Here is a 52390-nt window from a genome sequence, read left to right as displayed (position 1 = left end):
ACCTATACTAATGAAATGTCCTTCCAAAACAAGATCTTACAGCGCTGTGGACTACTTAACTCTAAAAATATTAACACGAATAACTGGTTTTGGCATGTAACCTAACCCCATGATTTGTTAGAGAGGCGCGGCCTTTAATTCCTAAATTTGTCATCTGTCACTGACCTTTACATCAATTTAAGTTCAAAAAACAATCCATTGATTTTAACAAGGTCCAAAGAATGCAAGCTCCCCGTCCTATGAGCACGTTTAATAATATTTTAAAAAAGCCAATTGCGGTTACCATTACTATTTTTTTTCTATTTACCATCACTGCTAATTCAGCTGAAATATGCAGTTTAGAAGATAACTCAGAATATTCAGGTCTGATAGGCAGTGTAAAAGCGCTAAATGAAAATATGAACAAAGTACCCACTGAATGTAAAAGCGCAAATGGCAGTAATACTGTTGAGGAAGCCAAGAAACTTCAAGACTCGGCAAGCAAGTTAAATGATTACTGGAAAAATTATAGCCAATCGCCTCTAAATCCCACTGATTACAGTCAAGTCGTTCAATCTGCTGTGAGTTCTGTGTCATCAATAAGTAATAATATTTTGGCAAGTCAGAGCAACGAAATTTGTGGCAAGTATCTTAAAACAAATGATGGTTTGGCCTTTATCAGTAAACTATCTGATGTGATGATGAATCTGGCTCCTCTTGCCATGGTAGCTAAAGTTTTATTTCCAACCATGGGAGTTTCCATTTCCTTTATTATTGGTGCTGGAGCCGTATTACAGATAGTTCAGATGGTTTCAGAAATGTTTTTAAAGGATGCCATCAATTTGGAAGACCCAGAACAAAGAAAGATTATTTTAAAAAGCGTTTGTGATTATAGAAAAATTCAAAAAAATATTGATTATATGGTACTAATTTCGGAAGGAAATCAAAAGATAGCAGACTCTAAACAACAAATTGAAACGAGCCTGATAGAGCTAAAAAATCATTTACCTGCCGAGCTCAAACCTAAGGTTGATAACTATTATACTAAGAGAGTTGAGCTTATTGAGATCGCTAAACAAATAGGCATGGCCAAGCAATATCTTGAAAAGATCAATGCCGCTCTCGATGTAAATTCTGATTTATATTACCAATGCGCTGCAGCTGCTGAAATTATGAAAAAAAGCAACTTAAATACTTTAAAAATATTCAGTGAACCTACACCTAACTTACCTCGAAATAGTTCCTCAAATCTTAATTTAGACTCATTAATTATTCAGTCAACTAGCCAGTCCATTTTATATTATAAAAATAAAATATTAACTGAAATCAGTTCCAAAACTCCCGATTTCAAGAATTGCGCCGCCTATGTAAAGAGTTGGAAGGAGAACCTTGCATCCTTAACTAGTCAGCTAGCATCTAATAATAATAAGAAAATTGAAAATTTATATTTGGAACTGCAGTCGGATAAAAGATTAAAGGACTGGGCAAAAATAATGTCAGAGAAAAATTCAGATTTAGAGTTCTTTAATAGGGTTCAGTCTTTTATGGCGAATACAACACCAAAAAGTGCTGTCATATCAAAAGCCGACCTTTACATTGAAATTAGCAAAGTACGTCAGTTCTTATTAGGTGAAGGTAAATTCAGTATTCAAAGACTTGGAAAAGTAACCCTTGTTGGGGCTTGGCTCAAACTTATGAGGGAATATTACAATAAATTTGAGCAAAGTTTTCAAGCCAACTTTTCCCAATTTAATGACAGACTCGAAGTGATGAAGAATGACCTCACCTACTCCAGAGTTAATGAAAAAACTCTATCGAAAAATGAAAACTCTTTAATGTCCGGAAATATTGAAAAAATTTCTAGTGAAAAATATAATAAAAACTCCAATACCGAGCCATGGTTAAAAGTTTGCTTTGGACTCCAAAGTCTTTATCTTGAATCTGATAAAGCGATGACATTTTACAAGGCCATAGATTTTTTCTGTAAGACCATTGAGGATCTTAAAGAGGAACCAGGTATAGACTCCTACATTAGAACAACTTGTTTTGGAAGTTTTAATAAAATTGTTGGCCCCCAAGAAAAATCAAATACGTCTTGGTTATCCATAACAAACACTTCTTTTAAAAATTCAAAATCTCTTGAAAAAAGAGCACAGCTGATACGACTTAAAATGGCAGAGCTATCCTGTCCTTCACCAGAAAAAAAGAGGTAGGATTTTTTTGATCTAATTTAGATCTTTATTGACAGTTTCGGCCTCTGGAAATGGGTTTTGGTGAAATTCTAATAGTGCAAGTTTCAAAGGGCTGTCTATCAAAACGAAGATAGTGAATCCAAACTTCATTTGTCTCTGAATTGAAATCCAATTTGCTCCACCAAAAGCCTTCTTTGGCGCCCCACCCCAGACTCACCTGGAAAAGAGGATCTGCAGAGATTGGAAGAACAGGCTTAAATTGCTCAAAGGAAGCACCACTTAGGACCATGGGAACATTGTCCAAAAGATAAATTGCTGTCGAATGCTCATGACCATTTAGTAAGGCCGTGATTTTAGGAGCGTGCTTTTTAATTAAGGACCGAACTCCTGTTTGAAACCGAAGCCGATCTTCCCATGCATGATACGAATTCAATGTGACAGAGGGGTGATGGTAAATGAGAAATATCATTTTTTGTTTTGCATTTGATAATACTTGATCAAGCCATCTTACTTGAATATCTGCATTTAATTTATTATCAGAATTGAGGACTACAAATAGAGCGCCATTAAACTCCTTTGCATAATATTCTCCGGGAAGTTTAAAATAACTTACTTCCGCATCATAACTAGAATGATGATTTCCAATAGCCACTAAGGGAAATTGAAAGCCTTCTTGTTTCCAATCGTTCCAAACATACTCATAGGATTGAAATGGTTTGTAAAGATTATCTCCTAAACTAATAATTTCTTTAAAATTGTTTACTGCTAAAGATTGTTTCAGCAACTGAGTGGTATTATTTTTGACTCCGGCATCCCCAAGCAGAATAAATGATTTCCAACTATTTGCCGTCTTTGAGTAGGTCGCTTCAAAACCCTGAGCTGTTATTGCAAAGATAAAAAGAACTTGAAGGCTCAAAAAATATTTAACAAGCATATTGCTAATCTCCTAAATTTAGTTAACCTTAATTAAGGACGTTATGAATAGAATATCAATCTATTTTTTAAAGGCCCAAAGAGAGTTTTTATGAAAAAAAAGGAAAGATGGGTTATTAAAGCTGGTAGTCAAATGGTTTGTGAAGGCGGGCCTTTGCTCATACGTACTTGGATGAACCAAGTTCTTAAATTGCGAGATCAAAATATCGATGTGATTTGGGTAACCTCAGGAGCCATTGCCCATGCCTCTGATAAGTTAAAATTTAAAAAAACAAAACGAAGTCTTATTGAAAAGCAAGCCCTTAGCGCTATTGGACAACCCTTGGTCATGGAAGAATACAATTTAGCATTAAATGCCAACCAAATGTTGGGGGCTCAAGTTCTTTTGACAGCCAATGATATGAAAGACCCTGTTCCAAGAAAAAATTTACAGAATACCCTTAATCAACTTCTCCAAATGAAAGTGATTCCGATCCTCAATGAAAATGATGCTGTTGCTACCGAAGAAATTCAATTCGGAGATAATGACTCTCTCGCCTCTCAAGTGGCCATCATGATGAAAGCCAAACTTTTGGTGATTCTCACCGATGTCGACGGGTTATTCGATGAGGATCCAAAAAAAAACCAAAAGGCCAAGCTCATTCCCTATTTGCCAAAAGTTACAAGTAAAGATCTGAATCTTGTAAAAGGAAAAACCACATCTCAACTTTCTCAACGAGGAACGGGAGGGATGCACTCAAAACTTCTCGCAGCACAAAAAGCCGGACTGTCCAAAATCATCACTCACTTGGTCCGCGGAGATCTTCCCCACAACCTCACAGAAATAGCGAATGGAAAAACTGTAGGCACACAAATTGGAGGAAATCTTGTTAAACAAAAATAAAGTGATACTTCCTCAAGAAATGGAAACAGCCCTAGAAGCCTTAAAAAATTCGGCCCTTAAACTCAGACAACTATCCACTGAAAAGAAGAATGAAGTTCTCTTAACTCTTGCGAAAAACTTATTAACTCAATCTAGTTTAATTTTAAGTGAGAATTCAAAGGATTTAGCTAAATTATCAGCTGAAAGTTCACAGGCCTTTCGAGATCGTCTTACTTTGACACCATCTCGAATTTCATCTTTAGTTGAAGGGCTAAAACAAGTAGCCCTTCAACCTGATCCTGTTCATGAACTGGTTGAAAAAAGAACTCTTCCAAATGGACTTCAATTAAAAAAAATTCGCGCTCCTTTGGGAATTCTTTTTATGATTTTTGAATCCCGTCCCAATGTGATCTTAGAATGTTTTTCCTTAGCTTTCAAAGCAGGTAATGGAATTATTTTACGAGGTGGATCCGAGTCACAGCATTCAAATAAAGTTATTTTCAAAATTATGGAAGAAACTTTAGTAAACTGCAACCTAAGCTACCCCGTTTTTTATGGCATTCAAGATTACGATAGAAAATGGGTAGAATGTCTTTTAAAACGCACTGATCTTATTGATGTGGTCATACCCAGAGGCGGCGAAAAACTGATCCAGTTTGTCCAGGAACAATCCCTTATGCCCATTATCAAAAATGATAGAGGCCTTTGCCACACCTATGTTGATGATGAAGCTAATTTACAAATGGCTCTCGACATCGTCACCAACGCCAAAACTCAACGACCTGGAGTCTGCAACTCTCTTGAAACGGTATTGGTTCATAAAGATTTGGCAGCATTATTCATAGAAAAACTTTATGAACACACCAAATCAATTGGGCTTCTATGGCGAGTCGATAAAGAAAGTCTAAATATTTTAAAAAATAAATCCAATGTTCAGTTAGCCTCAATTCAATTAGCTACTACAGAAGACTGGGACACTGAACACCTTGATTTAATTATCAATTGCCGGGTCGTTGCGGATCTGGAGGACGCCATCGAACATATTGAAAAACATGGCTCTCTCCATTCTGAGGCAATCATCACTTCAAATGAAAAAAAGGCTCACCGCTTTCAAGACGAAGTCGATGCCGCCGTTGTGTATTGGAACGCTTCAACTCGGTTTACAGATGGTTTCGAATTTGGTCTAGGGGGCGAACTTGGGATCAGCACTCAGAAACTCCACGTCCGTGGGCCTGTAGGCTTAAAAGACCTCACTACTCCACGCTGGATTGTTGACGGTACTGGACAGATTAGAAAATAAAGTAAAATAGATTTATTTCTTTAAAAGCTTATTTCTTTAAAAGCTTAGATTTTGCATATTCAAAGCCAATTTTTGCCATCGCGTAGGCTTGAGTATTTTGGGCTTTTTTTTCTAATTCTTTAGCTTTTTTTAACGACTTTGATGCGGCTATTTGCAAAAGCGGATGGCCAACTTCAAGTCCTTCAAAATCACCATCATGTACCCAATCAGTGGCAATTTTATCCATATTGTTAAAGGTCTTAGAAAACTGACTTCGAAGCAATGAACTTCCTGGGAACTCTACTTTAACTTTTTCTTTTACCTCTGACTCAGAAGAATCATCGATCGAATCACTAACTGAATTCGGCTCTCCTACTTGCTCCTCAGCTCTTAAGTCTTCAACAGCAATACCTTCAGAATCAATTTCAGTTTTGAGTTTAGGAGCTGACTTAGGCTCTTTACTAGGTCTTCTTTTGTGTGCTTGCATTTTTACTCCCTCTTTTAGATTATCCACAAAAGTATCACCACTTGATTCCATTTTTGTGGTCGCGTCCCTCTGATGTTTTTTGATTAGTTCCTTTTTCTTATTAATTTCAAATTCCTTTATAGTTGGCATGCTGCCTCCTTTGAATTAAGCCCTTCTTCAAATATTAAAACCCTAAAATTTCTAAAGAAACTAAGTCGTAATCTTCTTTAACGGCCGATTTCGTAGAAAAAATTGATTTCGTTGTCCCAAGGGTACTTTTAGCTTCTGAAGAAATTCGGACATAATTTTTCATCATGGATTCAGGATATTTTTCAATAAATTGTTCTAAAAATAACGAACTCATTTTTTCTCTACCATCAAATTTTGTGAATAAAATCTTATAATCGCATTTTAGCTTGAAATCTTTTTTAATTTCATCTAATTCGGTTCTGTTTTTTTCAAAACCTAAAATAGAAAATTTATCTGGATTCACTGGTAATATAATTTCATCTGAAGCCACGGTTACAGCTGTATTGAGAGCCGACAATGCTGGCGCTGTATCTATCAGAATCAAATCATAATTTAATTTAACTTGATCCAGTGGTCCTTTAACAGCCTGAGACCAATTTCTATTAGAATTAATTAAGACTCTTTCTAAAACAGAGTTATTTAAACTCGATGGAATCAAGTCTATATTTTCGTTGACTGTTAAAATACACTCTTCAATGGTTTTTTTCTTTTCAAAAATATCTAACCAAACAGAGACATTTTCATCCTCGTGCCCAAGAGCAAAAGTCAAATTCGCTTGTTGATCCAAATCAACAAATAAAACCTTAGCTCCATACATGGCCGCCCTTATTCCTATATTAAAAATACTCGTCGTTTTTGCGACTCCCCCCTTCAACATTTGAATGGATATTATTTTATGAGGGTAGCTGTAACCATTGTGAATTAGAAACTCCCGGACCAGCTCTGGAGGTAAATAGGCTGGCACTTGCTGAAGATGAAAATAATTAGTTATTTCCTTTTTAAGGGAAGACAAAGGTTGTTTAAGAAAAACGCTCAGATCGATTAAAGAAAGATTCATGGATGATCTTGAACTCAGGTTCTTTTTTTCAACAACTGATTTTTTCATAAAACCTTCCATTGGCTATGTTTATAGTTCAATTTCAAAAAAGGGTAAACAATTGCTGTTGAATAACTGAGTGCGACAGCATCTTCCTGAGGAACTGCCATTTCTTAAACTCTAAGAGCGTGTTTGAAAAGTCTTAAATCGAGGCCGCAGGAGGGAGACGACTGAGGCTTGGCACTGCCAAGTCGCAGGGAGTCCGACCGACGAGAACAAAGATTTAAGACTTTTCAAACACGCTCTAGGGATTTTAAAAAATCATTTACCAACTTACTTCGTTCCTCACCAAAAACAGGTCGAACCCCCATGGGAAACTCTTTAAACAATTGAGGGTTCACTTCCAATAAAAATCTCGAAGTACTTACCTTCTTTATCACTCCATTTTTTTTACGATTTTGACACTTAGTTAGAATGAGATGTTCTTGGGCCCGGGTGACTCCCACATAGAATAATCTTCTTTCTTCATCAATATCATGGCCTAAATTTTTATGAGGTAACAAATCTTCCTCAATTCCGCAAAGAATGACGACGGGAAACTCAAGTCCTTTAGACGCATGCAAAGTCATTAATTGAACTTTTTTCTTTTCCGCTTCGTCTTCCATCACATCTTCCCTTAACAGCAAACTCTCAATAAATTTCTTCAATGATTCCGCAGAGACTTCTCTCTTATTTAGGTAAGAATCCATAATTCGACAAAATATTTCTACTAAGACCCAACGTTTATCACCTACCTTTAAATCCTCTGACAGACTAAACAAGTATTCCTTATAGCCAATACTTTTAAGGAGGCTCAAAAATCTTTCGCCAGGAGTGTTCCCTTCGATAACTAAAGCTTCCCGAGTTAAGCTTTCAAATTCTAACTGAGACTTCATCTCTTTTTTGTCTGAAAATCCCAAAATTCTGTTTGGCAAATTTTCCAAAAAATTAAATAAAAAATCTAAACTTTCACCTGACTTTTGAGTGACGTTAAGTTGGCTCCACTCTTTGGCCGCCTGAATAAAAGAAATATTTTTTTTCTTTGCATGTTCAATCATTTTCTCGATCGTTGTTTCGCCAATTCCCCGTGATGGAATATTTATAATTCTTTTCATGGTGACGTCATTTCCAGAAAAAGAATGTCGCAAAAAAGCAATTATATCTTTTATTTCTTTTCTTTCGAAGATAGAAGACCCACCGCTGATAGCGTAATCAACATTATTTCTTCTGAGGCTGCTTTCAATCCAAGCCCCTTGAGAATTTGACCTATAGAGAATGGCAATATCGCAAGGGGCATAACCTTGCTTAATAAAGTTAATAACTTCATTACCAATAAACTCACTTTCATCTTCTTCATTTTCGAGAACAAAAAATTCAGGAATATGATCTTTTTTTCTTTTACTTTCAGCTTTGAGAACTTTTCCATGTCGGGATTTATTTTTTGAAATCACTTCATTAGCAAAATCTAATATAGATGAAATGGATCGGTAATTTCTTTCTAATTTGATGACTTCACAAGTTTTATGTTCCTTTGGGAAATGTAAAATATTTTTCACTTCCGCTCCACGCCAACCATAAATAGATTGATCATCATCACCAACAACGCTGATATTTTTTTGGTCGTTAATCAAGTGGTTTATCAGTCGCATTTGAACGTCATTTGTATCTTGAAACTCGTCAACCATAATTTGTGAAAACTGTTTTTGTACAATTTGTTTAATTTCAGGATTTTTTTCAAATAACTCTAGTGGTTTTAACAACAAACTTTCAAAATCAACAACACTTAAAATATTCAGCCTTTTTTCATATTTAGGCGCTAACAATTCTGCCATGACATGATATTCATCAAAAGCTTCTGTTTGTTTGTTTTTTTTAGTTCGGATATTTTGAATCAAATTGTAAAGATTTTCCAAATCAAACTTATCACGACCTACTACCTTGTTTTCCTTAAGAAGCTCTTTGATAATGGCAAAGGAATCAGAGGTATCAATAATTCCAAAATGTGAATCAAGCCCCAACTCCTTATGATATTTTTTAATCAGGTGAAGACCAAACGAGTGAAAGGTTCCAGCCCATATTTTTTTGGCAGGGGCACCTACCTTTTGCGAAACTCGGTGCTTAAGTTCTTTGGCGGCTTTGTTTGTGAACGTTAATACCAATATCTCATTTGCTGGCGAAATTTTTTCAGTAATCAATCGACCCGTTCTTGCCACCAGCACCGTGGTCTTCCCAGAACCCGCACCAGCTAAAATCAAAAGTGGCCCATAATTATGAGCCACTGCTTTTTGCTGTTCAGGGTTTAATCCTTGGTACCATGACATTTCATTTAGGATCTATTGTGGATCAAGACTTTCACTTCATCTGGAAAAATAACTTCAATTTTGTCAGGCTGAACACTTTTTATATAACCTAAACCAAATTTAGGGTGTTTTAACTTAGTGGAAATCAAAAATTTTGTTTTCATATTGTAATCCAACATATCAGCCTGAGCTACCGATTCAAGAAGAGCTTGATACTCATTTTGGTGGGAAGATTTTCTTTGCCCCTCAGATATAGCTCTTCTGGGAGATTTGGCGCTGCTAGGCTTACCTGAGGGATTCGTAGCCTTCTTCGCTGTCGTCTTAGGCAAGGTGTAAACTTTTTTAGAGTGACAAACCTCGCACTCAATTTTGGCCTTTGTATCAGAAGTATGAGCCAATACCTTGTGGTATCGATCCGCATCACATTTTTTGCAAAAAGTATAAAAAGATTTCGCAACTGGAGGTAGGACATTTTGGCTGGTCAAGGTATCACTCATTTTAATTCCCCTTAGGTCTATATATATTTAAAGCTGTTTTGAGATTATTCTGATAAACCTCGGAAGCACTTAAATAAAATGGCCCTTCTTTATTCTGAATTTTTGTTTGTAAGTCAATCATCGATTTTTCATTTTGTGGATCGATAATGAGCTCCGTTTTTTCGTACCGTTCTAGGAAGACTAAATCAGGTTCTTTGGAAAAAAACAATTCCCAATTATTTGTATCGACCAAAGCTCGGTAGGTAATCGTCTTAGCATGGGAATGAACGGGGGCATAGGCTCCAATAATTTCAAGATGACCATAATGGGAATGCAATTTTAGTGCTGGACTTCCCCATTGGGTCATGCCTGAACACATCTCTACGTTGGCATACCATAAGCCAAAGGCTTTGGATAAAAATCCAAGACCATAAAATTGATCTTTCTTTTCTAAAAAGCTATTTAAAGAGCATAAATTATGAGCAACCCATTCTCCTTTATGCATTGTGGGAATGATAATAAATAAGGACAAGGGCACCCAGTCTATGGGTGCCAAATTGGGAAGAACCGCCTTTAAAGCCTCTGGAAGTTTGTCTTTCTTGTATGCAAAGCCGCAGACAAAGCCAGGCATCACTGCACAATCATAAAACACCCATCTGGGCATGGGCATCGCCGAAGGACCAAATGCCGTATTTTCAATATGGTAAATATATTCTGCAAATGGCAGCTCCGCTAAATCAAGCGGGTCTTTATAAATGGGTTCTTTATCAAACCAATTCAACCGATGTTTTTTGCCTGGCTGTGAAATATGATTTTCATTCCTAACAAAAACATAGGGTCTTATATTTTCAGAATTCCACCATGGAATATTCTCACTTAAAAAATTTATATTTGAATTTAGCATCGAGCTCCATTGTGTTTACTTCAGAGGAGAAATCATCTCTTCTGGTCTTACATATTTATCAAATTGTTCTGCAGTTAACAAACCCAATTTAATAGCTTCTTGTTTTAAAGTAGTTCCATTCTTATGAGCGGTTTTTGCGATTTTAGCCGCATTATCATAGCCAATATAAGGATTTAACGCTGTTACCAACATCAAAGAATTGTCTAAATGATTTTTAATTTGCTGAGTGTTCGCCTGAATTCCCTCTAAGCAGTTCACCCTAAAACTGTCCATCGCATCAGAAAGCAATCTCAGACTATTTAGAATGTTAAAAACAATAACTGGTTTAAATACATTCAATTGAAAATGTCCATTCATTCCACCAATAGTAACCGCGACATCATTACCAACGACTTGAGCGCAAACCATCGTCATGGCTTCGCTTTGAGTGGGATTTACTTTTCCTGGCATAATAGAGCTTCCAGGCTCATTTTCAGGCAAGTGAAGCTCCCCAATTCCGCATCTGGGGCCACTGCCAAGGAGTCGGATATCATTAGCTATCTTCATCAGGGAAACTGCTAAATTCTTGAGGGCCCCGCTGACTTCGACCAAGGCATCGTGAGTGGCTAGAGCTTCAAACTTATTCTCTGCCGTAACAAAAGAAATCCCCGTTTCCTTAGCAATTGATTCGGCCACCTTGACAGCAAAATCTGGATGGGTGTTTAACCCCGTCCCCACGGCTGTTCCACCAATGGCCAACTCATGAAGGTAGGGCAATGTATTTTTAACCCTTTGCAAAGAATGCTTTACTTGAGTTGAAAACCCTGAAAATTCTTGTTCCAAAGTTAAGGGCGTCGCATCCATCAGATGAGTTCTTCCAATTTTTACAATGCCTGCAAATTCATTTTGTTTCTTAATCATCGAAGAAAAAAACTTTTCCAATGCTGGAATTAATCGATGATAGACCTGATCAGCAACTGCCAAATGCATCGCAGTTGGAAAGGTATCATTAGAGGATTGCCCTTTATTAACATGATCGTTTGGATGAATTTCTTTTGATGGCAGAGTTAGGGATTGCATTTGCATGGCTCGGTTGGCAATGACTTCATTGGCATTCATATTCGTTTGCGTTCCCGAGCCAGTCTGCCAGACCACTAAAGGAAAGTGAGCGTCTAATTTCCCCTGAATCACCTCATCCGCAGCCATTGTAATAAAATTTGTTTTTTTATCATCCAACAACCCTAGGTGGTTATTCGTCATGGCCGCACATTTTTTTAAAACGCCCAAGGCCTTTATTAATTCACGCGGAAAGCGATCTCCACCAATTTTAAAGTTTTCCGTAGATCTTTGAGTTTGCGCACCCCAAAGAGCAAGGCCTGGCACCCTGACATCTCCCATGGTATCTTTTTCTATTCGAAAATTTTTATCCGCTAAAATTTGACTTAAAGTCATTGGTTCCATTGTATGATTCATATTTCCTCCATCTTTGACTTGAGTTTATTCTTTATTTCTTTCTGTAAACCAGGCCTATATGTGCTTGATCCGTTGGGTAAATGACCATTTCTTGAATATTGACATGGGCTGGTCTTTCTATGGCCCAGGTTATCGCCTCTGAAATATCCTTGGCGGATAAAGGTGTCATATTTTCATAAACTTTATCTGATAATTTTTTAGATCCTAAACGGACTTCCGAGAACTCCGTATGAACCATACCTGGTTCAATGTTAGTCACCCTTATTCCAGACCCTAGAAGATCCTGGCGCAAACCTTCAGAAAAAGCACGTATAGCAAATTTAGTAGCGCAGTAACTGGTTCCACCCGGATAAACCCAACGACCCGCAACTGATCCCAAATTAACAATATGGCCATTTTTATTTTTCTGCAAATAAGGAATCACCCATAAAGTTAATGCCATTAATCCTTTGATATTTGTATCAATCATCACCTCAATATCGCTCCATTGACTGTCTTGATACTTATCAAATCCTTTGGCTAACCCAGCAGAATTAATTAATACACTGACTTTTTCAAGGTGCTTTTTATTTTTTTGGGCCCAAGATTTAACTTTTTCAAAGTTTTGCAAGTCTAATGAAAAAATCAAGCACTTTACTTTAAAAGCACTTTCAATCTGGATTTTGAGATTAACTAATTTTTCTTTTCGACGAGCTATCAATATGAGAGAATACCCTTTTTCAGCCAAATCCAAGGCCGTTTGAAGTCCAATTCCCGCACTCGCCCCTGTGACTATGGCCCATTTCATTCACACCTCTATTCTGCAGACTTATTTAATGTTAATGCCCTATTTACTGAATTATTTTCTGATTTACTTAGAGAATTAATGTTTGACTTAAATTCTTTAAAATGGTTCCAAACAACTCTTTTCAAATCAGTATTCCCGTGAATACGCAATGGAGTGTGGGTCTCTAGCACCTTCGCTTTATTGAATAAATAAATATTTTGACTTTGAATGGGTTCAACTAAAAGCAAAAAAATAAAATCCGCCTTTTCAAAGTTTAATAGAAAATGATAGATCTCACCCATCTCTGATTCATTGGTCTCCCAAACTTCTATTTCCTTAATATCCAATTCTAGGGAGGCCACCATTTTTTTAAAAAGCTCCCAATATTCATTTTTAAACAGAGAAATTAAAGGATCTTTCGAAAAATTTTGATTAATAAAAATGTATCTTGCTTTTGAGACTTTTTTCTCAAATGACTGTTCCTTCTGCAATAACTCATGTCCATTTTGCCAATTAATTTTTTTAGACAAAGAAGTCTCAGCTTTATATGAAGACTTAGAAAAGGAATCTACTTCCTGAACTACCTCCTTGGATTTCTTCTGAGCTGTCTCCTGAATCAAAGTCACACCATAGATTTGATTAAAGTATTGAATATAATTTAAGGCCTGGTTTTTGTCTTGAGTCATCATTATTTTGTTTAACTTTATACGATGGTTTTATTTGCATTAACAAATCAAATATGTAAAATAATTACAACCAAAGGTCGATATGCATCAAGAATTTAATTTAGCAAATCTAAACGTTGAAAAAAACAAAAATCCCCATCCTAAACCAACGCCTGATACCAATCTGGGCTTTGGCAAGTATTTCACTGATCATATTTTTACAGCCACTTTTAAACGCAACCAAGGATGGCACCATTTTCAAATCAAGCCTTATTCACACCTCAGCATGGATCCTGCTGCCTGCGTTTATCACTATGGACAAGCTCTCTTTGAAGGACTCAAGGCTTTCAAACAACATGATGGGAAAGTGGCTATTTTTAGACCTGAGTTTAATTCCAAAAGAATGAATACCGGCTGTCAACGCTTAGATATGAGCGAGGTCCCCTCTGAATTGTTTGTTGAATCTATTAAGAAACTTGTTTCCTTTGAACGAGACTGGATCCCCGAAGGAAATGGAAAAGCCCTTTATATTCGACCCACCCTTGTTGGAACCGAAGGGTTTTTAGGGGTTCGTCCAAGTGATGAGTATTTGTTTTTTATTCTTCTCTCACCCGTTGGTTCCTATTATACAAGCGGCGCTAAGAGTGTTCGTATCTGGGTTGAAACTGAAGAGATTCGAGCGGCTCCGGGGGGGCTCGGTGCCATCAAGGCTGCCGCCAACTATGCAAGCTCCCTTCATGCCGCTGCCAAACAAAAGAAAAATGGATTCGACCAAGTGCTCTGGCTAGATGCTATCACTAAAGATCAAATTGAAGAAGTGGGAACCATGAATGTTTTTTTTGTTCTCAAAAATGAAATTGTAACTCCCGCTCTAAATGGGTCCATTCTTCCTGGCGGCATTCGCGAGTGCACACTAAAAATTCTTAAGGATTGGAAGATGCCCATTGTGGAACGACCTATTACCATGACCGAGTTAGTTTCCGCCTACAAAAAAGGTGAATTTAAGGAAATGTTTGGAACGGGAACGGCAGCTGTAATTACCCCCGTAGGTGAACTCATGTACAAAGATTTTCCAATGATGTTAGAAGCTAATGATAGTTCCTTATCTACAAAACTTTATAAGGAATTTACAGATATCCAGTATGGAGTCATTCCAGATAGATACAACTGGTTAACATTCATCTAAATATTTATATGTTTTTTTATTCGATTGAATTTTAATTTTATTTATTTTACATAAATCAGGAGAGTTGATGAGTTCTTATATCCCTAAGCTAAACCCTATAAGAAATGTGCCCACCAAAAGCCCTTGGCAAAAAGGTGATTATCTTGTTCTTTTTGGAGAGCTCTTCCAAAGAGGCTATGCAAATGGACTTGTTGAGGAAGCCGCTAAAATTGAAATGACCCTTATCAAAGGCACCGTGGGCCGCCGAGAAAAAGAAACTCTTCGCCCTTTAAACGAAACTGAATTAAATCTTGTTAAAGAGAAAATCATCAATATTCCCTTAGAAGCGGGTTTTGATTTAGAGCCAAATAGTCAGGGGCTAACTCCCGTAGATTATTTAAAAGACATCAAATTGAGTGATTGGGAAAATGCAAAGCTGAATTGGCCCTTGATCGAAGAAAGTCGAAAAAAAGGAATTGAACGTTTCAAACAGAATCTCAAATCTTACTTTCTTGAATTAGAAAAACATATTGAACCAGGTAAAAATGTTCTTTTTGCCCATCTCATGGCAGGTGGCGTTCCAAGAGCCAAGATTATCATGCCTTTAATGAATCGCGTTTTTAAGGGAACCGGAGATCGACATATAAATTCTGAAACTTTTTGGAATTCTGATTTAGGAAAATTGTGTCAGTTAAGCTTTAACGAGGTTACTGCTGAAACTTATAAATATCTTTTAGAGCTGAGTGAGTCATTTCGAGAAAAAATTATTAAAAATGGTGGGCATGTTTCTTATCTGGCCTACGGTTACCATGGAACAGAAATTATTATTGATGATACCCTTGTCTGGCAATCTTACACTCCTTACCTACAAGGATGGGCAAAAATGAAATTGGAAGAAATTTCATTTTTGTATCAACAGAAAGGCATTTCTACTTGTGTTTATAACTGCCCTGAAATTTTAACTAACTCTAGTTCCATTTTTCAAGGAGTTGAAGTTTCTCTCTACCCCTTACTCTATTCACTACAAAAAAATCCTACCAAAAATAATCTTAATATAATTAATAAATGTATGTCCCTTTTAAAACCGGATGTGACAGCTCCTGATTTAAAAAAACACTTGAACCAATATTTTTCTGTAGCCAATTCAAAATTAAATTGTATTTTTGAAAAATGGCCTCAGCATTCGAGTAAAACTCAAATGGAAATCATGTTAGATTGCTCTGATAATTTGATAGCTCTGCATCATGATTCCAAGAATCTAATTACCTCTGTTTTAAGCGAAGTTGTTTTCCAAAGTTGTGGCTATGTCATGCTTCATGACAGTTGGAAACCAAAATCGTCTGTTTCTTGGATAGGACACGATCTGGTAACTCACACACAAAATGCCCTTAATTAAATTTTATTATGTAAGCCTGGAATTTTATCAAGATATTTTAAAGCAAATTAAAACTGCTGAAAAAAGCATCTATCTTGAGGCCTACATTTTTGAACTTTTCCCACTAACCAAAGAATTAATTGAACTTCTTGCTATGGCACAAAAAAAAGGTTTGGAGGTAAAAGTTATCTTTGATGGTTTTGGATCTATTTCCTTTTTAAATAAATCAAATACCTATTTAGAAGAGATGGGCATCAATTTTCGCATTTTTAATCCTTTATTTTTTCCTTTTAAAAAATGGAGAAATATCAATTATATATTTTCATTTTTTAAATTTTTAAAAATTGGCAATAGAAGAAACCACCGCAAACTGTGTATTATTGATGATAAAACTGTTTTTATCGGTTCACAAAATTGGTCTCTTAATCATGTGATATCAGAAAAAAATTTAATCCCTTGGCAGGATATCGGGTGTAGAATTGAAAATGACAATTTTTCAGATCTTATTAATTCGTTTAAACAAATATGGCAGATTTCCCAAAATAAGTATCATTTCAGGCCATTTAATGGCTACGTCAGAGTTAAAAATCACAACTTACAAGTAAATAATTTTAAATTAAATTTTTCATTTCTTCAAAGATATAAAATATATCGATTCTTGTTGCAAAAAATTAGAAGTTCAAAGTCTTCAATTATTATTGGCAGTGCTTATTTTATTCCCAAACGATCATTCATAAGGGCCTTAAAAAAGGCAAAAAAACGGGGCATTCAAGTTTGCATCGTCACTTCTGGTCCAACCGACGTCCTTATGGTTAAATTAGCTGCCGTTGGTCTCTATGAAAAGCTTCTAAAAGTTGGAATACCTATCTATGAATACAATCGAACTCATTTCCATTCAAAATATTTTTTATTTGATAATGGCAGCTTAATTGTAGGTTCATATAATATGAATCATCGAAGCCTTTTACACGATTTGGAGATACTATATGAAATAAAGGACCAATACAAAATTAACGAATTCCTTGAATTAACAAAATTAGATATGATGAATTCCACACTCCTAAGTCTAGAAAGTATTAAAAATAGACCTTGGTATGTTAAATTAATTTCTAAATTACTTTATCGAATCAGATATATTCTGTAGCATATACCCATGTTCCTAAGATTTTTGAAAATATTATTATTTTTGGTCAGCACCTCATTTTCTTCAATTTTGCTTGCCCAAATTCCTTTAAATTTCCCGGCAGAGTTTAATAGTATTCAAATTTTACCACAAAAATTTGAATACACTCTTTTGGACTCTTCATCTATCAAACTGGGCGACATCATAATTGACTCGAAAACTTTAAATCTAAATCTAGAACTCAATCCAAATAATTTTAACGAAGGGAGATTTCTATTTAGTTGGCCTGCAGGCCTTCTTAAAGAAGGGGAATTACTAATTTTCAACAATAATGGGAAATCTATCTTTAGCAGAGATATTTCAAAGGAAAAAATTAAAATTGTTTCGGGTGAAAAAAATTCCAATTCATTAATACGCAATGAAATTTCATTATTTACAACTGAGTATCTTGATGAAGAACTTATTGAAGAAATTAAATATTTACCTTTTTTTAAATTTTGCGTTGTCAAAAAAGAAAGAATTACAAAGATTGAGCTTTGTTCCTCTGAACTTTATGTCTCAACTGAAAATGATAAACTCAGAATCAAGGAAAGAAAAACCAATCCTCAAAATGAAGCCAAAGTTATTATTAACGGAAAAGAGGCCGGCGACCAAGGTATTGTTTTTTTGAATGCAGAAAACGAAAATTTAAATTTTAAAGCGCAAAGCGAATCTGGAGCTCTCTTAGAAATAGTCACCAGACTTCAGCACATTCATTTCAATGATGTTATAATAACTTCTAATAGGAATTTTATAAAACTAAAGGCCTCTGGAAGCTTTCCCGTGAATGAGACTGGTGTCAAGAGACTGGGTCCTGATTCCTGGGAAATAACCCTGCCAATTGAATTTCCTGTATTTTATGTTCAAGGAGAGGGCGGCATTCCGATGAGGCAAGAGTTCAATATCAAAGGTCCATTACCTCATGAAAAATTAAGAAGTTATGCTGTAGGATCGCCAAAAACTAAAACATATTCATCTGAAGCCACCATCGAAGGACGGTTGCCCAAGGGAGCTACTATAAAATCGAAAGAAGATACATCTGAAGTATCTCTAAAAAACAAACAAAATTTTTTATGGACTCTTAAAAAGTTAAATCCAAGCTCTTGGAATCATCGCAATTTAACTGTCCTCAGTGGCGAATCTGAAGCCACTATTGGATATGATATTTTTCGAGGTTATCGCAATGATTTTTTAATAAAATCAGAACTCCTCACTCCCATTAATTTAATAAATCTGAGTATGGAATTTTCCTCTTGGCTAAATGATCTCTCTTCTGGATTATCCTTAAAATATTTAACGGCAATTTCCAAGCCACCAAACATCACAAAATATTCAAATATAGATTTTTCTTATATCTTCAGACCCTCAAAGGGAATAAATTTCATTGATCCTTCGTTTTTTTTAGGATTTTCTTATAAAATATTGCAACTCAATGATTCTTCTTTTTCATTACCGGGTGTTTTACTGGGCGATAAAAGAAAACCCACTTCTTATTGGTACTCGATGATTGCAGACTGGTACCAGTGGAAATTGGAATACTTTATTGGACAAAAAGTAAATTCTATAGATCTAAAGTCCATTATGTTGTTTGAATTTACCAATTTCTATTCGTTAACCTCAAATCAATATTTAAACTACTCTTTGGGCTTTTTGAAATATCAAATTGATTCAGAATCAGAATCAGATTCAGAATCTGCTCTGGCAAAGAATCAACTGATGATAAACCTGGGATGGAATAGACAATTCTAAGAACATGTTTTAAAAGTCTTAAGGTTTTTCAAACACGCTCTAAGGTTCTCTAACTTTTATAAGAAGGAAAGCTCCCAATCCAAATAAAACAACGAGTCCAAGTAAACCTAACTCAGATTTTCCAGTAAACAAGACGGTTAAAGCAACAATAAATGGGCCTAAAACCGAAGCAAATTTTCCAATTAAGTTCATAAATCCAAAATATTCCCCACTCTTTTCTTTTGGAATCATTTTAGAAAACATGGAACGACTTAAAGATTGAATTCCACCTTGCGCCATACCGATAATAATTGCTAGCAGGTAAAAGTGAATTGGCGTCTTCATTTGGGTTGCAAATATAATGGCTAAACAGTAGATGCCAATACAAATGAGAATTGGTAACCGGCACCCCCATTTTTTTGCAAAATAACCAAACAAATAGGTACAAGGAAAACCAATAAACTGCGTAATTAATAAGGCTCCAATCAGATGCTTTGGCTCAAAATTTAAAGAGATCCCATAATCAACCGCCATCACAATGACAGTGTAGACACCATCGATGTATAGCCAAAATGCCATCATAAAGAAAAATAAATTTTTATCGCTAACAATATCTGATAGAGTCGCTTTGAGCATGAGAAAGCTCTTTTTAGCCAGCCCCCCCCAACTTTGTTTAGGTTTAAGGTTTAAAGAAGGCTCTTTAACATAAATTATTAATGGAATTGAGAATAAAAACCACCACATAGCCACACTTAAAAAAGAAAACTTTACAGCCTCTGTTCCACTGGAAAATCCAAAAAACTCAGGATTTAGGTACATGACAACATTTAGTAGAAAAAGTAACCCGCCTCCTAAATAACCTAAAGAATAACCCAGAGCCGAAATAAAATCTAAATCCTTTTCTTCTGCAACATAAGGTAGCAGGGAATCATAAAAAGTATTACTAGCATTAAAGGACATCATTCCCAAACCATAAAAAATCATGGCTAACAACCATTTCCCTTGGCCGATAATTCCTAAACTCGCGCAGGAAAGAACTCCTACAAACATAAAAAAAACTAAAAAAAACTTCTTCAAATGTTTTAAATCAGCAATAGTTCCAAAAATAGGAGACAAAATGGCAATTAAAAAGCTGGATATTCCAATGGTCGTTCCTAATTTCGAAGTTGTTTCAACGGATGAAAAGCCTTGGCTCCAGTATGTTTTAAAGAACAAAGGAAAGAAACCAGCCATTACCGTCGTTGAAAAACTGCTATTAGCCCAGTCATAAAGAACCCAGCTAAGTGTTTTCTTATTGTAGGTTCGACTCATACAAACTTCCTTGCAATTTCGATATAATTTGGGAGATCCAACCTTTGCTCTCTTTTAATTTGTGTAAAATCCAAAAGGTAGCTATTCAAATCAATTCCAAGGTCTGAACTTTTCACTCTGGATCCATATAAGCTGTCACCACAAATAGGAAAACCTCTATAACTTAATTCTAACCTCAACTGATGAGGCTTTCCTGTTACCGGGTTGAGAATCCAAAAAACCCGATGATTCTTTATTTTCTCTACCCGGGCCACCGTCATAGCCAAATCCCCGATGGGGCTGAAAAAAGATCGCTTTTTTCCTCTTAAGATTTTTGACTCCCACTGAAAGGATTCCCCCTCTTTTATTTCAAGACAAAGACGGTGATTAGGAACGCTTAATGGCCAATGATCAAAGGATTGCATTTCCGATTGAGCTTCGTAAAACTTAAGAATTTTTCTCTCTTCGAACCAAGATTGAGCCACTCGATGAGATTTTTCATTTTTTGCAAAACCTACAATACCAGAAACCTCATAATCTAACCGATGCACAGGAAATAGTTTGATTTTGCATTTTTCTTGAAGAAGGGTACCTAACACTGGACGAGAATCCTTGATCCTTGGAGGCACTGTTAAAACCATTGACTTTTTTTCAACGAAAATGAGATCCGAATTTTCATAAACAATCTTCATTTTTTTCCTATTCCAATTAAAAATATTTCCTTACTCATTTTTCTTGTTGAATCTGGTTTAAGAGCTTCTACTTGTTTATATATTTTTTTCAATTCAGAGACTAAAATTTTAAAATCATTTCCATGAAATAGTTTGCAAACAAAACTTCCTTCCGATTTTAAGTACAATTTAGAAATCTCTAAAGCTTTTAAACACAAATCTAAAGATCTAGCTTGATCTGTCAATTTGATTCCCGTGGTCTTAGGTGCCATATCAGATAACACCACATTGAAACTACTTACCTGATTGAACTGTAGAATCTCTTGCCAATTCATTTGATAAATATCCTGCTGACAAAAAATATATTTGGCATTTTTAAAACTCACTGGACTTAGATCTACACCTATCACTTTGCCAAATTCTCCAACCCTCTGAAGCGCATATTGGGACCAGGAACCAGGACTAGCCCCCAAATCAAGAACGACATCATTTTTTTTAAAGACTTTAAACTTTTGATCTATTTCCTCTAATTTATAAATAGACCTGGCTACATAGTTTTCTTTTTTAGCCTTCTTAAAATAATGGTCTTTGGGATTGTAATTCATATATAACGCATATCTAAGAATTACACTATTGTCCATTTATTATAATTAGCTTAGGGTAACCTATGGAATTAATCTGGATAATGGGTTTCTTTTTTATTTTTATCACCTTTGCATTTATCACTGTTGCCTTTTTTTTCCCTGAATGGTTAGGGATTACTGGAAAAAAAGCTCAAGATGTCATCTCTTCCCACAAAGATGATTCCAATAACTCACCATCTGTATAGCCATTAAATTACAAGTACATCCTGTACAGAAGTTGTTATTAGAACGTGTTTGACAAGTCTTTTCAAGAGCGCTCTTACTTTTTGTTGAATAAAACGGTTACAAAGTCCTTTAAATCCATAGTGAAAATGTTGTCATTTTTTTTATTCTTTTTAATAAGCATTTCTACAATGCTCAGTTCTCTTCGTGCTGAAATGAAGGTCGAATCCATTGCTAATGATTTATCAAATGATTTTTTTGCGTTTAACAAATCATTTTTAGACTTGTAATATAAACCCATAACATACGGATATAAGGAATCATAACGTTCATCGGGTGAGACTTGCATTAAATCCATTTCAATTTCTTTAACTAATTCTCTATCTTTTTTACCCATGACTTTACCCAGCTTTGCCCAGGCTAAAAAAATGTTTAGTTGAAAAATATTGCTACTTAATCGACCCGCTTCCTTTAGCTTTTCTAAAGCTTTAGAAAACTCATTTAAAAGTAGGTCTTTTCGAGCCTCTTCAACCAGCTGACTTGCTTTCAATCGATTTGCTGATTCATTTTTTTCGGCGTCTTGTTCCATTTTTTTCTTATCTTCACTATTTATACTGTCAATGGCTTGGGAAATTTTATTATGTATTGCCATCCATATTTTTAATATCTTAATTTGGTTTTGATTTGGTTGAACTCCAATTAAGTTTTTTATTTCCTCTTTAGCTAATTCTTTACTTGTAAATTGAGAAAGCCCCAAAGCTTGAAGTATTTCAAAGTTATTTTTATCTTTAAGTTGAATCTGAAGCTTTTGCAAAAATACAATATGCTCACTTTCATTTTGAAAGTAAATTTCCTTCGAGAAATAAATTAAACCCTTTGTTAATAGAAAATGGAGAGCTTTATACAATGCCGTGTGATTATATTCCGGCTTATTAAGCAAAGAATTCAGAGTATTTTTTTGTTGCAATGCTACGTCGAGTCCAGGCAAGCTCATCACTAAATTCATCCCCATGGCTGGATGATTCATTTTAAAGGTACTTGTCGGTATGATTAAATGCCCGGACCACATGGCATATAGACTTTTTAACCAGTTGATCGGAATTTTAGAGGCGATCCAATCATTCAAATAATTTAATAGTATATCCGAATCAATACAAGGTTGAGTTAGCTCCACTTCACTGGCTGCAAAACTTAGTTTGACATTTTTTTCAGTAATAGTTTTAGACAGTCTGACATTCATTTGTTCAATCATCGTCATGTCTAAGGCATGCGGACTCATTAAATTTGATGATATGAGTCTCTGACCTAATCTCTGATTGTTTTTAGTTTGTAGAGCTTTTTGAATATCTTCAGGGGAAACAAAACCACCCTGTATGAGCATCTCTCCTATATAAGTAGACTTATCTTCGATATCAACTCCCACAATACACCCATTCGAAAACGAAATGCCTGAGACACTCGAATCATTAAAATAGATATTTAAATATCCTGAACTTTTAGACTCCGTTAGCAAACTATAAATAAAGGGCAAATCAAATCCAGATATTTTTTCAATAGATTCAATTATTTTTCTTTTTTCCCTTGTAGAAACCAAGTCTTTCGAAAATGTTTGATACAGGATCTTTCTTGGAGAGTCACTTTCAGTGGACTTTTTCTGAACGAGTTGAATCACCTGCTCAAGATCAAATGGTTTTTTAATAAATGCAGAAGCTTGTGTCGTTTTTAATAGCTCCTGAATTGAACTTTTATCAGTATAAATTCCCGACATCAAAATGACTTTAATTTTTTTATTAGCAAATTCTTGTTTGATTTTAATGGCCAACTGATCTCCTGAGGAACCAGGCAGAAAGCAATCCAGAAACACATACTCCACACTTTCTGTATTTAAAACTTGTAAAGCTTCTGTAGCTGTAGCTACCCCCAACACACCCAAAGACTTTTTTTCAAAAGCTTCCTTCATGGCTGTTCTTAGAAACTCGTCATCTTCAACGATCAATACGGCGGCACTTCCCATGGCAACGCTATCGGAGATCTACACAAGAAAGATAAGGTTTTTTTTAAAAAAAATTAACTCCCCTAGACTTTTCTCTAGTAAAAATTAGAACGCACTTGAAAAGTCTCTTCAAACACGCAGGAGTTAAGCGCGGTCTTACTTTGTAATAAACTTAAAATATTTAGACTCGATGACATCCATTTCCATAATGGCACTGGATTCATCTAGGACTTTTTGTGGTGGCATCACGGCAGTGTCGGTAAACTCTTTACCATAACTAAATAATACATTTTTTTCAGTTCCATTTTCATCATTGTAGTAAGGAACAAAAAAAGATAGAACCTTTCCATTACTAGGTAAAAACCCATCAACCATGTTTACTTGATCGATAATAATTTTTGGACAATTGATAAAACTTAGTTCGCCAGATTTATTTGAAGAAAGCCATTTTATCCATTCTCTGATTCCGCAAGAGTTTATGCTCTTAATATTTTTAAAATCAATTTCAATTTTTTTGGCTTCAGAAATTTTATAGATACCAAAATCGACATCTTCATCGATAATACCAGATATCGTGATCTTAAGCTCATTTCCGACAGCATTTATTTTTAAATCAAATTTGTTCATAAAACCCTCAAATCAGTTTATTTTTATTTTTAACCACAAAAAAAGTTACGTCATCAACTAAAGTTTTTCCCTGCCGATATTCCTGAAACAAATGAGAAAAGTTATTCACAAATTTTTCTGCGTCAGGACTCTCGAAGTGGGCTTTAATTATTGCTTTAACAAATTCTCTTTCTCCCCAAGGTTCATCTTTTGAATTTCTGATGTCAGGTATTCCGTCTGTATAAAAAAATACCAAATCATCTTGATCCATTGGAATGCAGCTTTCTTGATATTCAGTGTCTTTACTTTGTCCCAGCCTTGGATTATTGACCTCATTTAACGGAATAAGCTCCTTTTTTTTCAAAGCCTTTTCTGATTTTTTCAATAAGAAAGGTGTCTCATGTGATGCATTTGAATAAGTAAAAATTCCAGTAATTTTATCATAACAACCTATAAAAAATGTCATCATCAAGCGCCCTCTGGACACTTCAAAAATACACTTATTTAGATACTCCATGGCTTTTCCCGGACCTACGTCTAGCGTTTCAATGATTACAGCCGCTGATTTCGCAGCACTCGTTATCAGCGCGGAAGGCGCTCCATGCCCTGTGGCATCTCCAATCCAAAAAAAGACCCTTTGGCCTATTTCACAATAGTGCCACCAATCCCCTCCGCACTCACTCGCTGGCTCATAAAATCCAGCAATTTCTAAATTAGAAATCTTTTTGATTGTTTCCGGGAAAAGAGTCTCTTGAACTGTTTTTGCCGTTTGTAGCTCATTTTCCATTCTTGCCTTTTCTGCAGTTTGATCCAATAAGCGTGAAACCTCCTCAGCCATCTTATTAAAATTATCGGCTAGGACTCCTACTTCATCAGAGGATTTTACATGAACTCTCATGTCAAACTTTCCTTCACTCACTTGTTTCGTTGCCTGGAATAATTGAGTGATTGCTGTTGTAATTGTTGAGGAGGCAATTAATGAAACTATGGCCGTTACCGCAATTAATAATACAAAGAAAATAATAGATTTTTTTAATAAAATATCTAGGGCTGACAAGGCTTTGGACTTAAGAACTGCTGACACGACGGTGAGTCCCCCAATTCCAACTTGTGCAAAAGAAATAAAATATTCTTGATTGTTTTGATCTTTTGTAGCCTCAACTCCATTGAGTTGAATACTTTCATTATTATCTAAGAATTTAAGTGGAATATTTTTCTTTAACTCAGTACCGATGGTCTCTTGAGGTCCTAGTAAAATAAAACCTTTATTATTTAGTAAATATATTTTTTGCGAAGAAACAGTAGAAAACAAATCAAATAAATCTCCCGCCCTCATCATTATTGAAAAATAGATTGCTTTATTGCCTCTCTCAGGATCAGGTGGCAGTTTTTCAAAAAAAAGTAGTCTTTCATCATTAAATAAACTATAAATAATTCTTTTGTTCCCATTTACATAGTATATTTCCTGACGAAGAATCGACTCCAATTTTTCTTTAACGTTAGAAAAATTTCCCTCAAACTTTTCTAAATGGCTTACGTATTTAAAGCCCTTATTTTTTTCATCAATTTCATAAACAGCGACAAGATCCGTTGTGTTTTCATTTTTAAAGAAATTTTTTGCAACTAAATTGAAATTCTGACTGTTCAAGTACTCTTGAAATAAAAATTTATTTGATGATAAGACAGAATTTAACTGGATTCCAATTTGAGCCGAAACTGCATTTGAAAATTTACTGCTGGAATCATAAACATAAGCAACTTTGTCGTCCTGAAATACTTTCATTGCTAAAACTAAATAAACAGAAAGTGTTATTAACGGAATAACTGTTAATAATATGAGTATTTTATACCTAAGTGAAAATGTATTTTTCTGCACCTGTTTATCATAATTTGTTTATTAAGAATTGATAACATTTAAATTACCGACTCCATTTAGGTCCAGTGTCTAGTAAACTAGACCTAAGATCTCTCTCCTCAAAATGAAAACAGACGATAAGAAGTGCAACATATGGTTAAGTTTAACAAAACAGACAGGGTTATTTTTGCTGTCTCTATTTTAATAATTCTTATTTATTCATATTATCTATATGATGATTCTTTTTTATTTAATTCTGAAAAATCTTCCTACAATGTTATCGGCACACTTTCATCTTCCAACAAAGATGTTCGGAGAAAGCCAGTTGAAAGTTTTTTGTGGTCTCCAGCAAAAGTCAAAGAGGTTTTACATGAGCAAGATAGCATCTTCACTGGAGAGCGGTCAAAAGCAGAAATACAGTTAAGTGATGGCTCGATTATTCAATTATCTGAAAACTCATTAATTACACTTACGAGAAAATCTGGCGATCTTGAGTTAAACCTAAAATATGGTGAAATCCAAACAGAGATCAAAAGTACTGCAAAACTTCAAGTAAAAACTGAAAAAGAAAATTTTGTCATCCAGAATTACAAAAAGAATAACTCAAAAATGAAAATCAAAAGGTCAAAGTCAGAGGAGCCTAAATTTGGACTCCTTGACGGTTCCCTTTCTATTTCATCTCTAGATAAAAAAGAAAAGAAAATTTTAGATAAGGTTGAACTTGTTAAAGTCGAGCCCATTAAGGAAGTTAAACCTGTTGCTAAAATTAAGCTCCTCAGTCCTGATAAAACTAAAATTACTTTACTTCACAAAGAACAAGGTTTTTTTCTTAATTGGAGTTCAGAAAATATCACAGAAGAAAAACTGATAATCTCCAGCGACAATAAGTTTGAGTCCATCACGACATCTAAAGAAAAGGTTCAAAATAAAGCACTTATCAATAATATTAATTCTGGAAAATATTTTTGGAAAGTTCAGGGGCTGGACTCTAATAACAACCTAATCTCTTCACCAGTTCAAAATTTTGAATTATCTATTTTTACAAATCCGACAATCACCTCTCCTAATAATAAAGCTCAGCTAGATTATCAAACAAATGAAGATATTTCGAAATGGACCACAAATATACCCATCTCCTGGCAAAGTGATTTCATCGATTACGAGTATCAAATTTCAAGCAACGAAGATTTTTCAAAAGACCTCATCTCTAATTCTACAAATCAAAAAAATATTAACTTTAAGGCAAGAAATGGGAAATATTATTTGAGGGTTCGCGGCAAACACAGTAATGCACTTGGGTCTTGGAGCCCTACTGTTTCCTTTGACGTGGTGGCACATTCTATAGTGGAACCGCCACTGGAATCACCCATTTTACTAACAAAAAACATTATGATAAAAACAAAAAACACAAGAGAACCTGCCTCTGTACTTCCTGCAAAAATCTCATGGGCGAAGCCAAATGGCGCAAGCAAATTTATTTTGGAAATTTCTCAGAATAAGGATTTCACAGGAAAGTCTAGCATTGAATTAAAATCGGATACTTATTCTTATCTACCCCAACGTAAAGCAAAACAGTTCTTCCGCGTCAAGGCCGTATCAAAAACTAAAGTAGAAAGCGCTTATAGTGAAATAGGAGAATTGAGTGTCGAAATTCAAAAACCTACCTTATTTAAAATTTTACCTATTACCTTTAAATCGACGAATCCCAATGAATCCATTCCAAATGTTGAGTTTCCTATATCATGGACAAATATGCCCCTTGTTAAAAAATACTCCGTTGAATATGCTGATAATCCTTCTTTTATAAAATCAAAATTGGTTGAAAGTACTAAAAATGCATTAAATATCAAAGTATCTCAGCCTGGACCCTATTATTTTCGCGTCATTGCTTCCTTGCCCGAAGACAACCAATCCTCTTTCATCTCAAATTCTGAAAAAACTGAATATGTTTTTAAGCAAAAAATTCCAGCTCCTGTTCTTAATGAACCTAGAAATAAAATGACTGTTTTTTTACAACAAGAATTGGAACCGTTTATTTGGATTAACTGGGAAGCTCAAAAAAGTTCTGATCAATATCACTTTCAATTGTCAACTGATAAAGAATTTAAAAAATTTATTCTTGATAAAAAAATTACAGATAATAAATTTTTGATCAAAGAAAGGCTCCCCCTTGGTAAAATTTATTGGCGTGTCCGAAGCTTAAATAAAGATGAAGACTTGAACTCAGATTGGTCTGTAAAACGTGAATTCATTTTACTGCATAGTAAGAACAATGAGTCGTTTCAATGAACGAGAACGTTTTTGATTCACTATTAGAACCTGTATTTATAGTTAATAAAGACTTAATTGTTCTTTATTGTAATGAGTCTGCCAGTCAGTTGACCAGTTTATCTATTCGAAAAATTGTGAAATCGCAAAAAATTCTCACTGAACTTCTTCAGTTCAAATCTAACATCGACCTTTTTACCCAGTTAAGTTCAATAAAGGATCCTACTCCCTATATTGAAATCGAATTCTCTACAGTTCTAATTCAAGAGGGAAAAGCCCAACTGACGATTCAATTATTTTCCAATAACTCATGGCTCGTTTATTTTAGGGACGTTACACTCGAAGAAAGATTACAAAAAAAATACCGTTCTGAGCTAGAAAAAAAAGAAAAAGTTATCAATGACTTAGAAATTGCAAAAATCCAACTGGAAATCTACTCTAAACAACTAGAATCACTAGTAGCCGAAAGAACCAAGGAAATCACCTCACTTAACAAAATGATGAAAGCTCTTTTGGACAGCCTTAATCAAGGTTTTTTTGTTTTTCATCCTGATGGCAAGTGTTTACCATTTTATTCTAAGGCCTGTTTAAAGATTATTGAATGCGATCCCTCTTATAAGTTTATATGGGATGTATTAAACGTGGAAGCTGATAAAATTCTTGGTTTTAAAAATTGGCTATTGACTTTATTTTCCGAAATGCTTCCCTTCGAAGACTTAACACCTTTAGGCCCCTCCCGGAGGCGTCATTCCTTGAATAGGGAAGTTTCCATTGAATATTTTCCAATCAGAAATGAGTCTCAACTCATTGAGGCCGTTGTCTGCGTTGCTAGTGATATTACCGATCTTGTGGAAGCAAAAATTCAGGCAGAAAAGGATAGAACCCAAGTTGAAGCCATTCTAAAAATAGTTCAACATAAAAAGCAAGCTGAGCTTTTCTATAATGAATCTGAAAAGGGAATCAAAAGATTATCTCAACTTCTCGCTAAAACTATTCAGGTCAATGATTCGGATGAGGTTATCCGAATTCTTCATACCTTAAAAGGCGGGGCTGCCAGTTTTTCTTTTGTTGAGCTTAAAACTATTTGTCATGACATGGAGTCATTTTATCTTTCAATCAAAAGCAACCCCAACGAACATGAATTAAAGCAACTACAGAACTGTTTATTTACTCTTCAAGAAGCATTTAAGTCCGTTACGGCTCATCATTATAAAATATTTGGCTCAATGCCTGCGTCTAGTGATAAAAGAATTGATATGGAATTAACGGATTTTCTTAAAATCATCGAGCAGTTACCATCAACTCAACAAATAAACTTTCTTGAAAACAAATATCTCTATGAAACCATTAGTAACCATGTTCTTCACTTTAAAAATGTAACCAGCTCAACTGCCAAGCAGTTAAAGAAAGAAATCTCTCCTCTTAAAATGAGTGGCGAAAATATTCTTGTTCCAAAAAATAAATTTGATTATCTGTTTCAGGTTCTCGTCCACTGCCTACGGAACTCTATAGATCATGGAATTGAATTGCCAGAGAATCGAATAAAGGTAAGTAAACCCGTTTGTGGGCAAATTGAAATTAATTTTTCACTAATTGAGAATGTCGATACAAATTTAAAATGTTTGCAGATTGCCCTCAAAGATGATGGTCAAGGAATAGATCCAAATAAAATTCGTGAAAAATTGTTAAAAATGAAGTCTCCTATGGCTCAGCAATCAGATGCCGAAATCATTTATAGAATTTTTGATTCGTCTTTTTCAACGAAAGACGACATCACTGAAATCAGTGGCCGTGGAGTGGGAATGAACGCGGTGCTTGCTGAGGTGACGGCACTTGGAGGAGTGATTCGCATTGAATCCAAAGTGGGCGCGTACAGTCACTTCATCATTCAAGTGCCCTTTGCAAATCCCCTTTCTCTATCTAGGGCAGCATAGACAATGGTCGCATAGATAATCTCATTTTATAGCCTACTAAATACAACTTTATTTTTTATGATGTTTTGCATAGGCTGATTTTAGTTTATCCTCAAAGGTTCTTCCTGAAAAAGGCTTTACTATATATTGTGAAACTCCTGCCATAACAGCTTCCGTAACTTGGTCCCTTTCTGCTTCTGAGGTCAGTAAAATAAATGGCAAACCCGCAAACTGAGTTTTACTTCGTACCCTTTTTAGCAAATCCAGGCCTTTCAAATTAGGCATGTTCCAATCTGAAATGACTAATTGAAAAGGATTGGCCTCGCTGTATTTTTCCTCAATAAGCCTCCATCCCAATTCTCCGTCTTCCGCTTCAACAATATCCACAAATCCCATACTTCTTAACTGACCTCTAACCAACTCTCTGATTGAAGGCATATCATCAATTATTAATATCCTCGTATTTATGGCAAACACCGAACCTCCAATTACTATGACAACTATTTAAAATCCTACATAACTTCTTGCCTAGGAACAAGCCGAGAGAATTCCAAACGATGCTCATTGTCTGAGCATTCACACGTCCTTCACTTCACTTCTTTTTTTATATAATGGCCTGTACTAGATTTGAAATTTATACATTTTGGCATCCACTTACATTACTACGAAATTTGCTGTTCAAGCACATTATAGTTGCCTTTCTTTGTCAAATTTGATAGTTATGCATGGAATTTTGTTTAAATTTTGGAGATCACATGGCAAAAAAATCAGGAAGAATCATCGTCACTTTAGAATGTACTGAAGCTAGACCCCTCGGGAAAACGGTTTCTAGGTACACAACTACAAAAAATAAACAAAAAACTCCTGGCAGATTAGAGTTAAAAAAATATAACCCTAATCTAAAAAAACACACTCTTCATAGAGAAACTAAATAGGAAATGATTTTAAGCGACCAAAAGATCCTAGAAAATATGGATCTAGGTTTCATTAAAATATTACCCTTCTCAAAAGAATGTCTAGGATCAAACAGCTATGATGTTCACCTTGGAAAAACACTTGGGATTTATAAAGATCCCATTTTGGACGCAAAGAGCCATAACTTAATCACCACTTTTGAAATTCCCGAAAACGGCTATGTTCTTACTCCTGAAAATTTTTATCTTGGAGTAACCCTTGAGTATACCGAGTCCTTGGCGCACGTTCCTTTTCTAGAGGGCAAATCTTCTGTTGGACGATTGGGTATTGATATTCACGCAACTGCAGGTAAAGGGGACGTTGGATTTTGCAACTATTGGACTCTCGAGATATCTGTAAAAAAACCAGTTAAAGTTTATTATAAAATGCCTATTGGACAAATAATTTATTTTGATGTTTCTGGGGAAATTTTAACTCCTTATAATAAAAAATCTTCTGCAAAGTACAATGAAAAAACTCCCATTCCCGTTGAATCCATGATGTGGAAAAATAACTTTTAAAAGATTTTCCAAACACTCTCTAAAAAAATTCACTTAAGAGTTTAAGAATATCTTTAGAAAAGTTTTTGATTTTACTTTCGCCCATACCATGAACAGCTAGTAACTCTTTTTCGTTTTGCGGCAGCTTAACAACTATGTTTCTTAATGTCTGGTCTCCAAAAATGATAAACGCTGGAACATCTAATTCCTTTGCTTTTATTTTTCTCCACTCCTTTAATTGCTGAAAACAATATTCCTGTTTTTCATTTAAAATAAAGTCATTGTTTGCCTTTGCTTTTTTTGATTTCGCTTTAAAATTTATTTCATGTTTGTGGTTATAAACAATTCTCCGATCAGAATGAGGATCACAGTTATCACAATGCCCACATTTTTCTATCCTTTGTGAGTCTTTAAAATAAGTTAAAATTTCAGAATGCCGGCACTCACTTCCTTCAGCATATTCCACGATCGCATCCAGATTCCGCCATCGATTAATTTTAATTTCTTGATTAACCTCTGAACTCTGAATAAAGAACGACTGCAATCCTTTGTCTTTCTTTGAATACAACAATAAACATGTTGAATCCTTACCATCTCTGCCAGCTCTTCCCATTTCCTGGTAAAGAGCATCAATATTAGCAGGCATCTGATAATGAACGACTAACCGCACATCTGGCTGGTCAATACCCATTCCAAAGGCATTTGTGGCAATTAAAATTCTTGTTTTCCCTAAGTAATAATCTTCCTGAATTTGATTCCTAGACTGAGGAGACAAACCTGCATGATAGAAATTCACATTATTAAACATTTTTAATAAATTTTCAGTTAACTCCTCCGTCGTCTTTCTTGTACCACAGTATATAAGAACTCTGCCTTGGGGTGCTTTTTTTAAAGCTGTTAATAGCAGGTGAAACTTGCTTTCAGCGTGGGCACATTCGGTAACTTGATAAAAGAGGTTTGGCCTATAAAAACCATAAACCATTTTCTTAGGGCTCTTTAGTTCCAATTGTTTTTTTATATCCTGAAGAACAATGGGCGTAGCTGAAGCAGTCAGTGCTAAAATAGGAACTTCTGGTTTCAGTTTTTTTAAAATTCCCAGCATTCCATAGTCTGATCTGAAATCATGCCCCCATTGGGAAACGCAATGAGCTTCATCAATAGCAAATAAGGAAATAGATTTTGACTGAATCCACTTTTGAAACCCAGGCTTTAGAACTCTCTCCGGAGATAGATAAAGAATAAATGTCTCATTTATTGAAATTTGATAGAAAATAGATTTTTTTTCAAACAAGTCTTGTCCAGAATACAAGCAGGCAGAAGGAATATTTTTTTCTTGAAGTGCTGCAACTTGATCTTTCATCAATGCAATTAACGGACAAATAACAATAGCTAATTTATTTAAAATGACTGCAGGCAATTGATAACACAGTGATTTACCTCCACCTGTAGGCAAAACGGCTAAAATATCCTGTTGATCTAATACGGAACTAATAATCTCTTTCTGACCTTTTCTAAAACTAGATAAATGAAAAATTGAGTTTAATATATTATTCACATAAGAATCTGCATTCATATCTGTGTTTCTATTGCCTACATTCACTTGAGTTCCTTAAAGTTTCAACTGGCGGATCTGTAAAAGGCTATACACCTTAAGAACAATTAGAATTTGCTGATGCAATATTTCGACCTGGAATCCCCTTTTAGAGTACCTTCCAACGACTAGTCACTTTGTCCAAAATGAGTTCTAAGTTTAAATATATTTGTTCTCCAAAAATATTTCCTTTAACTTTATTAAAATGAATTTGGTCCTCTTGATCAGGGAAATGCCCTTTCAAATCTACAATATCAACTCTAGCTTTAGAGGAAAGCATGTGCCTCAAAGCTTTCCTTAATAAATCAAACTTTGGAAAAAATGGAAATTCAGGAGGAAGGATCCAGACAATCTGAATTTCCTTAAAGCGCTCAAGAATAAGATCGAGTTTATTTTCAACCTCCGAGAGATATTCTGAAAAATGATCTCCATTTATAAGAAAATCATTACTTCCAAGTGCTAAAATTAATATCTGCGGATTTGTAAAATGAATTTTATTCCAAATACTTATGTTAACTGCTTCCGTCGATTTTACACCATGAGTTTCAGGTGTATATGTATAATTTGCAATTCGGTAAACCCATTGTTTTTCATTAAACCAATCTAAAAAAGTACAACCCGTTATTGCATAAAAATAAATATCACTTCTAATATTTTTAGAGTCAAAATATCCGATCATTCTTTTCAGTAAACATTTCCCCATTTCCATCACTGAATGGGAATCACCCAAATAAATGATGTCCATTTTCAGATTTCTATCAATCATATCGAGAAGTTACCGTCTCTAAAAGTTTTTTTGAAAAGATTTGAGCTCCTTTAAATGATAAATGAATACCATCCTCCATTCGAACGCGAACGGATTTTTTATCAATATTAAGATGATCAGCGTATTTTGATTTTGCCGTGAGCCAGCTTTCAACATTGACATACTTTGCACAAGAGGAACTTGACTCTATTGTCTTTTTAGCATGTGAATTTAATAACGACATTTTCTTATCAAAATTTTCAGATTTCATTTTTAAAGTTCCCACCCAAAAAACTTTTTGTGACTTTTTACAGCTGTTTTCAATGATGTTAATAATTTTTTTAGCATATTCTTTTTTCCAACTGTCCGATCCAAAAGTCATAATCTTTTTTTCATTTAGGATATTTTGAGCATCATTTGTACCTAAAAATATGTAAATAGCCTCATAGTCTTCCTGAAGTGAATTCACATAATTTACCCAATCAAATATTTCAGGTCGAGACAAACCTGTACCAGACTGTGACTTCACTTCTACTTCTGCTTTTTGATTACTTTTAATAATTAAATTTTGCATATGCATTTGTAAACCTGACTTCAAAATGGAGTCACCAATTAATAAAACCTTTCCTGCTTTTTCTGATTCTGATTCCTCATCCGGCTCCTTTTTAAAATTATTATTTTCAATAAAAGTGGGAATTAATGAAAACTCTTCTCCCTTATTGGTATTAATTTCTGCTAGATTTCTTTGTTGATGATTTTCTTTGCTATTAACTAGACTATAAATTTGAACATTTTTTAAGTCAGTAAATTCGTTTTTTAAAATAGCTCTAAAGCCATTTATTCCTGATTCCTCTCCTAAAAAATTAAAAGCTTCTGCTAACTTTATCAATACGATTGAAGTCTTTGAAATAGATTTTTGCTGAGCCCAATGATACAATCCTTCTAAATTTAACAAAAATGAATAAAGCATGATAAAAACAATTACCATCCAAGATTTATTTTTATTTAAATATACTTTTTTAATTTCCATTTATTTTCCATTCTATTTAGTTTAAATTTATATTTATTTTTAAAATCTAAAGTAAATAAATGGGGCAACTCCTTCTGGTGATAGCGTTGAAATAATAGTAATTACAATACTAACAGCTAAAGCAAAAATCAGTCTTGGTTTTTTAAAAATAATTTCTGGAAAGCTCCATAATTTTAAGGGCTTCACAAAATGAAAGGCTATTCCCGTCGTCAATAGGAGTGCATAAAAAAAACTGACCTTTTTCGCTTGCATATCAAATTTAAATAACCCACCGAATAACTCCATCACTTTATCTAACGTTGGGGATCGAAAAAAAATCCAAGCAAAACATACGAAATGAAATACTAGAATTGTTTTAAGTGATTTAATGATGAAACCCCGATTAATTTTAGTATTAAATTGAAAGTATTTTTCAAAGATTAATCCCAAACCGTGAAGAAAACCCCAAAAGATAAAATTCCAAGAGGCCCCATGCCAAAGCCCACCAAGGAGCATGGTAATAAAAACATTGCGATAGGTTTTTATATTCCCTAACTTACTTCCCCCAAGGGGCTTATATAAGTAATCACGAAGCCATGTACTTAATGAAATATGCCATCTTCGCCAAAAATCTTGAAGAGACGTTGCTCTGTAGGGCTGATCGAAGTTGATAGGAAATTCATAGCCCAACAATCCCGCAAAGGCGATGGCCAGATCACTATAGGCACTAAAATCGCAATAAATCTGAATCGCATAGGAATAAACACCAAAAAGAATATCACTACTTGAATATAAGCTAGGATTTTCAAAAATTGGATCAACGATATCTGTCCCAAGATAGCTAGCGATAACAATTTTTTTGAATAATCCTAATAGAATCATAAAAAGTGAATAGTAGATGGGAATCTTGGTGGGATCTACTCTGTTTTTTAATTGGGGGATAAATTCGTTGGCTTTGACAATAGGGCCTGCCATTAAATGTGGGAAAAAAGAAATAAATAACATGACGTCGAGAATTGAATTCTTATGACTCAAATCACCTCTATAAATGTCAATTAAGTAGCTAATTCCCTGAAAAGTAAAGAATGAAATTCCAAGTGGCAGAACGAAATTCATGTAAGGTACTTGCTCAGCAGAAATATTGAAAAAGTGAAAGCCAACCAGATTCATTATGTTTTCAAGAATAAAATCGTAATATTTAAACATACCTAGCATCACCAGATTGCAACTAATAGTAAATATCAGAATCCATTTTTTTACTGTTAAATTTTCTTCGACACCAATCCAAAGACCAAAAAAAAAGTTTAATGCTGGGCAAAGTATTAACAAAGGTAGAAATGCATAATCCAAGGAAGCGTAAAACAAATAGGAAGCGAAAAGCAAAAATACTTTTCTTAAAGTTGAGTAGTAATAAAACTCCCAACTCACATAAAAAATAAGAATAAAGAACAGAGCGAACTCAATTGTTGTAAACTGCAACCTAACTCCCTTTAGATTATGGCACAGATCATAGAGTGTGTTTGAAATGGTTTAAGATTTTTCAAACACACCCTAATACAATGGTTCCATTATTTCGGATTTTTTAAAAAAAAATTATACTGACCAAAGGTATAGGATAAGGAACTCCCTTAAAATAAGTTGGACTGTTTCTAATTACATTCTTCTTTTTTAAGTTTGGAATCTTCTTGAACTGACGGCGACGAGCTGACCAGATCTGCAATCAACCCTAGAATTATTGCTAGTTCAGATCTATCTACACTTAATTTGTAATTTGTCTTTTTATAATTACTCTTCCAATCTAACCATCTTCTAATATCCTTTTCCAAAAGACATAAAAGTTTAAACGGTTTTTCACAGGAAGGTATATCTTTATATTTTAAAATGTAGGTAAATAAAGGTAAAAACTCACTCTCTGCAATGACACCATTTTCAATTTGTTTTCGAGCTACTTTCTTTAGTAATTTTTCAAAAGTAGGAAATGCTAAAAAACCTTCTTCTTTATCAATAAAACCATCATTATTTTTATCAAACTTTAAGAAGATGGTTTCACTATATTGAAACATATGAGGCAATACATTTGCATCCGAAATTGAAACTTTAGTATCGCTATTTGATGTATAACCTGAAGCCTTTAGACTGTTAAAAAAAGTAGATTGCCAAACAATCGGATTTTCTTTTTTTATGTTTTCAATATATTTTAAGTAATTTGGCATTGAGTGAAATATTTCACTTAAATTACCATCATAGGTTTCTCTTAAACAAGATAAGTCTACGTATTCTAAACTATTCTCGTTTGAAATATTACATTTTTTTATGACTTTTTCTTTAATCTTTGACTGAATGTTGATTCCTGAAAAAATATAGTTGGAAAGATCAGCAACCTCTTGAAAAGAAAGTTCATCATTTCCATCTGAATTGGGAAGAAAAATATTTCCCTCCAAAAAACGGGAATCAATAAAACTATCCGTCGTGTTAGAGTTAAGTATATCCAAGTCAATAAGAAGCGGTCTTACATCTCTAAAAGCTTCTTTAAACTCACATTTCATTAATCCAATATTAAAGGTCTTCCCATCAATTTTATGAGAATAGGATCTCAATATCAGTCCCGCCAAAAATCGACTTAAATTCATCTGTTGAATACCTTCAAAATTAAAAACTGGGTTTCGATTTTCATCTAAAAATGCTTTTCGATCTTCATTAATTAAAATTGGATAAGGAGACTTAAAATGTTTCAGAAATTCTTGTGCCCCACTGACTAGATAGGAATCAGAAGAGATTTTTATCACATTTTTTATATTTTCATTAAAAAAATCGTAATTGAAACTATTGTTTATTTTGTTTTCGTAAAGCAAATTGAAATAGAGGTTCAATTGGGTGTAATTTAACAAATCTTTCTTCATCATACTAATATGACTAGGCTCAATTCCTACTATTCTTTGTCTCATCTTGATTAATTCAGGATCTATAAATATTTTTTCTAGCAATGCTCTTGATATCTTATTGAAAGACTCTGATTTAATCATATTGGGAATAATATTTAATCGAATTCCCTCGGAAAAAATACCATCCATTTCTTTATAAGATATTAGTTTTAATTTTCTATCTGAAATCACTAATTCTAAGTAATCCAAAGATTTTAAAAGAAGATCTCTAAACTTACTTTGATATTCGCTTCCTGTTTTATAAAAATTTTTATTTCTTATAAAATAGAAATAATTTAGAATTTGTGCGTATATTTCACTAGTTTTTTTAAACAAGACAGCAAGATCCTTAGATGAAACTGCTAGAGTATTGCATTTATAACCCAAATCAAAATTATTTTTATCACTTAAAATATCCACACCTATTTGAACTAATCCACAATACTTATTAAGTATAACCTCAAATTTTTGTGATGCTTCTTTTCTTGAATATATTTTTTCAAATTCTTTCACTAAGGATAAAAAATCGCTATAACTATATCCACTTTCAAATTTAACATTGTTTATTATTTTATCAATCATGGACTCAAAATTCTTCATGGCATCTTGAAATTCTTTTTCGGCTTCTTGTTTTGTCAGAAGGTCCGGTTTCCATGTTAAACCATATAGCTGATAATACCGAACTAAGTCCTCAACTACTTCCTTTATGGCTGTCACTTTTGATTGTGCTTTTCTAAACTCCTCTTTTTCTATACTTTCAACCCCACCCCCGATAATGATTTTTTTTATTTTCATTAATTCTTTTGTCAGTTCAGGGGAAGATTTGAAGTCTTTCCAAATATTTGAAAAACTAGCAAGTATTTCATCAATTTCTTCTTTGGAAATACGATGCGAGTCTTTTCCATCTAATAAGTCATAAAATATCAAAAATGATTCTTCTATCGTTTTCGCATAGTAAGCTAATTTTAAACTTGTAAACTCAGGATTGATATTTTTTATAAAATAATAATATCTTAAGAATTGAAGATAGCCTCTTCCACCCAACGATAATAATAGGTCCCACTCTTTGTTTTTTACAGACTCTTCACTTCCACCAGTTATTGATTTTTTCATTTTTTTAACAAGTGGTATAAATTCTGCCAACTTACTTAGCCAAGATGTTGAACTCTGTGTAAAATGTGTCACTTCTGATAAAAATGAATAAAAATCATCAAAAAAATATTCATTTTCAGCTTTAAAAATTAGATTACTGAATTTCTGAATTACATTAACAAAATTTGTATTTACCGAACTAAAGTCTTGAAGGGTTACATCTCCTGATTGTAGTTTCGATTCCCAATTTAGAGTTAATATTTTCATTGACGGGTTAAGCTCAACGAATAAGGACTTGAGGTTATTCATTAGCTTTATTAACAAATCAAACTCTGTCGGAGATATATAATCTAGACGACCACCAAGAAATAGTTTTTTAACTTTCATAAGTTGTTTTTTTAATTCTGGGCTAATTTTTTTCTGCTGGTCATCAGGTTTGCCATCTTCTTCTAAAAAATTATCTTCGACAAATTTAGATAATTCATCAGGAGTACACTCATTAATTTTATTACATCTTACATTTTTTTGAAAAGTAACCACCATGGATGCGAAACAATCCCAAGAAGACTTAATATCACTTTCATTCGATTCACCTTTGAAATATTCTGAAAAAAGATTGGTTGCTTTAATTAAACAAGTATCTGTTTTGAAACCAGGGATATTTTTTTCAGGTGGTTTTTCGCCGATTTTTAAATTACAAGAACTTATGAAAAATAAAGTGATAATTAAAAGACCAGGTGTAAGTATCCAAGTTATCTTGTGTAGAGACCTATATCCTATTTTTCTAGAAAACATAGTTTACCCCACCATATACCCTATCATTAGCTCGATACTGATTCAAAAAGGATGAGGAACTATTTTCTTCATCTACAGAAATAAAATCTCCGCCTAGCAAGATTGCCCATTTTTTTGTAGGAAAAACCTGAAATTCAGCATTAACCAAAGAACCATTTTGATTGAAGTCCTTTAAGTAGGATAGTTTAGTAATAATAGACTTTCTAAAAATCGAAAAAACTTGCCCTTGCCCTTTTAACATAATGGAATTATTGAATTTAGTTCTGATATCAAAAAGAGTAAAAACGTCTCTATTTCCTTCAGAATCAATATCAACAATCTCGCTTCCAAATATTCTTAAATATCCTAACTGTACTTTTAAATTTTTAATAATCTCAGATTCGACATTGTTTTCGATCATTAAAGAATAGGCTTTTGTTGGGAGTAACTTTTGTATGACCCACCCCTTATCTGGTATTTTATCCTTTGGATTATCCTCAAGATAAGAGGCAATAAATCTGAAACTTTGAAAGGTATAACCCAAATCAATAGAGTATAGAGAATGATAAACGACGTCTGGTGAAACAAGTACATTGACAGCCTTAACATCTGTCGGGGAATAACCTTCCCTTTTTAAGATCAATTCATTAACAGGTTTATAACCCAAACTTTGACTTATCCACCATGATTCATTTTTATTACCAATTCCCAAATTTACTCCGGCACCAGGCTTGGATACTAAATTTCTGATCTCAGGAACCGATAATTTATACCTTATGGATTTAATTTTCCCATTTAAATCATACTTATCTGAAGGTTGTCTAAACCAACGACTCTCAGAGACTAACTCTCCACCCTCTTCGCGGACATCTATTCCCATATTGGGAATAAACATGGGAGTGGTGTAGGTTACGAATTGAAATTCAGGATTTTGATACTCGAAAAAGACTCCAAATAAACCTTGTTCTTCAGGCCTTAAATAATCAAAAGCATAATTTGGCTGCCAAAAACTTGTCTTCCAATAAGAATCAAGAAAGTTCCAATCGTATTTTTTTCTGCCGCCAATTATTTTAAAATTTTTATCAAATTGAAAAAAACTATACAACTCTTGGACAGAATAATTAGAAGTACCGTAATTAAACTTTCCTGCCTGAAAATCACCTCCATAACCAAAGCTATTTTCTATATTTGGAGATATAAAACCTAAACGTGTTGATAAATACTGTTGTCTGTTTAAATTTTCCTGTTCTGGAATCTTGGTAAAGTAATCCATCGTCTCAAAACGAAGAACTCCAAAAACTGTTCCATGATCAACACTTTTTGAGATAGCATCCAGAGACATAAACTGAGAAGAATAATTCGACGCTTGAGTCTGAATACCCAAAAAAATAAACAAAATAATAATAAAAAAATTAACTTTTTTATTGATAACCAACATCCTTAAAAATTCTCTCATATCAAGTTGTTGGAAGTAAAAATGGAATTTTAACTCGAGTCAATAGTTGATTGCGTTACGACCTAAATTCGACCAAAATCGACATGACTTGTAAAAACTTCTGTCTAGTCGCATGACATAAGCCGCATTACCTTAGACTAGCCCGCCGTAGTAGGATTTAAATTCGACAGGACAAACTCTGGATCGTCAAGAACTAAGTCATGACCTGCCCAAGGATGCACGATGGGGATGATGTTCCACTTTTTAGCTAGAGCAAGGGTATTTTCAGAACTAACCAATCGATCATTTGTGGATACAAATAACCCTATTTTTTCCTTTTCAATTGCCTCTGGAAAAACAAAATTACCTGAAGCCACTAATTGTCTATAAAGATTCTTACCTGTGACTGGATAGAGCTCTGCAAATTTCTCGAATTTTAAGATAGAATTTCTTTGAGTTTCAAGATTATTTGAAGTCATTTCTAATATCATCTTTTCCCTATGATATTTAGAAAGCCACAGAGTTTGAAAAATTTTTAGATAATTTTTAGGTAATAATCGTTTGTAAAAAGGCAAGATTCCCTTTGATGAAGTATTTACAAGATAGGCCTTAGTAATTTCAGTCGGGAAACAGACTAACCAATTAATAGCTACCATGGCCCCAAAAGATAACGCAATGATATGAAGTTTACCTTTATTTTGGAATTTAGATCTTAAATCATCTGTGTATTCCCTCACTGAAAATGGACTATTTTCAGAATAACGGTAACCATTTCCAGGCAAATCTATTAATATAATTTCATCTTTTGGAAATTTACTTTGCAGCCTCTGAGGAAAATCTCCCCAATGAAATTGCCCTCGCGTAAGACCTCTTAATAAAAGCCACTGACGATTACTTTTTTCCATACCACTTTACCATGGCTTGTTCGTGATGTTTTTTCAATTGATCGCTGTTTAAGTTAGCCCAGCTCTGACTTGAATACAAAGACCTGATAAGAAACTCAAAAAAGGTATTGTGCCTTCTGAGAGCTCTTTTATATCTATGGGTTTTAATTGGATTGTATGGACCCTCAATAGAAAAAATTTGCATTGGATTTTTTTTTACCCACATCCATGAGCCCATTTCCAAACACAAAGGTATAAACAACCCTTGGTTTCCGTCTCGTTGATGATGCCAATCATAAAGATAATCCCACACATCCCCGTGAGTGAGATAAGCTTGAGGCCCTACTTTATAGAAATGGTTTGGATAGGTTATATTTAACAAATGAGTAAGAGCATGGACATAGGAAATATCCCTAATTGGCTTTTTTGATTTGGCATAGGGAAACCAAATTTGGTCTTGAAAACCAAATCCTGAATGAAAATCCACAACCAGTGAAACCTTTGATTTAGAAATTTCATTTTGAACCGACTCAATTAAGGCTTTTGTTTCTGGCTCTAAACCAAATCCCCGATACCAAGGCAACTGACTGGAAATTCTTTGTCCACCAAGGAACATGGGAACCTTATCCTCAGCTTCTATGGGAGCATTTCTCATAATATCAACACCTCGTGGATTCGATCTTCTTTTTTTCAAAATCCCGATTGGGTTTACCACTGGTATAAAAAAAACTCTTATTTTTTCTAAACTTTTCTTAATCGATTCATCCCACAAATTTAGTTGGCTTAACGAATGCAATAAAGCGATGCAAACTTGAGAACCAATACGCTCTAAACCATGAACGCCGCCAATTAAACCCAAAACAGGCGCCGTAGGATCTGGATTTCCAAAAGTTATTTTATGAATTGGCAAGCGTAAATTATTCTCCTGAGACTCTCCAATAACTTCTACTTTAGCAAATTCTTGAATTTGGTCTTTAATCGTTTCAATAAGTTCTAATTCAGGTAATTTATTTCGAATCATTATATAAACATTGTCGTTAATACCTAGAGCGGTGTCCACCTTATTAGGCGTGGAAAAAAATTCAATATGTTTGTCTAAAAAACTTAATTACTTTCTTTCAAATACTTTACACTAGACTAAGAGCGTGTTTAATAAGCTGTAAGCGTTTGCAAAATAGAATAAAATCAAATCTTTGTAGTGCTCCAAATTTTGGAACACTCATTTTTTTTGAATTGGATTGCTAAAAAATCAAGAAATATTTTGACCCGAATCAATTTTCATGCAAACTCAGGCTCATCGGTATTTTAGCTTTTTAAACTATGAGGAAATTAAATGAGTTTGCATTTTCCTAAAATTGGAATTCTTGGCGGTGGCCAGTTGGCTCGCATGCTTTGCTTAAAAGGACATGAATTAGGGGTCAACCTATATGTCTTCTCTGAATCAAAGGAAGATCCTGCGGCTCAGGTAACTCAACAATGGTTTCAAGGTCGTGCAGACAATGAAAAAGATTTACTGAAATTTATAAAGAGTGTGGATCAACTTACTTTTGAGAGTGAGTTTATAGATTGTCAGTTATTAGCCAAAGTTTTATCTAAAACAAATTTTAATAAAAATGGTATCTTTCCTTCGCTTAATAATATGGAAACGCTTCAAGATCGCTGGTTACAAAAAAATTTATTTAAAGAGTTTCTTCTTCCAACAGCACCTTTTTTTAAAATTGACTCAGTTTCTGACATAGAAACCAAAGGAAAATATTTTAACTTCCGTTATGTTCTTAAAAAAAGATTTGGGGGATACGATGGTTATGGAACTTATATTTCTAAAAATCTAAAAGATCATCAGAATATAATTTTTCAGTTAGACTCTACCCTCTCTGGGAAACAAAACTCTCCAGTTAACAGCTTAAATTCTAAAGGTTTTATTGTGGAAGAATTTGTTTCATTTAAAAATGAGCTGGCTTGTCAGTATTTTCGCAATGCTCGTGGTGAGTTTTATCACTTACCCTTGGTTGAATCATTCCAGTCTCATTCTAAATGCGACTGGGTCAAGGGTCCAATCCAGCATCCCAATTTCAATTCTATTACAAAAAAAATAAAAACTTTAATGAACAAACAAAACTATGTCGGAACCTTAGCTTTTGAATTTTTTAATACTAAAAACGGACTCCTGATAAATGAGTCGGCACCACGAGTTCATAACTCTGGACATTACTCTTTAAATTACCCCATTGCTGACCAATTTTCTTTACATTTGAAAGCGACTAATAACAAAAAATTTCCATCAAAAACCACTGATGCTAAATTCTCTTTTGTCATGATTAATTTAGTCGGGAAATCAAATACTGAAATTATAATTCCCAGTGATTTATCAGGTTTCTTACATCTATATGGAAAGAAAGAAAATCGTAGTGGCCGAAAAATGGGGCATGTTAATTATATTGACAACTACTCACTAAAAAATTCAAATAGCCTTCTAAAAAAAGCTCTTACTGAAAGAAAAAAAATTAAATTATAGAGGACCCGCCCATGAAAATTTCAAAAAATAATTCTAAATCCAATAAAGCCAAAGTGGCTATCATCATGGGTAGCGATAGTGATCTTAAAATTATGAATGAGGCAGGGAATGCATTAGATTTTTTTTCTATCACTTATAAAATTCAAATTGTTTCAGCTCATCGAACACCAGAGGCGATGTATACTTTTTCAAAACAAGCCAAATCAAAGGGAATCAAAGTGATTATTGCCGGCGCTGGTGGCGCTGCTCATTTGCCTGGAATGGTCGCGAGTTTAACCACACTTCCCGTCGTAGGAGTACCAGTCACTCAAGGTCAACTTAAAGGTCTTGATGCTTTGCTTTCAATCTGTCAAATGCCCAAAGGAGTTCCTGTCGCCACAGTTGCCATTGACAATGCTTACAACGCAGGATTATTGGCCGTGAGAATTCTAGCCATAGACGATCTTTCTCTGGCAAAGAAATTAGATGCGTTCGTAAAATCTCAACAAAATAAAGTTAAACTCATGAACCAGAATTTAAAAAATAAAAAGAATTAATGACGTGCTTGTAGACTAGAGCGTGTTTGAAAAGCTTTTAAATACACTATTAGAAACGTTGCTTCATGTGAGTTGGTTTTTGCGAACCATGAGCCTTGGCGTTCAAGATCGTAAAAATCACTCCAAAAACACCCGTATAAAATAAATCACCCAGTATTTGGATTCTTAAAAAAGGAATGGCCGCAATAAAACATTGAACTAAACCTGCGGCATTTTTTTCATAAATTCCAGAAGCAAACCAAACACCAAAATTACTAACGAGGAAAAAGAGCAGGCTACCAATCAAACTCACCCCCCCCATAAGTACCATATTTTTGCCATTGCTAAAAAATTCACTTTGAGAAAAAATACTGGAAGACATGATGGCTACGATACCAAATCCCAAGTAGGTAAAAAATAGAGTGTTATGAAATCCCAAATAAAGATCAGACAAAAATAGAGTCACGATAGGAACCAACATGAATATTTTATTTTTCTTAAATGCCACCCCAGAATAAAGTGCCATGGCGGTGACAGCTGTAAAATTCCAAGGATGAGGAATAAGTCGGCTCAAGACACCAATGAAAACCAAAACTAAAAATGACATCCATTCTTTCTTCACAAAAACCCCTTAAATATAACTTAACGTACTCTAGGTCATAACAAAATTCAAATTTTCTTCAAGTAAATTTTATTTAAGTTAAAAATTTAATCTGTTTTTAACAAGTTCTTCAACCACGCTTGGATCTGCTAAGGTTGAAACATCTCCTAGTTGATCTGGAAGATTTTCTGCAATCTTTCTCAAAATTCGACGCATGATTTTTCCTGACCTTGTTTTCGGAAGAGCTGGTGCCCATTGAAGTAAATCAGGTGTCGCGATAGGACCAATCTCCAATCTTACCCATTGAATGAGCTCTTTTCTTAACTCCTCTGAATACTCAATTCCCATTTTCAGAGTAACAAAGACATAAATACCTTGGCCTTTCAAATCGTGAGGATAGCCCACAACTGCCGCTTCAGCTACGGACTTATGAGCCACCAAGGCACTTTCAATCTCTGCAGTACCAAGCCTATGTCCTGAAACATTTAGGACATCATCGACCCTGCCAGTAATCCAGTAGTATCCATCCTTGTCACGTTTACATCCATCCCCTGTAAAATAGTAACCTTTGTAATTTGAAAAATAAGTTTCCTCAAAACGAGAATGATCTTTAAAAACAGTGCGCATTTGTCCTGGCCAAGAGTCTTCCAACACCAAGACTCCCTCTCCTTCCCCAAGGATTTCTTTTCCTTCAAGAGTTAACATTTTTGGCTTAATTCCAAAAAAAGGAAGAGTCACGGATCCCGGCTTCAAGGTCGTAGCCCCAGGTAAAGGGGAAATTAAAATCCCACCGGTTTCCGTTTGCCACCAAGTATCGACAATTGGACAACGTTCTTCACCCACAACGATGTAATACCATAACCAAGCCTCTGGATTGATGGGTTCTCCCACACTTCCAAGAAGCCTTAATGATTTTCGAGAAGTGCGTCGGACTGGCAATTCGCCGTCTCTCATTAAAGCTCTGATCGCAGTGGGAGCGGTGTAAAAAACGGTGACTTGATGTTTGTCGACAACCTCCCAGACCCTTGAGGTACTTGGATAATGGGGAACGCCTTCGAACAAAACACTCGTGCAGCCGTTCACCAAGGGCCCGTAGACAATGTAACTGTGACCTGTCACCCAACCCACATCTGCCGTGCACCAATAGATATCATTTTCCTGAATATCAAAAACATATTTATGAGTCATAGAGGCAAAGACCAAATACCCCCCAGTTGTGTGAAGAACTCCCTTGGGTTTACTTGTTGAACCGGATGTGTAAAGAATAAAAAGAGGATCCTCCGAATTCATTCTTTCAGGCTCACAATAGTCATCAACTACCATGGCCTCCTGATGGTACCAAACATCCCTATCGGGATTCATTGAAACAGGATTTCCAGAATGTTGAATCACGATCACTTTTTTAACCTGAGGCGTTTTCTCTAAGGCCTTATCAATATTTTTTTTAAGAGAAGTTGTCTTACCCCCTCGGAAGCCTTCATCCGCAGTAATCACAAATCGAGAATCTCCATCGTTAATTCGATCTACGATGGAATCTGGAGCAAATCCACCAAAGACTACGGAGTGCACGGCCCCAATTCGCGCGCAAGCCAACATGGAATAGACCGCCTCTGGAATCATAGGTAAATAAATGGTGACCCTATCTCCTTTTTTCACGCCTTGTTTTTTTAAGACATTTGCAAATTTATTTACTTGAATTGAAAGCTCCCTATAGGAAATTTTTTTAGCCGGAGAATGAGGGTTATCGGGCTCCCATATAAACGCAATTTTATTTGCATTCGTTAATAAATGCCTATCAATGCAATTGTAAGAAACATTTAATTCCCCTCCCAAATACCACTGGATACTGATGGGTTTCAAAAAGCTGACATCTTTGACTTTATCCCATTTTTTATACCAGGAAAGCGCCACTGCTTGCTGGCCCCAAAAGGCCTCAGGGTCTCGAAGTGATTCGTCATACATTTGTTTGTATTTAGACTTGTTGATATGTGTGTATTCAAGAACGTGGTCTTTTATTGGAATTTTGATATCAGAGGTCATAGGGGTGGCTCCTTACTTCGAAGCTCATCCTATAAAATACTTTGATAATCAGCAAGGGCCTTTGCTAACTCGGCGGTTGTCCAGTTTAATGGTGAATTGGGGCTTGCAAAATAAACTACCTGTGGATTTCCTTGGTGCATTATTCGTACAGGAATTAAGGCTTCAGGTGCTTTCCAAGGGGTTACAGGCTGTCCTTCAATATTAATTTGCGTCTCACCCGTAATCAAACCCAAAGCTCGACTTAAATGAAACCAAGCCTTCTTTTTAAATTCTTCATTTTTAGTTTCTTTGTAAAATTGTACATAAATTTGAACTAGCATGGAATCTTGAAATGACCATTGAGCCTCGAGTCTTGTCCCATTTCTTTCAATAATTTTTGACATGTCTTTGGCATCTTTCTGCCTATCATACTCTGCTACCAACTCATCACGATCGGCTCGAGTAGAATTTCGAAATCCATTTCCATCTGCAACAGCAATCGCATCAGGATTTTCTGGAATTAAAACATTTGCAAATTTCATTGCATTGGGACCTCCGAGTAAAAACCAATCATCTAAATACCTCACAAACCCAGAATCCCTTAATAAGTCTCCATTATTATTTATTTTATTAACAAGCTCAAGTCGATCATAAAGAGACATCTCCTTGGGGGGATACAACAACAGATGCAGAAAAGCAGCATCGATACCCCTTTCACTGGACGGGTTATTTCGGTCAACGACTTCCATCATTTTTGGAGCTCGCAAGCGATCCTTTAAAACACTATAACCTTCCCCAATGGCTCTTTGCAGAAATTCAAAGGAGGTATTAATGGTATTTTTAATTAAATCTAATTCTCTACGAAATGCAAAGTGCTCAGTAAGTCTATCTACTTTCCTGCCGTCTAGAAAGCTCGTTACAACTGAATCATAAAGTCCTTTTTCCCAATTGTCTTTGAGGCTATTAAAAAAGGCCGTTTCATTCCTAATTTCAGCTTCAGTTTTATTTTTATCCTTAACATTGCCTTTCCATCCTTGATCAAATCTTTCTAAAAAGCTTAGAACCAGAGACAGTGAGGACGTCCTAACACCCATCTTCTCTTCCCATGCTCCAAGGTCTTTCATTTTAAAATAACTAACTCTTTGAAAATAAGCTGCCAAGAAAATGAGCTCAGCTTGAGATTCAATTGACATCATTTCGATTTTCAATTCTCCAGCGGCAACTTTATCTAAAATATTTTGTTCATATAAAGCTATCGCATCATTTTGTTTATGGCCCCAGGCTGACTCATTCTGAATAATTTCTGGAGTCAATTCTTGTCCTTCTCTTCTTCCCTCTATTGACAATCTGACAAAAGGAACATTTTTATAACCCGTCACAGGGTCATCAATGATCCTGGGATTTATAATAGCATTAAGAGTTCTCGCTATTTGTTCCTTTTCAGAAAGAAGCCTTACCAGAGCCTTGGTCATTTTCTCTTCTTTCTCATTATAAAGTATTTTATCACGACCATCTTCTATCAATTGAACCAAAGACTTTAAACCTTGGGAGGATCTAGCTAAATCCCTAAACCACATGTACTTACCATAACCACCATCATGATTACCATTGTTAGCCGCGGCCAAATACCCTTCTTCGGTCAATGGAAACTCCATCACTTTGTTTATTATTAAGAGTTGAATGATTTCAGATAATTCAGCTTGAGTCGGGAGGTCACTTGCTTTTTTCAAAAAATCAGCAATTTCGCGATTGTAAGCCAAAACTTTTTTACCATGAACTCGTACCTCGACAGGTTGCGCTTTAGCAATCCGCGGGAATTCCTTAGCAAACTCAGCTGAAACGAAATTTATATTTTCCTTCTTATAATAAATCGCACAAAGATTCGAACCTAATGAGGTAGACCCTAATAAAAAAAACTGCATAGTAAAAATAGCTATGATTAAAAATGATCGCATACTTTCTAGAATAGCTAATTTTGGACCAACAAATTTGGTTTATAAATAAAGCAATTGGATTTAGCCGTCTTAAAGGTGTCTCAAAAAGAGACATTAGCAAAAAAGGCATACACTTCCTAAGCAAAAATGACAGTGCTCAGGAACTTTCTAGAATCAGTGCTCCTAATTTGGTGGTACCCTTATTGAAGGGCCCTATTTATATGACGGGTTTAATCAAAAGAGCTTTTTATTTTTTCACTACGGGTATTTTGCCCTTCAGCACCTTCACCCTGTTATTTTCCATTTTCCTCCTTAATGATCTGGCTAATGGAAAACCTTATTCCTATTCACAAAAATTTCAAAGTAAGGAAATTATAGATCCAAATTTAATATATAATTTGGGACTTACTAATTACAATATCTCCTCTTTACAAAAAAATTATTTATCATTATCAAGTCATCTGGAATACGACCCGAAAGAATCTTATCGAATTAAAAACTATTTTGATTATCATTATGAATTAAAATCCCAATATACCAGTGATTTTTCAGACTTTTATACCCAATTGTATTTTTCGCCAATGCCCTTGGGAAATTCGTCCACTCTCAATTCTTATGTGATAGGCATTTTGCCAACCTCCAAAGTATCTCAACAAACACTCAAAATGTTTTCAAGCATTGGCTTTGCAGAACAGTATGATAAACAAATTCCAGTCTCAAAGGGACTTCTTAAAATCAAAGCCAACATTTCTCTGTTAAAATATTTCTACAAACAACAAGATGGCTCAAATGGTCTTTCAAACATGAATTGGGTTTCTAATCATCAAATAAGCCTGACCATGCAGAATCAATACTTCGGAGTTGATTTATTGTTAAAAAATACCTTAGCTCTTCTTTATTCGCAACAGCAAGTCACAGGAACTAATTTATCAGAAATCCTCTTCTGGAAATTGAACAAAAATGCAAGGCTGTTTTTTGGCCACTCAAGTACCTCCGAGGTTTTAAATGTGAATCAAGAAGAAGTACCGATTCAATTTTATCAGTCTGAGCTCTCTCTCTTTTTCCTTGGCATGAATTATTTCTTTTAACGCGCGCTCGGTGGAAAAATTCTGTAAGGGCCCTTACAACTGATTCAGCTTCAACTGTTTAAAGAAAGTTTCATTATCTACTAATTCATACGGAACTTGGATCACCTTTTTCTGAGACATGTAACAGATGATTAAATTGATAACGAAAGTTTTCTTAATAAAATTTAAATAATGCAAAGATTGAGCATAAAACTTTAGCTGATTTAAATGGGATACGGTATCGACTTTGTCGCCTGTTTTGTAATCGATAACGAAACAGTCTTTCTTTGTAAATCCCCAAAGATCAATGCTTCCAGCAAAAAGCATCTCGCCAACTTTATATGAAAACCCAAACTCTTTATATCCAGACTTTAGCAAAGATTCCCAATCTATCTGAGGAGCCAGTTGAGACAATGCCGTTAGATGAGATAAAGTCCTTTCATATTGAAAATGTGCAGCAATCCCTTTTTCTTTTTTCATCAATGAACTAACTGAATTTTTAGGCTCATATCTATTTTTCAACAATGAAAATGAAAATTTATGAACTCCAGACCCCGCCGAATCAAAAATTTTAGATAAGTTTTCTACCTCTAAGTGGGAGCAATAGCCTTGATGCTTTTTTTCCTGGATTCCCTGCAAAACCTTTGTAAGATCATCAGCTCCTATTTTTCTAAAAGCGAACTTAAAAACACTTGCTTGATTTTCCCTTTTTGATAATTGAATTTTATCAATATAAAATTTCTTAATTTTTTCTGCCCAACTTTGACTTTCTGGCCTTTCTGGAGACAAAATGATGATTTTTTCTTTAGCTCTAGTAAGAGCGACATAGAGTAGTCGCCAAAATTCTTGAGATTCTCTTTTGGAAAATTCTTCTTTGATATCATAGGCTAAGGGGGTGTAAATATTGGAATCATCCTCTTCATTTTTAAGAATAAAAGTCCATTCTTTCTGCCCCTCACTATAACTAAATGGTTTCACATGCGTAGAACGTGGTCGCCTTTCAGCTGATAAGAGCACTACGTATTTGAATTGCAGACCTTTGGATGAATGGATCGTCATGAGCTGAACTCGCTTTGGTTCCAGAAGTGCTGACGATTCTGATTCAAGTTCCATTTCATCCATGGAAGAATCCAGTACTTGTGATATTTCAAATAATAAATCCTTACTTTCATCATTAACTATTTCATCCACCCAGATAAGAAATTTCCAAATGTTAGACTCAGTCTGACCACTGGGGTCTGTATGAAAACTGGTAACTAACAGTCCAGATGAAAAAAGAAATTTTAACAATGTTTCAGCTAAGCCTTTTTTTGAAAAATCTTCTAAATAATTAAAAAGCTGAACGAATCGAATTTCTGAGTTCGCTGTATACAAATAGGTGAAAAATGAATTTTTTCCCCTCTGATGGGATTTTAAATTTTGAATTTCACTGTCAGAAAAACCAACCCATGGTGTTCTTAACAGCCCTATGAAATTAACATCGTCGTGTGGATTAAACAAAAACTTGATGAATATTAAAATATCCAAAATTTCTCGTTTATGAAAAAAATTTCCTCCCGAATGATAATAGTAGGGAACATTTGTTTTCTTTAATTCTTTTTCAAGTAAAATAAGTTCTTTGTT

Annotated in this window: 42 protein-coding genes and 1 pseudogene (1 of these 43 only partly in view); 15 read left to right on the top strand and 28 right to left on the bottom strand. The window is 34.7% G+C overall.

What is annotated here, in order from left to right; all coding sequences use genetic code 11:
* The first annotated feature begins 221 nt into the window (after positions 1 to 221).
* The gene (locus tag J0M15_11685) at positions 222 to 2192 is read left to right on the top strand and encodes a hypothetical protein (GenBank protein ID MBN8537705.1); all 1971 of its coding nucleotides are present in this window, start codon (positions 222 to 224) and stop codon (positions 2190 to 2192) included.
* 25 nt (positions 2193 to 2217) lie between these two features.
* Here J0M15_11685 and J0M15_11680 read toward each other — a convergent pair whose 3' ends face one another.
* Positions 2218 to 3105 carry a hypothetical protein gene (locus tag J0M15_11680; GenBank protein ID MBN8537704.1) on the bottom strand — a complete coding sequence of 296 codons (888 nt, stop codon included), beginning with the start codon at positions 3103 to 3105 and terminating at the stop codon, positions 2218 to 2220.
* Positions 3106 to 3195: 90 nt separating this feature from the next.
* Here J0M15_11680 and proB point away from each other — a divergent pair, with 90 nt between their 5' ends.
* On the top strand, positions 3196 to 3987 hold the full coding sequence (gene proB / locus J0M15_11675) for a glutamate 5-kinase (GenBank protein MBN8537703.1): 792 nt from the start codon (positions 3196 to 3198) through the stop codon (positions 3985 to 3987).
* Positions 3988 to 4006: 19 nt separating this feature from the next.
* On the top strand, positions 4007 to 5266 hold the full coding sequence (locus J0M15_11670; protein MBN8537702.1) for a glutamate-5-semialdehyde dehydrogenase: 1260 nt from the start codon (positions 4007 to 4009) through the stop codon (positions 5264 to 5266).
* Between the two features lie 28 nt (positions 5267 to 5294).
* On the opposite strand, the gene J0M15_11665 is transcribed toward J0M15_11670, so the two are convergent.
* The 8 genes and pseudogenes from J0M15_11665 to J0M15_11630 form a co-directional block, all read right to left on the bottom strand.
* Positions 5295 to 5861 (bottom strand): hypothetical protein, encoded by a 567-nt coding sequence (locus J0M15_11665; protein ID MBN8537701.1) that lies wholly within the window; start codon positions 5859 to 5861, stop codon positions 5295 to 5297.
* A gap of 34 nt (positions 5862 to 5895) precedes the next feature.
* Positions 5896 to 6798, bottom strand: coding sequence for a ParA family protein (locus tag J0M15_11660; protein ID MBN8537700.1), 903 nt, complete (start codon positions 6796 to 6798; stop codon positions 5896 to 5898).
* Positions 6799 to 7070: 272 nt separating this feature from the next.
* Entirely contained in the window at positions 7071 to 9137 is a 2067-nt protein-coding gene (locus tag J0M15_11655) for a UvrD-helicase domain-containing protein (protein MBN8537699.1), read from the bottom strand.
* Between the two features lie 5 nt (positions 9138 to 9142).
* A complete protein-coding gene (locus J0M15_11650) occupies positions 9143 to 9613 on the bottom strand; it encodes a hypothetical protein (GenBank protein MBN8537698.1) in 471 nt (156 codons plus the stop codon).
* 1 nt (position 9614) lies between these two features.
* A complete protein-coding gene (locus J0M15_11645) occupies positions 9615 to 10496 on the bottom strand; it encodes a hypothetical protein (GenBank protein MBN8537697.1) in 882 nt (293 codons plus the stop codon).
* Between the two features lie 15 nt (positions 10497 to 10511).
* The gene (fumC, locus tag J0M15_11640; GenBank protein ID MBN8537696.1) at positions 10512 to 11927 is read right to left on the bottom strand and encodes a class II fumarate hydratase; all 1416 of its coding nucleotides are present in this window, start codon (positions 11925 to 11927) and stop codon (positions 10512 to 10514) included.
* A 52-nt stretch (positions 11928 to 11979) separates the two neighbouring features.
* Positions 11980 to 12741 (bottom strand): annotated as a pseudogene (locus J0M15_11635) (SDR family NAD(P)-dependent oxidoreductase).
* Between the two features lie 2 nt (positions 12742 to 12743).
* Positions 12744 to 13400 carry a hypothetical protein gene (locus J0M15_11630; protein ID MBN8537695.1) on the bottom strand — a complete coding sequence of 219 codons (657 nt, stop codon included), beginning with the start codon at positions 13398 to 13400 and terminating at the stop codon, positions 12744 to 12746.
* 82 nt (positions 13401 to 13482) lie between these two features.
* On the opposite strand from J0M15_11630, the gene J0M15_11625 reads away from it, so the two are divergent.
* The 4 genes from J0M15_11625 (at position 13483) to J0M15_11610 (ending at position 18830) form a co-directional block, all read left to right on the top strand.
* Positions 13483 to 14565 (top strand): branched-chain amino acid aminotransferase, encoded by a 1083-nt coding sequence (locus J0M15_11625; protein ID MBN8537694.1) that lies wholly within the window; start codon positions 13483 to 13485, stop codon positions 14563 to 14565.
* Positions 14566 to 14644: 79 nt separating this feature from the next.
* Positions 14645 to 15940: a hypothetical protein gene (locus J0M15_11620; GenBank protein ID MBN8537693.1), complete on the top strand. Its 1296-nt coding sequence runs from the start codon at positions 14645 to 14647 to the stop codon at positions 15938 to 15940.
* Complete coding sequence (locus J0M15_11615) at positions 15927 to 17063, top strand: phosphatidylserine/phosphatidylglycerophosphate/cardiolipin synthase family protein (protein MBN8537692.1); 1137 nt, start codon at positions 15927 to 15929, stop codon at positions 17061 to 17063. The genes J0M15_11620 and J0M15_11615 overlap by 14 nt, the downstream gene beginning before the upstream one ends.
* A gap of 24 nt (positions 17064 to 17087) precedes the next feature.
* On the top strand, positions 17088 to 18830 hold the full coding sequence (locus J0M15_11610; GenBank protein ID MBN8537691.1) for a hypothetical protein: 1743 nt from the start codon (positions 17088 to 17090) through the stop codon (positions 18828 to 18830).
* A 39-nt stretch (positions 18831 to 18869) separates the two neighbouring features.
* Here J0M15_11610 and J0M15_11605 read toward each other — a convergent pair whose 3' ends face one another.
* From J0M15_11605 to J0M15_11595, 3 genes are read right to left on the bottom strand one after another with little or no spacing between them, the layout of a single operon-like run.
* Positions 18870 to 20120: an MFS transporter gene (locus J0M15_11605; protein ID MBN8537690.1), complete on the bottom strand. Its 1251-nt coding sequence runs from the start codon at positions 20118 to 20120 to the stop codon at positions 18870 to 18872.
* Positions 20117 to 20791: an RNA pseudouridine synthase gene (locus J0M15_11600; protein MBN8537689.1), complete on the bottom strand. Its 675-nt coding sequence runs from the start codon at positions 20789 to 20791 to the stop codon at positions 20117 to 20119. The genes J0M15_11605 and J0M15_11600 overlap by 4 nt, the downstream gene beginning before the upstream one ends.
* Positions 20788 to 21375 carry an RlmE family RNA methyltransferase gene (locus tag J0M15_11595; GenBank protein MBN8537688.1) on the bottom strand — a complete coding sequence of 196 codons (588 nt, stop codon included), beginning with the start codon at positions 21373 to 21375 and terminating at the stop codon, positions 20788 to 20790. Before J0M15_11595 ends, J0M15_11600 begins: the two co-directional genes overlap by 4 nt.
* A gap of 62 nt (positions 21376 to 21437) precedes the next feature.
* On the opposite strand from J0M15_11595, the gene J0M15_11590 reads away from it, so the two are divergent.
* Complete coding sequence (locus J0M15_11590) at positions 21438 to 21599, top strand: hypothetical protein (GenBank protein ID MBN8537687.1); 162 nt, start codon at positions 21438 to 21440, stop codon at positions 21597 to 21599.
* A gap of 74 nt (positions 21600 to 21673) precedes the next feature.
* Here the strand turns inward: J0M15_11590 and J0M15_11585 are convergent, their stop codons facing one another.
* The 3 genes from J0M15_11585 to J0M15_11575 form a co-directional block, all read right to left on the bottom strand.
* Positions 21674 to 23590 (bottom strand): response regulator, encoded by a 1917-nt coding sequence (locus J0M15_11585; GenBank protein ID MBN8537686.1) that lies wholly within the window; start codon positions 23588 to 23590, stop codon positions 21674 to 21676.
* A 135-nt stretch (positions 23591 to 23725) separates the two neighbouring features.
* Positions 23726 to 24196 carry a hypothetical protein gene (locus J0M15_11580; protein ID MBN8537685.1) on the bottom strand — a complete coding sequence of 157 codons (471 nt, stop codon included), beginning with the start codon at positions 24194 to 24196 and terminating at the stop codon, positions 23726 to 23728.
* A gap of 7 nt (positions 24197 to 24203) precedes the next feature.
* Entirely contained in the window at positions 24204 to 26051 is a 1848-nt protein-coding gene (locus J0M15_11575) for a SpoIIE family protein phosphatase (GenBank protein MBN8537684.1), read from the bottom strand.
* A gap of 132 nt (positions 26052 to 26183) precedes the next feature.
* Between J0M15_11575 and J0M15_11570 the strand changes: the two genes are divergently transcribed.
* Positions 26184 to 28319, top strand: coding sequence for a FecR domain-containing protein (locus J0M15_11570; GenBank protein MBN8537683.1), 2136 nt, complete (start codon positions 26184 to 26186; stop codon positions 28317 to 28319).
* Positions 28316 to 30232: an Hpt domain-containing protein gene (locus J0M15_11565; protein ID MBN8537682.1), complete on the top strand. Its 1917-nt coding sequence runs from the start codon at positions 28316 to 28318 to the stop codon at positions 30230 to 30232. Before J0M15_11570 ends, J0M15_11565 begins: the two co-directional genes overlap by 4 nt.
* Before the next feature lie 48 nt (positions 30233 to 30280).
* On the opposite strand, the gene J0M15_11560 is transcribed toward J0M15_11565, so the two are convergent.
* Positions 30281 to 30688, bottom strand: coding sequence for a response regulator (locus tag J0M15_11560; protein MBN8537681.1), 408 nt, complete (start codon positions 30686 to 30688; stop codon positions 30281 to 30283).
* A gap of 278 nt (positions 30689 to 30966) precedes the next feature.
* Here J0M15_11560 and rpmG point away from each other — a divergent pair, with 278 nt between their 5' ends.
* Complete coding sequence (gene rpmG, locus J0M15_11555) at positions 30967 to 31146, top strand: 50S ribosomal protein L33 (protein ID MBN8537680.1); 180 nt, start codon at positions 30967 to 30969, stop codon at positions 31144 to 31146.
* A gap of 3 nt (positions 31147 to 31149) precedes the next feature.
* Positions 31150 to 31686, top strand: a complete 537-nt coding sequence (locus J0M15_11550) for a dCTP deaminase (GenBank protein ID MBN8537679.1) — start codon at positions 31150 to 31152, stop codon at positions 31684 to 31686.
* 19 nt (positions 31687 to 31705) lie between these two features.
* Here J0M15_11550 and J0M15_11545 read toward each other — a convergent pair whose 3' ends face one another.
* The 8 genes from J0M15_11545 to J0M15_11510 form a co-directional block, all read right to left on the bottom strand.
* Positions 31706 to 33238 carry an ATP-dependent DNA helicase RecQ gene (locus tag J0M15_11545; GenBank protein MBN8537678.1) on the bottom strand — a complete coding sequence of 511 codons (1533 nt, stop codon included), beginning with the start codon at positions 33236 to 33238 and terminating at the stop codon, positions 31706 to 31708.
* A gap of 127 nt (positions 33239 to 33365) precedes the next feature.
* Complete coding sequence (locus J0M15_11540; protein ID MBN8537677.1) at positions 33366 to 34022, bottom strand: SGNH/GDSL hydrolase family protein; 657 nt, start codon at positions 34020 to 34022, stop codon at positions 33366 to 33368.
* Positions 34015 to 35031, bottom strand: coding sequence for a DUF459 domain-containing protein (locus tag J0M15_11535; protein ID MBN8537676.1), 1017 nt, complete (start codon positions 35029 to 35031; stop codon positions 34015 to 34017). Before J0M15_11535 ends, J0M15_11540 begins: the two co-directional genes overlap by 8 nt.
* 39 nt (positions 35032 to 35070) lie before the next feature.
* A complete protein-coding gene (locus tag J0M15_11530; GenBank protein MBN8537675.1) occupies positions 35071 to 36489 on the bottom strand; it encodes an MBOAT family protein in 1419 nt (472 codons plus the stop codon).
* 170 nt (positions 36490 to 36659) lie between these two features.
* Positions 36660 to 39818: a hypothetical protein gene (locus J0M15_11525; protein MBN8537674.1), complete on the bottom strand. Its 3159-nt coding sequence runs from the start codon at positions 39816 to 39818 to the stop codon at positions 36660 to 36662.
* The gene (locus J0M15_11520; GenBank protein ID MBN8537673.1) at positions 39808 to 41235 is read right to left on the bottom strand and encodes a transposase; all 1428 of its coding nucleotides are present in this window, start codon (positions 41233 to 41235) and stop codon (positions 39808 to 39810) included. Before J0M15_11520 ends, J0M15_11525 begins: the two co-directional genes overlap by 11 nt.
* Positions 41236 to 41390: 155 nt before the next feature.
* The gene (locus tag J0M15_11515) at positions 41391 to 42137 is read right to left on the bottom strand and encodes an alpha/beta hydrolase (protein ID MBN8537672.1); all 747 of its coding nucleotides are present in this window, start codon (positions 42135 to 42137) and stop codon (positions 41391 to 41393) included.
* Entirely contained in the window at positions 42124 to 43137 is a 1014-nt protein-coding gene (locus tag J0M15_11510; protein MBN8537671.1) for a DUF2817 domain-containing protein, read from the bottom strand. The genes J0M15_11515 and J0M15_11510 overlap by 14 nt, the downstream gene beginning before the upstream one ends.
* Positions 43138 to 43449: 312 nt before the next feature.
* On the opposite strand from J0M15_11510, the gene J0M15_11505 reads away from it, so the two are divergent.
* A complete protein-coding gene (locus J0M15_11505) occupies positions 43450 to 44631 on the top strand; it encodes an ATP-grasp domain-containing protein (protein MBN8537670.1) in 1182 nt (393 codons plus the stop codon).
* An 11-nt stretch (positions 44632 to 44642) separates the two neighbouring features.
* Positions 44643 to 45167: a 5-(carboxyamino)imidazole ribonucleotide mutase gene (gene purE / locus J0M15_11500; protein MBN8537669.1), complete on the top strand. Its 525-nt coding sequence runs from the start codon at positions 44643 to 44645 to the stop codon at positions 45165 to 45167.
* A gap of 49 nt (positions 45168 to 45216) precedes the next feature.
* Here the strand turns inward: purE and J0M15_11495 are convergent, their stop codons facing one another.
* The 3 genes from J0M15_11495 to J0M15_11485 all read right to left on the bottom strand — a co-directional run bounded on the left by J0M15_11495 (position 45217) and on the right by J0M15_11485 (position 49721).
* Entirely contained in the window at positions 45217 to 45768 is a 552-nt protein-coding gene (locus J0M15_11495) for a hypothetical protein (protein MBN8537668.1), read from the bottom strand.
* A 78-nt stretch (positions 45769 to 45846) separates the two neighbouring features.
* The gene (gene acs, locus J0M15_11490; protein ID MBN8537667.1) at positions 45847 to 47787 is read right to left on the bottom strand and encodes an acetate--CoA ligase; all 1941 of its coding nucleotides are present in this window, start codon (positions 47785 to 47787) and stop codon (positions 45847 to 45849) included.
* Positions 47788 to 47816: 29 nt separating this feature from the next.
* Positions 47817 to 49721: a hypothetical protein gene (locus J0M15_11485; protein MBN8537666.1), complete on the bottom strand. Its 1905-nt coding sequence runs from the start codon at positions 49719 to 49721 to the stop codon at positions 47817 to 47819.
* Between the two features lie 20 nt (positions 49722 to 49741).
* Between J0M15_11485 and J0M15_11480 the strand changes: the two genes are divergently transcribed.
* Positions 49742 to 50788: a hypothetical protein gene (locus tag J0M15_11480; protein ID MBN8537665.1), complete on the top strand. Its 1047-nt coding sequence runs from the start codon at positions 49742 to 49744 to the stop codon at positions 50786 to 50788.
* A gap of 33 nt (positions 50789 to 50821) precedes the next feature.
* Here the strand turns inward: J0M15_11480 and J0M15_11475 are convergent, their stop codons facing one another.
* Positions 50822 to 52390 carry the 3' portion of a UvrD-helicase domain-containing protein gene (locus J0M15_11475; GenBank protein MBN8537664.1) on the bottom strand. 1446 nt of this gene lie beyond the right edge of the window, so only the last 1569 of its 3015 coding nucleotides appear in the window; its start codon lies beyond the right edge, outside the window — the gene reads right to left on this strand; its stop codon occupies positions 50822 to 50824.

This window comes from Deltaproteobacteria bacterium (assembly GCA_017302835.1).
Classification (GTDB): Bacteria; Bdellovibrionota; Bdellovibrionia; order Bdellovibrionales; family Bdellovibrionaceae; genus UBA2316.
This window is presented reverse-complemented; position numbering and strand designations above follow the sequence as displayed.

Coding starts and splice junctions, on each gene's coding strand:
- J0M15_11680 (MBN8537704.1), bottom strand. CDS start 3,105: ATGCTTGTTAAATATTTTTTGAGCCTTCAAGTTCTTTTTATCTTTGCA.
- J0M15_11600 (MBN8537689.1), bottom strand. CDS start 20,791: ATGAAGATTGTTTATGAAAATTCGGATCTCATTTTCGTTGAAAAAAAG.
- J0M15_11605 (MBN8537690.1), bottom strand. CDS start 20,120: ATGAGTCGAACCTACAATAAGAAAACACTTAGCTGGGTTCTTTATGAC.
- J0M15_11525 (MBN8537674.1), bottom strand. CDS start 39,818: ATGTTTTCTAGAAAAATAGGATATAGGTCTCTACACAAGATAACTTGG.
- J0M15_11590 (MBN8537687.1), top strand. CDS start 21,438: ATGGAATTAATCTGGATAATGGGTTTCTTTTTTATTTTTATCACCTTT.
- J0M15_11685 (MBN8537705.1), top strand. CDS start 222: ATGCAAGCTCCCCGTCCTATGAGCACGTTTAATAATATTTTAAAAAAG.
- J0M15_11570 (MBN8537683.1), top strand. CDS start 26,184: ATGGTTAAGTTTAACAAAACAGACAGGGTTATTTTTGCTGTCTCTATT.
- J0M15_11645 (MBN8537697.1), bottom strand. CDS start 10,496: ATGCTAAATTCAAATATAAATTTTTTAAGTGAGAATATTCCATGGTGG.
- J0M15_11615 (MBN8537692.1), top strand. CDS start 15,927: ATGCCCTTAATTAAATTTTATTATGTAAGCCTGGAATTTTATCAAGAT.
- J0M15_11510 (MBN8537671.1), bottom strand. CDS start 43,137: ATGATTCGAAATAAATTACCTGAATTAGAACTTATTGAAACGATTAAA.
- J0M15_11535 (MBN8537676.1), bottom strand. CDS start 35,031: ATGGAAATTAAAAAAGTATATTTAAATAAAAATAAATCTTGGATGGTA.
- J0M15_11520 (MBN8537673.1), bottom strand. CDS start 41,235: ATGTTGGTTATCAATAAAAAAGTTAATTTTTTTATTATTATTTTGTTT.
- J0M15_11565 (MBN8537682.1), top strand. CDS start 28,316: ATGAACGAGAACGTTTTTGATTCACTATTAGAACCTGTATTTATAGTT.
- J0M15_11585 (MBN8537686.1), bottom strand. CDS start 23,590: ATGGGAAGTGCCGCCGTATTGATCGTTGAAGATGACGAGTTTCTAAGA.
- acs (MBN8537667.1), bottom strand. CDS start 47,787: ATGACCTCTGATATCAAAATTCCAATAAAAGACCACGTTCTTGAATAC.
- J0M15_11670 (MBN8537702.1), top strand. CDS start 4,007: ATGGAAACAGCCCTAGAAGCCTTAAAAAATTCGGCCCTTAAACTCAGA.
- J0M15_11505 (MBN8537670.1), top strand. CDS start 43,450: ATGAGTTTGCATTTTCCTAAAATTGGAATTCTTGGCGGTGGCCAGTTG.
- J0M15_11660 (MBN8537700.1), bottom strand. CDS start 6,798: ATGAATCTTTCTTTAATCGATCTGAGCGTTTTTCTTAAACAACCTTTG.
- J0M15_11655 (MBN8537699.1), bottom strand. CDS start 9,137: ATGTCATGGTACCAAGGATTAAACCCTGAACAGCAAAAAGCAGTGGCT.
- J0M15_11550 (MBN8537679.1), top strand. CDS start 31,150: ATGATTTTAAGCGACCAAAAGATCCTAGAAAATATGGATCTAGGTTTC.
- J0M15_11665 (MBN8537701.1), bottom strand. CDS start 5,861: ATGCCAACTATAAAGGAATTTGAAATTAATAAGAAAAAGGAACTAATC.
- J0M15_11515 (MBN8537672.1), bottom strand. CDS start 42,137: ATGGAAAAAAGTAATCGTCAGTGGCTTTTATTAAGAGGTCTTACGCGA.
- J0M15_11650 (MBN8537698.1), bottom strand. CDS start 9,613: ATGAGTGATACCTTGACCAGCCAAAATGTCCTACCTCCAGTTGCGAAA.
- purE (MBN8537669.1), top strand. CDS start 44,643: ATGAAAATTTCAAAAAATAATTCTAAATCCAATAAAGCCAAAGTGGCT.
- J0M15_11580 (MBN8537685.1), bottom strand. CDS start 24,196: ATGAACAAATTTGATTTAAAAATAAATGCTGTCGGAAATGAGCTTAAG.
- fumC (MBN8537696.1), bottom strand. CDS start 11,927: ATGACTTTAAGTCAAATTTTAGCGGATAAAAATTTTCGAATAGAAAAA.
- J0M15_11625 (MBN8537694.1), top strand. CDS start 13,483: ATGCATCAAGAATTTAATTTAGCAAATCTAAACGTTGAAAAAAACAAA.
- J0M15_11485 (MBN8537666.1), bottom strand. CDS start 49,721: ATGCGATCATTTTTAATCATAGCTATTTTTACTATGCAGTTTTTTTTA.
- J0M15_11595 (MBN8537688.1), bottom strand. CDS start 21,375: ATGAATTACAATCCCAAAGACCATTATTTTAAGAAGGCTAAAAAAGAA.
- J0M15_11540 (MBN8537677.1), bottom strand. CDS start 34,022: ATGATTGATAGAAATCTGAAAATGGACATCATTTATTTGGGTGATTCC.
- proB (MBN8537703.1), top strand. CDS start 3,196: ATGAAAAAAAAGGAAAGATGGGTTATTAAAGCTGGTAGTCAAATGGTT.
- J0M15_11630 (MBN8537695.1), bottom strand. CDS start 13,400: ATGACTCAAGACAAAAACCAGGCCTTAAATTATATTCAATACTTTAAT.
- J0M15_11545 (MBN8537678.1), bottom strand. CDS start 33,238: ATGAATGCAGATTCTTATGTGAATAATATATTAAACTCAATTTTTCAT.
- rpmG (MBN8537680.1), top strand. CDS start 30,967: ATGGCAAAAAAATCAGGAAGAATCATCGTCACTTTAGAATGTACTGAA.